This is a genomic window from Microbispora bryophytorum, assembly GCF_006874465.1.
GTDB classification, from domain to species: Bacteria; Actinomycetota; Actinomycetes; order Streptosporangiales; family Streptosporangiaceae; genus Microbispora; species Microbispora bryophytorum.
The window spans coordinates 227,414-281,559 of sequence record NZ_VIRL01000005.1 but is presented as its reverse complement, the minus strand read 5'-3'; the positions used below and the strand labels follow the sequence as shown (position 1 = coordinate 281,559).

The 54,146-nt window shown below is 71.8% G+C and carries 61 protein-coding genes and 1 riboswitch (2 of these 62 running past the window's edge); of the genes, 33 read left to right on the top strand and 28 right to left on the bottom strand.

Annotated features, from left to right (window positions below; all coding sequences use genetic code 11):
* Positions 1-418, top strand: the final stretch of a protein-coding gene (locus FLX07_RS13300) for an ATP-binding cassette domain-containing protein (RefSeq protein ID WP_208762193.1). The gene continues 1,967 nt to the left of window position 1, outside the view; the window shows 418 of its 2,385 coding nt (coding positions 1,968-2,385); its start codon lies off the left edge, out of view; it ends in the stop codon at positions 416-418.
* Between the two features lie 53 nt (positions 419-471).
* On the opposite strand, the gene FLX07_RS13295 is transcribed toward FLX07_RS13300, so the two are convergent.
* Positions 472-1,398 (bottom strand): tyrosine-type recombinase/integrase, encoded by a 927-nt coding sequence (locus tag FLX07_RS13295; protein ID WP_142571051.1) that lies wholly within the window; start codon positions 1,396-1,398, stop codon positions 472-474.
* Between the two features lie 204 nt (positions 1,399-1,602).
* On the opposite strand from FLX07_RS13295, the gene FLX07_RS13290 reads away from it, so the two are divergent.
* The 3 genes from FLX07_RS13290 (at position 1,603) to FLX07_RS13280 (ending at position 4,450) form a co-directional block, all read left to right on the top strand.
* A complete protein-coding gene (locus tag FLX07_RS13290) occupies positions 1,603-2,610 on the top strand; it encodes an acyl-CoA desaturase (protein WP_223853367.1) in 1,008 nt (335 codons plus the stop codon).
* Positions 2,607-3,110: a DUF5994 family protein gene (locus tag FLX07_RS13285; protein WP_142571050.1), complete on the top strand. Its 504-nt coding sequence runs from the start codon at positions 2,607-2,609 to the stop codon at positions 3,108-3,110. Before FLX07_RS13290 ends, FLX07_RS13285 begins: the two co-directional genes overlap by 4 nt.
* A 260-nt stretch (positions 3,111-3,370) precedes the next feature.
* Positions 3,371-4,450, top strand: coding sequence for an AI-2E family transporter (locus FLX07_RS13280; RefSeq protein WP_142571049.1), 1,080 nt, complete (start codon positions 3,371-3,373; stop codon positions 4,448-4,450).
* 103 nt (positions 4,451-4,553) lie between these two features.
* Here FLX07_RS13280 and FLX07_RS13275 read toward each other — a convergent pair whose 3' ends face one another.
* The 5 genes from FLX07_RS13275 to FLX07_RS13255 form a co-directional block, all read right to left on the bottom strand.
* The gene (locus FLX07_RS13275) at positions 4,554-5,012 is read right to left on the bottom strand and encodes a DUF5990 family protein (protein ID WP_142571048.1); all 459 of its coding nucleotides are present in this window, start codon (positions 5,010-5,012) and stop codon (positions 4,554-4,556) included.
* 237 nt (positions 5,013-5,249) lie between these two features.
* On the bottom strand, positions 5,250-5,597 hold the full coding sequence (locus FLX07_RS13270; RefSeq protein ID WP_142571047.1) for an ArsR/SmtB family transcription factor: 348 nt from the start codon (positions 5,595-5,597) through the stop codon (positions 5,250-5,252).
* Between the two features lie 112 nt (positions 5,598-5,709).
* The gene (locus FLX07_RS13265) at positions 5,710-6,384 is read right to left on the bottom strand and encodes a CHAP domain-containing protein (protein WP_142571046.1); all 675 of its coding nucleotides are present in this window, start codon (positions 6,382-6,384) and stop codon (positions 5,710-5,712) included.
* Positions 6,385-6,398: 14 nt separating this feature from the next.
* Positions 6,399-6,532, bottom strand: a riboswitch (cyclic di-AMP (ydaO/yuaA leader).
* Between the two features lie 182 nt (positions 6,533-6,714).
* Positions 6,715-7,908 carry a sensor histidine kinase gene (locus tag FLX07_RS13260; RefSeq protein WP_229689584.1) on the bottom strand — a complete coding sequence of 398 codons (1,194 nt, stop codon included), beginning with the start codon at positions 7,906-7,908 and terminating at the stop codon, positions 6,715-6,717.
* Positions 7,905-8,558, bottom strand: coding sequence for a response regulator transcription factor (locus tag FLX07_RS13255; RefSeq protein ID WP_142571045.1), 654 nt, complete (start codon positions 8,556-8,558; stop codon positions 7,905-7,907). Before FLX07_RS13255 ends, FLX07_RS13260 begins: the two co-directional genes overlap by 4 nt.
* Before the next feature lie 160 nt (positions 8,559-8,718).
* Between FLX07_RS13255 and FLX07_RS13250 the strand changes: the two genes are divergently transcribed.
* The 4 genes from FLX07_RS13250 to FLX07_RS13235 are packed head-to-tail and all read left to right on the top strand — an operon-like array spanning position 8,719 to position 12,300.
* On the top strand, positions 8,719-9,258 hold the full coding sequence (locus tag FLX07_RS13250) for a hypothetical protein (protein WP_142571044.1): 540 nt from the start codon (positions 8,719-8,721) through the stop codon (positions 9,256-9,258).
* The gene (locus FLX07_RS13245; protein ID WP_142571043.1) at positions 9,255-10,319 is read left to right on the top strand and encodes an efflux RND transporter periplasmic adaptor subunit; all 1,065 of its coding nucleotides are present in this window, start codon (positions 9,255-9,257) and stop codon (positions 10,317-10,319) included. Before FLX07_RS13250 ends, FLX07_RS13245 begins: the two co-directional genes overlap by 4 nt.
* On the top strand, positions 10,316-11,107 hold the full coding sequence (locus FLX07_RS13240) for an ABC transporter ATP-binding protein (protein WP_142571042.1): 792 nt from the start codon (positions 10,316-10,318) through the stop codon (positions 11,105-11,107). The genes FLX07_RS13245 and FLX07_RS13240 overlap by 4 nt, the downstream gene beginning before the upstream one ends.
* On the top strand, positions 11,104-12,300 hold the full coding sequence (locus FLX07_RS13235; protein ID WP_142571041.1) for an ABC transporter permease: 1,197 nt from the start codon (positions 11,104-11,106) through the stop codon (positions 12,298-12,300). Before FLX07_RS13240 ends, FLX07_RS13235 begins: the two co-directional genes overlap by 4 nt.
* A gap of 5 nt (positions 12,301-12,305) precedes the next feature.
* Here FLX07_RS13235 and FLX07_RS13230 read toward each other — a convergent pair whose 3' ends face one another.
* The 4 genes from FLX07_RS13230 to FLX07_RS13215 all read right to left on the bottom strand — a co-directional run bounded on the left by FLX07_RS13230 (position 12,306) and on the right by FLX07_RS13215 (position 16,178).
* A complete protein-coding gene (locus tag FLX07_RS13230; RefSeq protein ID WP_142571040.1) occupies positions 12,306-13,658 on the bottom strand; it encodes a serine hydrolase domain-containing protein in 1,353 nt (450 codons plus the stop codon).
* Positions 13,659-13,765: 107 nt separating this feature from the next.
* Positions 13,766-14,713 carry an adenosine deaminase gene (add, locus tag FLX07_RS13225; protein ID WP_167748230.1) on the bottom strand — a complete coding sequence of 316 codons (948 nt, stop codon included), beginning with the start codon at positions 14,711-14,713 and terminating at the stop codon, positions 13,766-13,768.
* Positions 14,714-14,892: 179 nt separating this feature from the next.
* Positions 14,893-15,744, bottom strand: a complete 852-nt coding sequence (locus tag FLX07_RS13220; RefSeq protein ID WP_142571039.1) for an alpha/beta fold hydrolase — start codon at positions 15,742-15,744, stop codon at positions 14,893-14,895.
* Positions 15,741-16,178, bottom strand: a complete 438-nt coding sequence (locus tag FLX07_RS13215; RefSeq protein WP_142571038.1) for a MarR family winged helix-turn-helix transcriptional regulator — start codon at positions 16,176-16,178, stop codon at positions 15,741-15,743. Before FLX07_RS13215 ends, FLX07_RS13220 begins: the two co-directional genes overlap by 4 nt.
* A 404-nt stretch (positions 16,179-16,582) precedes the next feature.
* Between FLX07_RS13215 and FLX07_RS13205 the strand changes: the two genes are divergently transcribed.
* Entirely contained in the window at positions 16,583-17,194 is a 612-nt protein-coding gene (locus tag FLX07_RS13205) for a dihydrofolate reductase family protein (protein WP_142571037.1), read from the top strand.
* On the opposite strand, the gene FLX07_RS13200 is transcribed toward FLX07_RS13205, so the two are convergent.
* Positions 17,178-17,672, bottom strand: a complete 495-nt coding sequence (locus tag FLX07_RS13200) for a winged helix-turn-helix transcriptional regulator (protein ID WP_142571157.1) — start codon at positions 17,670-17,672, stop codon at positions 17,178-17,180. The two genes, FLX07_RS13205 and FLX07_RS13200, sit on opposite strands and share 17 nt — an antisense overlap.
* Before the next feature lie 88 nt (positions 17,673-17,760).
* Here FLX07_RS13200 and FLX07_RS13195 point away from each other — a divergent pair, with 88 nt between their 5' ends.
* Together FLX07_RS13195 and FLX07_RS13190 are read left to right on the top strand one after the other, a co-directional pair.
* A complete protein-coding gene (locus FLX07_RS13195; RefSeq protein ID WP_142571036.1) occupies positions 17,761-18,462 on the top strand; it encodes an SDR family oxidoreductase in 702 nt (233 codons plus the stop codon).
* Positions 18,463-18,498: 36 nt separating this feature from the next.
* Positions 18,499-18,924 carry a tautomerase family protein gene (locus FLX07_RS13190; RefSeq protein WP_142571035.1) on the top strand — a complete coding sequence of 142 codons (426 nt, stop codon included), beginning with the start codon at positions 18,499-18,501 and terminating at the stop codon, positions 18,922-18,924.
* A gap of 97 nt (positions 18,925-19,021) precedes the next feature.
* On the opposite strand, the gene FLX07_RS13185 is transcribed toward FLX07_RS13190, so the two are convergent.
* Positions 19,022-19,966, bottom strand: a complete 945-nt coding sequence (locus tag FLX07_RS13185; protein WP_142571034.1) for an alpha/beta hydrolase family protein — start codon at positions 19,964-19,966, stop codon at positions 19,022-19,024.
* Positions 19,967-19,981: 15 nt separating this feature from the next.
* Positions 19,982-20,827, bottom strand: a complete 846-nt coding sequence (locus FLX07_RS13180) for an LLM class flavin-dependent oxidoreductase (protein ID WP_223853365.1) — start codon at positions 20,825-20,827, stop codon at positions 19,982-19,984.
* Positions 20,828-21,061: 234 nt separating this feature from the next.
* Between FLX07_RS13180 and FLX07_RS13175 the strand changes: the two genes are divergently transcribed.
* Positions 21,062-21,652, top strand: a complete 591-nt coding sequence (locus FLX07_RS13175; RefSeq protein WP_142571032.1) for a TetR/AcrR family transcriptional regulator — start codon at positions 21,062-21,064, stop codon at positions 21,650-21,652.
* A gap of 85 nt (positions 21,653-21,737) precedes the next feature.
* Positions 21,738-23,993 carry an SF1B family DNA helicase RecD2 gene (gene recD2 / locus FLX07_RS13170; protein WP_142571031.1) on the top strand — a complete coding sequence of 752 codons (2,256 nt, stop codon included), beginning with the start codon at positions 21,738-21,740 and terminating at the stop codon, positions 23,991-23,993.
* A gap of 58 nt (positions 23,994-24,051) precedes the next feature.
* Here the strand turns inward: recD2 and FLX07_RS13165 are convergent, their stop codons facing one another.
* Positions 24,052-25,146, bottom strand: coding sequence for a hypothetical protein (locus tag FLX07_RS13165; protein ID WP_142571030.1), 1,095 nt, complete (start codon positions 25,144-25,146; stop codon positions 24,052-24,054).
* Positions 25,147-25,462: 316 nt separating this feature from the next.
* On the opposite strand from FLX07_RS13165, the gene FLX07_RS13160 reads away from it, so the two are divergent.
* The 5 genes from FLX07_RS13160 to FLX07_RS13140 all read left to right on the top strand — a co-directional run bounded on the left by FLX07_RS13160 (position 25,463) and on the right by FLX07_RS13140 (position 30,173).
* Entirely contained in the window at positions 25,463-26,602 is a 1,140-nt protein-coding gene (locus FLX07_RS13160) for a cytochrome P450 (protein ID WP_142571029.1), read from the top strand.
* Positions 26,599-27,408: an isocitrate lyase/PEP mutase family protein gene (locus tag FLX07_RS13155; RefSeq protein WP_142571028.1), complete on the top strand. Its 810-nt coding sequence runs from the start codon at positions 26,599-26,601 to the stop codon at positions 27,406-27,408. The genes FLX07_RS13160 and FLX07_RS13155 overlap by 4 nt, the downstream gene beginning before the upstream one ends.
* Before the next feature lie 139 nt (positions 27,409-27,547).
* Complete coding sequence (locus FLX07_RS13150; protein ID WP_229689583.1) at positions 27,548-28,759, top strand: L,D-transpeptidase; 1,212 nt, start codon at positions 27,548-27,550, stop codon at positions 28,757-28,759.
* Positions 28,760-28,817: 58 nt separating this feature from the next.
* Positions 28,818-29,150, top strand: coding sequence for an ArsR/SmtB family transcription factor (locus tag FLX07_RS13145; protein ID WP_142571027.1), 333 nt, complete (start codon positions 28,818-28,820; stop codon positions 29,148-29,150).
* Positions 29,151-29,240: 90 nt separating this feature from the next.
* Entirely contained in the window at positions 29,241-30,173 is a 933-nt protein-coding gene (locus FLX07_RS13140; protein ID WP_208762192.1) for a TIGR03620 family F420-dependent LLM class oxidoreductase, read from the top strand.
* A 10-nt stretch (positions 30,174-30,183) separates the two neighbouring features.
* On the opposite strand, the gene FLX07_RS13135 is transcribed toward FLX07_RS13140, so the two are convergent.
* On the bottom strand, positions 30,184-30,363 hold the full coding sequence (locus FLX07_RS13135; protein ID WP_142571026.1) for a hypothetical protein: 180 nt from the start codon (positions 30,361-30,363) through the stop codon (positions 30,184-30,186).
* Between the two features lie 356 nt (positions 30,364-30,719).
* Between FLX07_RS13135 and rox the strand changes: the two genes are divergently transcribed.
* Positions 30,720-32,144, top strand: a complete 1,425-nt coding sequence (rox, locus tag FLX07_RS13130) for a rifampin monooxygenase (RefSeq protein ID WP_208762208.1) — start codon at positions 30,720-30,722, stop codon at positions 32,142-32,144.
* A gap of 38 nt (positions 32,145-32,182) precedes the next feature.
* Here the strand turns inward: rox and FLX07_RS13125 are convergent, their stop codons facing one another.
* Positions 32,183-32,911, bottom strand: coding sequence for a class I SAM-dependent methyltransferase (locus FLX07_RS13125; RefSeq protein WP_142571024.1), 729 nt, complete (start codon positions 32,909-32,911; stop codon positions 32,183-32,185).
* Positions 32,912-32,948: 37 nt separating this feature from the next.
* Here FLX07_RS13125 and FLX07_RS13120 point away from each other — a divergent pair, with 37 nt between their 5' ends.
* On the top strand, positions 32,949-33,386 hold the full coding sequence (locus FLX07_RS13120; RefSeq protein ID WP_167748228.1) for a MerR family transcriptional regulator: 438 nt from the start codon (positions 32,949-32,951) through the stop codon (positions 33,384-33,386).
* A gap of 84 nt (positions 33,387-33,470) precedes the next feature.
* Here the strand turns inward: FLX07_RS13120 and FLX07_RS13115 are convergent, their stop codons facing one another.
* From FLX07_RS13115 to FLX07_RS13105, 3 genes are all read right to left on the bottom strand, one after another.
* Positions 33,471-34,232, bottom strand: a complete 762-nt coding sequence (locus tag FLX07_RS13115) for a phytanoyl-CoA dioxygenase family protein (RefSeq protein ID WP_142571022.1) — start codon at positions 34,230-34,232, stop codon at positions 33,471-33,473.
* A gap of 181 nt (positions 34,233-34,413) precedes the next feature.
* Complete coding sequence (locus FLX07_RS13110) at positions 34,414-35,847, bottom strand: cellulose binding domain-containing protein (protein WP_167748227.1); 1,434 nt, start codon at positions 35,845-35,847, stop codon at positions 34,414-34,416.
* Positions 35,848-36,169: 322 nt separating this feature from the next.
* On the bottom strand, positions 36,170-37,210 hold the full coding sequence (locus FLX07_RS13105; protein ID WP_142571020.1) for a LacI family DNA-binding transcriptional regulator: 1,041 nt from the start codon (positions 37,208-37,210) through the stop codon (positions 36,170-36,172).
* 282 nt (positions 37,211-37,492) lie between these two features.
* On the opposite strand from FLX07_RS13105, the gene FLX07_RS13100 reads away from it, so the two are divergent.
* Entirely contained in the window at positions 37,493-38,581 is a 1,089-nt protein-coding gene (locus FLX07_RS13100) for an RNA polymerase subunit sigma-70 (protein WP_142571019.1), read from the top strand.
* 244 nt (positions 38,582-38,825) lie between these two features.
* Here the strand turns inward: FLX07_RS13100 and FLX07_RS13095 are convergent, their stop codons facing one another.
* Positions 38,826-39,389: a dihydrofolate reductase family protein gene (locus FLX07_RS13095; protein ID WP_142571018.1), complete on the bottom strand. Its 564-nt coding sequence runs from the start codon at positions 39,387-39,389 to the stop codon at positions 38,826-38,828.
* 188 nt (positions 39,390-39,577) lie between these two features.
* Here FLX07_RS13095 and FLX07_RS36430 point away from each other — a divergent pair, with 188 nt between their 5' ends.
* Both FLX07_RS36430 and FLX07_RS13090 read left to right on the top strand, forming a co-directional pair.
* A complete protein-coding gene (locus FLX07_RS36430) occupies positions 39,578-39,733 on the top strand; it encodes a hypothetical protein (protein WP_167748226.1) in 156 nt (51 codons plus the stop codon).
* A gap of 29 nt (positions 39,734-39,762) precedes the next feature.
* Positions 39,763-40,623, top strand: coding sequence for a class I SAM-dependent methyltransferase (locus tag FLX07_RS13090; protein WP_142571017.1), 861 nt, complete (start codon positions 39,763-39,765; stop codon positions 40,621-40,623).
* Between the two features lie 86 nt (positions 40,624-40,709).
* On the opposite strand, the gene FLX07_RS13085 is transcribed toward FLX07_RS13090, so the two are convergent.
* Complete coding sequence (locus FLX07_RS13085) at positions 40,710-41,159, bottom strand: carboxymuconolactone decarboxylase family protein (protein WP_142571016.1); 450 nt, start codon at positions 41,157-41,159, stop codon at positions 40,710-40,712.
* Between the two features lie 83 nt (positions 41,160-41,242).
* Here FLX07_RS13085 and FLX07_RS13080 point away from each other — a divergent pair, with 83 nt between their 5' ends.
* Positions 41,243-42,127, top strand: coding sequence for a sigma-70 family RNA polymerase sigma factor (locus FLX07_RS13080; RefSeq protein ID WP_142571015.1), 885 nt, complete (start codon positions 41,243-41,245; stop codon positions 42,125-42,127).
* Positions 42,124-42,375 carry a hypothetical protein gene (locus FLX07_RS13075; RefSeq protein ID WP_142571014.1) on the top strand — a complete coding sequence of 84 codons (252 nt, stop codon included), beginning with the start codon at positions 42,124-42,126 and terminating at the stop codon, positions 42,373-42,375. The genes FLX07_RS13080 and FLX07_RS13075 overlap by 4 nt, the downstream gene beginning before the upstream one ends.
* 38 nt (positions 42,376-42,413) lie before the next feature.
* Here FLX07_RS13075 and FLX07_RS13070 read toward each other — a convergent pair whose 3' ends face one another.
* The 3 genes from FLX07_RS13070 to FLX07_RS13060 form a co-directional block, all read right to left on the bottom strand.
* On the bottom strand, positions 42,414-43,562 hold the full coding sequence (locus tag FLX07_RS13070; RefSeq protein WP_142571013.1) for an epoxide hydrolase family protein: 1,149 nt from the start codon (positions 43,560-43,562) through the stop codon (positions 42,414-42,416).
* A gap of 214 nt (positions 43,563-43,776) precedes the next feature.
* Positions 43,777-44,925 (bottom strand): radical SAM protein, encoded by a 1,149-nt coding sequence (locus FLX07_RS13065; protein ID WP_189104915.1) that lies wholly within the window; start codon positions 44,923-44,925, stop codon positions 43,777-43,779.
* 186 nt (positions 44,926-45,111) lie between these two features.
* Positions 45,112-46,263, bottom strand: coding sequence for a TetR/AcrR family transcriptional regulator (locus tag FLX07_RS13060; RefSeq protein WP_142571012.1), 1,152 nt, complete (start codon positions 46,261-46,263; stop codon positions 45,112-45,114).
* Positions 46,264-46,366: 103 nt separating this feature from the next.
* On the opposite strand from FLX07_RS13060, the gene FLX07_RS13055 reads away from it, so the two are divergent.
* From FLX07_RS13055 to FLX07_RS13035, 5 genes are all read left to right on the top strand, one after another.
* Entirely contained in the window at positions 46,367-47,584 is a 1,218-nt protein-coding gene (locus FLX07_RS13055; protein WP_142571011.1) for a cytochrome P450, read from the top strand.
* Between the two features lie 215 nt (positions 47,585-47,799).
* Entirely contained in the window at positions 47,800-48,123 is a 324-nt protein-coding gene (locus FLX07_RS13050; RefSeq protein WP_030508172.1) for a DMT family transporter, read from the top strand.
* A gap of 107 nt (positions 48,124-48,230) precedes the next feature.
* Complete coding sequence (locus FLX07_RS36425; protein WP_167748225.1) at positions 48,231-48,899, top strand: TetR/AcrR family transcriptional regulator; 669 nt, start codon at positions 48,231-48,233, stop codon at positions 48,897-48,899.
* Entirely contained in the window at positions 48,896-49,213 is a 318-nt protein-coding gene (locus FLX07_RS13040) for a DUF952 domain-containing protein (protein WP_142571010.1), read from the top strand. The genes FLX07_RS36425 and FLX07_RS13040 overlap by 4 nt, the downstream gene beginning before the upstream one ends.
* 52 nt (positions 49,214-49,265) lie before the next feature.
* The gene (locus FLX07_RS13035) at positions 49,266-49,664 is read left to right on the top strand and encodes a VOC family protein (RefSeq protein WP_142571009.1); all 399 of its coding nucleotides are present in this window, start codon (positions 49,266-49,268) and stop codon (positions 49,662-49,664) included.
* Between the two features lie 62 nt (positions 49,665-49,726).
* Here FLX07_RS13035 and FLX07_RS13030 read toward each other — a convergent pair whose 3' ends face one another.
* On the bottom strand, positions 49,727-50,482 hold the full coding sequence (locus tag FLX07_RS13030) for a helix-turn-helix domain-containing protein (RefSeq protein WP_167748224.1): 756 nt from the start codon (positions 50,480-50,482) through the stop codon (positions 49,727-49,729).
* 28 nt (positions 50,483-50,510) lie between these two features.
* Complete coding sequence (locus FLX07_RS13025; protein WP_142571008.1) at positions 50,511-51,533, bottom strand: NAD-dependent epimerase/dehydratase family protein; 1,023 nt, start codon at positions 51,531-51,533, stop codon at positions 50,511-50,513.
* A gap of 84 nt (positions 51,534-51,617) precedes the next feature.
* Between FLX07_RS13025 and FLX07_RS13020 the strand changes: the two genes are divergently transcribed.
* Positions 51,618-52,067: a MarR family winged helix-turn-helix transcriptional regulator gene (locus tag FLX07_RS13020; RefSeq protein ID WP_142571007.1), complete on the top strand. Its 450-nt coding sequence runs from the start codon at positions 51,618-51,620 to the stop codon at positions 52,065-52,067.
* Between the two features lie 153 nt (positions 52,068-52,220).
* Here the strand turns inward: FLX07_RS13020 and FLX07_RS13015 are convergent, their stop codons facing one another.
* Positions 52,221-52,610, bottom strand: a complete 390-nt coding sequence (locus FLX07_RS13015; protein ID WP_223853415.1) for a GNAT family N-acetyltransferase — start codon at positions 52,608-52,610, stop codon at positions 52,221-52,223.
* A gap of 193 nt (positions 52,611-52,803) precedes the next feature.
* Between FLX07_RS13015 and FLX07_RS13010 the strand changes: the two genes are divergently transcribed.
* The gene (locus FLX07_RS13010; protein ID WP_142571005.1) at positions 52,804-53,127 is read left to right on the top strand and encodes a VOC family protein; all 324 of its coding nucleotides are present in this window, start codon (positions 52,804-52,806) and stop codon (positions 53,125-53,127) included.
* Between the two features lie 59 nt (positions 53,128-53,186).
* Positions 53,187-53,888: a 2-phosphosulfolactate phosphatase gene (locus FLX07_RS13005; RefSeq protein ID WP_142571004.1), complete on the top strand. Its 702-nt coding sequence runs from the start codon at positions 53,187-53,189 to the stop codon at positions 53,886-53,888.
* Between the two features lie 173 nt (positions 53,889-54,061).
* Here FLX07_RS13005 and FLX07_RS13000 read toward each other — a convergent pair whose 3' ends face one another.
* Positions 54,062-54,146, bottom strand: the final stretch of a protein-coding gene (locus tag FLX07_RS13000) for an SDR family oxidoreductase (protein ID WP_142571003.1). 677 nt of this gene lie beyond the right edge of the window; the window shows 85 of its 762 coding nt (coding positions 678-762); its start codon lies off the right edge, out of view — the gene reads right to left on this strand; its stop codon occupies positions 54,062-54,064.

Below are 54,146 nucleotides of genomic sequence, written 5' to 3'. Positions count from 1 at the left end.
GCGCACGCCCGCCGCGCGCGCCGTCCTCGACCGCCTCGCCGACGTCGGGCTCGGCTACCTCACCCTCGGCCAGCCGCTCACCACGCTGTCCGGCGGCGAGCGGCAGCGGCTCAAGCTGGCCACCCACATGGCCGACAAGGGCGGCGTCTACGTCCTCGACGAGCCGACCGCCGGCCTCCACCTGGCCGACGTCGAGCAACTGCTCGGGCTGCTGGACCGGCTGGTCGACTCCGGCAAGTCGGTCATCGTGATCGAGCACCACCAGGCGGTCATGGCACACGCCGACTGGATCATCGATCTGGGTCCCGGCGCCGGTCACGACGGCGGCCGCATCGTCTTCGAAGGCACGCCGGCCGACCTCGTCGCCGCCCGCTCCACCCTCACCGGCCAGCACCTCGCGGCCTACGTCGGCGCCTGACCCGGGCCGTTGAGGCTTACTGGGGCGACAGCGCCGGAGCCGGGTCGATCTGACTACTGGTCGGTGGGGAGGTGGCTCAGGGCGTGTTCGAGGTCGGGGTGGGTGGGGAGGGTGTAGCGGCGGGTGGTGTCGAGTCGGGCGTGGCCGAGGATTTCGGCGACGACGGCGATGTCGACGCCGGCGCGGAGCAGGTTGGTGGCCAGGGTGTGGCGGAGGGTGTGGGCGGACAGGGCGGGGGCGCCGGCTTCGTCGACGATGTCGGCGTCGGTGGCGAGTTCGTCCATAAGGTGGTCGACGGCGCGGGTGGTGAGGCGCCGGCCGCGGCGGTTGAGGAAGAGCGCGGGGGTGTGGGCGCCGGGCCAGGTGGCGCGTTCGGCGCGCCATTGGGCGATGGAGGCGCGGGCGGTGGTGTCCAGGAGCGGGATCTCGCGTGAGGTCTCGCCGTTGCCGAAGCGGACGACGACCTTGCCTTGGCGGGCGGACAGGGGGACGTCGGTGTCGTCCAGGGCGGCGAGTTCGGCGATGCGCAGGCCGGAGTAGAACAGCAGCCGGCCGATGGCGCGGTCGCGGGCCAGGGGCCGTCGTCCGACAGCGCGGAGGAATCGTTTTTGCTGACGGGCGTCCAGGGCGCGGGGGGCCATTTTGGGGGCGTCGTCACGGCGCACCGCGGCGGGGCCGAGGCCGAGCTGGGTGAAGAAGTGGTCCAGGGCGGTGAGGTGGGCGTTGACGGTGTTGGCTTTGCGGCCGAGGACGGTCTTCATGTGGGTTTTGTAGCTGCGGACAGCGAAGTCGCGGTCGTGGGTGTCGGTGAGCGGGTCGCCGTCCAGGTCGCTGGCCTCCAGCCAGGTGAGGAAGGCGCGGACCCGGGAGTCGTAGGCGCGTCGGGTGTCGCCGTCCAGCGGCGCCCGCTGCAGCGCGGTGGCGTAGGCGGCGTGGACCGCGGTGAACGCGCCGGGTGTCGCCTGGTGCCGTCGTCCCACTCGAATCCCCTCGCGATATCGGAAGTCGTTGCCTGGGTCTGAGTGGGGCCCAGGACGGCGACATGAGAAGTAGGCTCTCAATCCTACTTCTGATATCACAAAATATCGGAATTTTGGTGCTAGGGTGAGAATGTCCGGTAATGACGGCATCCCGCCCTTGAGGCGGACTCGCCACACCGGCTTACCCCCGGAAAGGGGGATGACATGCCGATCCTGCGATGGTCCCGCATCTCAGAGGGGCTCACCCCAGTGTCCAGCGCCCGGTCGCGTCCGATGCCGGTCTCGCGCGCCGGCGCGGTGCCGCTGACCGAGGGGCGTAAACCGACCGCGGCGGTGGCCGCGTTGTGGGTGTTCGTCCTGGTGCCGTTCGCGGCACTGGCCGCAGCCATTCCGGTGGCCTGGGAGTGGGGGCTCAGCTGGACCGACGTGGCGATCGCCGCCACGGCTTACGTCCTGACCGGGCTCGGCGTCACGGTGGGCTTTCACCGCTATCTCACGCACGGTGCTTTCAAAGCCCGGCGGTGGCTCCGGATCGGCCTGGCCGTGGCGGGGACGCTGGCGGTGCAGGGCTCGGTCATCGGGTGGGTGGCCGACCACCGGCGCCATCACGCCTTCGCCGACCATGACGGCGATCCGCACTCACCCTGGCGCTACGGCTGCAGCGTGCGCGGCCTGGCCAAAGGGCTGCTGTTCGCGCATGTCGGCTGGATGCTCGGGCGTGATCGCACCAACCCGGAGCATTTCGCCAAGGACCTGCTCAACGACGGCGACATTCGTCGCGTGGATCGGCTGTTCGGGCCGTTGGTCGCGGCCTCTCTGCTGCTGCCACCCGTGATCGGCCTGCTGGCCACCGGCACCTGGCGGGGCGCGGTGACCGCGTTCTTCTGGGGCTCGCTGGTGCGGATCGCGCTGCTGCACCACGTCACCTGGTCGATCAACTCCATCTGCCACGTCTTCGGCGAGCGGCCGCTGAAGACCCGGGCCGGGGACCGGGCCGCGAACTTCTGGCCGCTGGCGATCGTGTCGTTCGGCGAGAGCTGGCACAACGGCCACCACGCCGACCCCACCTGCGCCCGCCACGGCGTGCTGCCGGGGCAGATCGACATCTCCGCCCGGCTGATCCGGCTGCTGGAAAGGTTCGGCTGGGTCCGTGACGTACGCTGGCCGACCCCGGCGCGCCTGGCTGCACGACGCCGCGAGCCTTCCTCATGACCGGTCCTGAGCAGGTACGGCTCAGCTTGGATCCCGACCTGCAACGCCGGGGCGCGGTGGACGGCGCATGGTGGCCCGCCAGCTACGACGCCGGCGCGGAACTGCCCGCCCTGATCGCCGCCATCGACCAGCACCTGGAGCGGCGGGTCCTGCGCGTGGGCCTGCACATCGATACCTGGGACAACATCCCGCGCCGCATCGCCGCCCCCGGACGCCAGGTCAAAGTGGGCTGGTTCCGCACCATCGACGCCCACGTGGTCACCCTGATCACCTGGGGGATGGAATACCTCAACCTGCTCGTCATCCCGCCCGAGACCACACCCGCCGCCGCCGGTAAGGCGCTCACCATGGCCACCCGGTGCCGGGGCCGTACCCGTCCCGGTGACATCCTCGCCGCCGCAGACCACGACAGCCCCGCCGAGGGCCCCGCCGAGCAGGAGCTGAGCCTGGCCGGCTGGGACAACGAAGGCGGGCACACCCGGCACGACGCCGTGCCCTGACCAACCGATGGGACGAGGCGAGGCAGGGCACCCGCTTTCGTTCCGCGGTGGACGTCCCGGGTCTCCCACGCGTGCTCATACGTCGCCCACCCCAGTCTCGTGGCCGTACGGCGCTTGGCCCACCAGTTCCAGGGCCTTCGTATGCAGGCGGAAGAAACGGTTCCAGCTCGCCGGGCGACGGCTCCGTGTGAACCGTCCGTAGCGGGCCTCCCGCTCACGCCGAAGCCGACGGGACGGGCCGAACTGGAAAGGGGTCAAGCATGGTCAAGGGTTCCGCCGGTCCGCGCGTGCCGCCGTTACTGGCCACGGTCGCGGCCTGGTGCTGGCGTCTGATCGGCATCGCAATCGTGCTGTTCGCGGTGGTGTGGCTCGTCGCGTTCCTGCGGCTGGTGATGGTGCCGCTGGCCGCCGCGCTGCTGCTCACCGCCCTGCTTCATCCGATCTGCGGCTGGCTACGCCGGCGGGGGCTGCCGAGCCTGGCCGCCGCCTGGGTGACGCTGCTGGGCGGGCTCGTGGTGCTCACCGCGGTGGGCGTCCTCATCGGAACCCAGGCCAACGCGCAGTTCCCCACCCTGCTGGCCCAAGTGCAGCACACCGCTCGTGAGGTCCAGAACTGGCTGGTGACTGGACCGCTGAACCTGAGGCAGGCTCAGCTGGATCAGATGGTGCAGTCGCTGCTGGACCAGGTGCAGACCCGGCGCGAGGATATCGGGAAAAGCCTGGTGAAGAGCGCCACCGTCGCCGCCGAAGTGCTGGCCGGCGCCATCCTCATGCTCTTCATGACGTTCTTCTTGCTCAAGGACGGCGATCGCATCTGGGCCTGGCTGATCCGCGGATTCGCACAGGCGACCACCCGCGTGGATGCGGCCGGCCAGGCCGCCTGGCGAACCCTGTCGCAGTACATGGTGGGCACCACGATCGTGGCCGCGATCCATTCGGTCGTGATGGCCATCGTGCTAACCGTGATGGGCGTCCCGCTGGTGGTGCCCCTCATCGCGCTGATCTTCCTGGCCAGCTACCTGCCGATCATCGGCATCGTGATCGCCGGCGGCCTGGCCGTCCTGGTCACACTCGGCACCAAGGGCGTGGTCTTCGCGCTCGTCCTGCTCGGCATCCTCGTCCTGGAACAGCAGTTGGAGAACCACGTGCTGCAACCGCTCATCGTCGGCCGGCTGGTCCACTTCCATCCGCTCGCCGTCATCGTCGCTCTGGCGGTCGGCGGCATCGTGGCCGGGATCGCCGGAGCCGCCCTGGCCGTACCACTCGCCGCGGTGCTCTACCGGGCCTGGCCGGAGCTACGCCGTACCTCGCCCGCGGAAAGCCCCGCGTCCACCGAGTGAACCGGAGCTACGCCGTACCTCGCCCACGGAAAGCCCCGCGTCCACCGAGTGAACCAGCCCCCTCTACCGGAGACCTCACCGCTTGCCGGGGCACGACACGTCGTCAGACGGTGGGGGCGGACCATTCCACCAGCGGCGGGCGCACCGCCGCGCACAGCGGGTGACCGCGCGAATCGGTCAGCCCCAGCCGGGCCACCAGCAGGTCGTTGTCCACTGCGGCATCCAGCACGGCCGCGGGGATGCCGTCGAACGCCAGCTTCGCCCGCCGGAACATCGCGAACACCCCGGCGTCGTCGACCGTGCCCCACGACAGATACACGAACCGGCCGCCCGGCCTGCCCTGCACAAATGGGCCCCGGAGATCCCATTCGGTCTCCCTGCGGGTCGCGGTCGCGTTCAGCTCCCAGACCGCCGAGGAAGCGTCTCCCGGGTGCAGGCCGAGCAGTTCGTCACGGCGGTCGCGCCACTGCACGCCGACATAGATGTTGCTGTAGCCGGGGAAACCCGGTGTCTGCCCGCATTCCCGCCCGGGCAGGTTGGATGCCTCGATACGGATCAGCACACCAGCATCATTCCCCAGTCTCGGTGCGGCAGGGGCATCAAGTGCAGTGGCTCGAACTCGTCCAGACAGATCGCTCTGGCTGCGGGCGCGCCGAGTGTGACGGCTGGATCCCGCTGGCCGCGCACTCACCGGCGCGAGTTGCGGCGAGGCTGGACGGGCTGGACCACGCTCGCACGCGTGGCCCCCAGACGGGGTGCGGCTCCCCGGTAGCGCCGGCCCGGACGAGGTGCGCACGGCTCACGGGCGGGCGTCGTCCTGCAGGCGGCGCTCCCGCTTCCCTCGGGCGAGTTCGGTGCCCAGGGCGTCCAGTCGCTGGTTCCAGAAGCGGCGGAAGTGGTCGAGCCAGGTGTCGACCTCGCGCAGCGGCGCGGGGTCGACGGCGTACAGGCGCCGGGTGCCCTCGGCCCGGACCGTCGCGAAGCCGCTCTCCCTCAGCACGCGCAGGTGCTGTGACACCCCGGGCTGGGAGATTCCGAACTCCTCCTGCACGATGGAGCCGATCTCCCCGGCGGAGCGCTCGCCCTCGGCGAGCAGTTCCAGGATCCGGCGGCGCACCGGATCGCCGAGGACGTCGAACGCGTGCATGCCGCCAGGCTCGCAGCTCACGACCGCACAGGTCAATGTGATCAAGGCCCGGCGCCCTCGGCGGGGACGGCGAAGCGCGCCGGGATCACCGGCGCGCTTCGGGCGTCGCCTGTCAGGAGGAGGCGGAGGTGTCCCCGGGATACACCGGGTAGCCGTATCCGGCCACCTGCCAGGTAGGACGGGTACGGGCCTCGACGGCGCCGCCGTCGCCGGTGTTGCCCTCGATCGTCTGGATAGTGCCGTCGTCGTTGTCCTTGACGACGAACCCCACGTGCTCGATGTCGTCGATGTCCTTGCTGCCGTTCCAGTTGAAGAACACCACCGCGCCCGGCTTGGGGGTGTGGCCCCAGCGGCCGTGTTCGGCGAACCAGCGCGCGTGCTCCACGGTGTAGGCGTCGGAGCCCATGACCGGAGCGATGCCGAGCTGCTGTCCCACCCACGAGACGAACATGTCGCACCAGGCCGCGTTGAGGTAGCCCTTCAGTGTGCCGCCGTCGCGGGCGAGGGTCTCGCGGGCGCGGGGCGTGGACATGTACCACTCCTGGAACTTGGTCCCGCCGCCCTTGGCGTTCTCACTGATCCCGATCTGGCTCCTGGCCAGGGTCAGCACGTCGGCCGCGCTGACCATGGGCAGCGTGGAGGCGATCTCGGACGTGGACTTCGCGACCGCCGGGCCCTTGCCGGTGGCCGGGTTGTCCGCGTGCGCGGCCGGTGAGGCGATCAGCACGGCCGAGGCGAGGACCCCGCCCGCGAGGGCAGCGCGAAGACAGGTGTTGACGACGTGCATGGTGGGGCGTACTCCCTTGCTTCCATGCCGCCTACCGGGTTAGCTGACGGGTTCGGGCTGGAAGTCGCCCTACGGCACGTATGCCGATTCACCCCAGGAGAGGTGGGTCCCCGGCTCCGCGCGGACGCGGACTCGGCGGCCGGGCGACCGGCCGGGATCGGCCGGTCGCGTCGGTCTGAGGAGGGCTTCTTGACCATTGAGATGAGCAAGTGCCCCCGAGTTGCCTAAAACGTAATAGACCAGGTCAAACCGGTCAAGTTAGAACAACCCAGATTTTACCGGGCAGTAGGCAGCAGACCTCGCACTTGGGGGTAAAGGGCCCGCCGGTGATCACCGGCGGCAGGAGGATCCGGGCTCACCGGGCAGGCGTACGGTCACCGCCAGGCCGCCCTCCGGCCGGGCGAGCGCCTCCACCTCGCCGCCGTGCGCCACGGCGATGGCCCGGACGATGGACAGGCCCAGCCCCGACCCTCGGGCGGAGCGGACGCGGTCGCCGCCGAGCCGGCGGAACGGCTCGAACAGGTCGTCCACCTCGTATGGCGGGACCAGGGGCCCGGTGTTCTCCACCGTCACGCTCACCCCGGCCTCCTCCTCCCGCAACCGGACCCAGACCTCGCCGTCCCGCACGTTGTACTTGATCGCGTTTTCCAGCAGGTTGACCAGGCAGCGTTCGAGGAACAGCGGGTCGCCGTGCGCGACCGCCGGGCTCAGGTCCTCGTGGACGACCACCTTCCTGCGGCGCGGCTGCAGGTCGATCTGCTCCATCGCCGTACGGACGACCTGCCGCAGGTCGACCGGCTTGCGGGCCGTCGGCTCCTGCTCCGACTGCGCCAGCATGAGCAGGCCCTCGATCAGCCGCTCGTACCTCGCGTTGGTGCCGAGCAGCGCGCGGGCCAGCGCCTTGAGGTCCTCCGACGCCGCCGGTTCCTCCAGCGACACCTCCAGGACCGTACGGTTGACCGCCAGCGGGGTGCGCAGCTCGTGGGAGGCGTTGGCGATGAACCGGCGCTGCGCGTCGAACACGCGGTGCAGCCGGTCGAGCATCGCGTCGAAGGTGTCGGCGAGCCGCTTGATCTCGTCCTGCGGCCCGCGCAGCCCGATCCGCTCGTGCAGCGTGCTCTCCGACAGCCGCTGCGCGGTCTCGGTCACCCGGTCCAGCGGGCGCAGCGCGCGGTCGGCCACCAGGTAGCCCAGCACCACCGCGACGGCCCCCACCAGGATCATGACGATCATCGACGACCTGAGCACGTCGCTCAGCGCGTCGGCCGCCCCCTGCTCGACGTTGGTGCGCACCCGCTGCGCGAGCACGTCGCTGTCGGGCAACTTGCCCCCCAGCACGGCACTGGGGGCACCGGTCACCTTCGACGCCACCGCCACCACGAACCGCTGGTTGAGCGCCCGCGCGGTCAGCAGCTGGGTGAACCACAGCAGCACCGACCCCGCCAGGAAGAACAACCCGCCGTACAGCAGGGTGAGCCGCATGCGCAGGCCGAGCCTGCGCCACGAGGACAGGACGCGGGTCACAGCCGATACCCCCGGCCCGGCACGTTCTCGATCACCGCGGGCTCGCCCAGCTTGCGGCGCAGCGAGGTGATCGTGACGCGCAGCACGCCCGTGCCGGCGTCGGCGTGCTCGTCCCACACGTTCGCGCGCAGCAGGGCCGAGGTCACCAGCCCTCCGCCGGCGCGCATGAGCTCGTGCAGCACGTCGAACTCCTTGCGGCCCAGCGCCACCTGCCGCCCGTCGCGCAGCACCGTACGGCGGGCGGGGTCGAGCCGGATCCCGGCCCGCTCCAGCACGGGCGGCACCGCCCGGGGCGAGCGCCGGGCCAGGGCCCGGATCCGGGCCACCAGCTCGGCGAAGGCGAACGGCTTGACCAGGTAGTCGTCGGCGCCCAGGGACAGGCCCCCGACCCGGTCACGCACCCGCCCGGCCGCCGTCAGCATGAGGATGCGGCTCGCTCCACTGGCCGTGACCAGCTCCCGGCACACCTCGTCGCCGTGCACCTCGGGCAGGTCGCGGTCGAGCACGACCACGTCGTAGTCGACGTAGGCGGCCAGCTCAAGCGCCTCCTGACCGTCGTAGGCCACGTCCACCGCGATCGCGTGCAGCCGCAGCCCCCGTGCCAGGGCCTCGGCCAGCTGTTCCTCGTCCTCGACCACGAGCACCCGCATCCCCACCAACCTCCCACTCGGCTCCGAGAGTGGCGCAGGCGGTGTTAGCCGCGGATAAGCCGGGCTCGCTTATCCGCGTTTAGCACCGCCTCCGCTGAAGTTGGGCCCCGTCCCGGGCGGACGCCCCGGACGAGAAGGAGCGACAGAGGAGGAACGACCCATGCGCTTACGACCACTACGGGCCCTGGGCCCGGCACTGGGGCTCACCGTGGGGCTCGCACTGGCACTGGCCGGCTGCGGCGCGGCCCCCGCGGACGACGGGATCGCCAGCGCTGGCGGCGCCACGTCAGGCGGCGGCGCCACGGCCGGGCCGTCGGCGTCGGCCCCGGTGGACCGCCAGGAGGCCCAGCTCAAGTTCGCCCAGTGCATGCGCGAGCACGGCGTGGACATCCCCGACCCCGGCCCGGACGGCCGCGTCCGCATCATCGGCAAGAAGGGCGACGAGGCCTTAATGGAGAAGGCCATGCAGGCCTGCCGGCACTTCATGAAGGACGCGGTCGGCGACAAGCTCGGCGGCGACGACCCCCAGGCGCGCGACCGGATGGTGAAGTTCGCCCAGTGCATGCGCGAGCACGGCATCGACATGCCCGACCCGGCCCCCGGCCAGGGCATCCAGGTCAAGATCAAGCGGGGCCAGGAGAAGGCGATGGAGGAGGCGCAGAAGGCCTGCGAGGAGCTCGCACCCGGGAGGAAGCCGTGAGGAAGAGCCTGGTGATCGCGGGCGCCGGTGTCCTCGCCCTGGCCGCCGCGGGAACCGCCGTCGCCGTGGCGGGCGGCGACGGCGCGGGCGCGGCCGAGTCGTCCCCGCCTCCCGTCCCCGCCACCGCGTCGATCGCGCGTCAGGACCTGGTTGACACCAAGACCGTGGAGGGGGCGCTGACCTACTCCGGCGAGCGGCAGGTCAGCACCGACGCCGCCGGCACCGTGACCTGGGCGCCCGCCGAGGGCGCACTCGTCCGGCGCGGCCGCCCGCTGCTCAGGGTCGACCGCAGGCCGGTGGTCCTCATGTACGGATCGCTGCCGATGTACCGCCCGCTGCGGCAGGGCGTCGACGACGGCCCGGACGTCGAGCAGCTCGAACGCAACCTCAAGGTCCTCGGCCACGGCGACGACCTGACCGTGGACGACCACTTCAGCTACGCCACCTATCTGGCCGTCAAGGAGTGGCAGGACGACGCCGGGCTCCCCGAGACCGGGCAGGTGGACGCCTCCCAGGTGGTCTTCCTGCCGGCCGCCGCCCGGGTGACCGACGCCAAGGTCGAGGTGGGCGACAGGACCGCCCCCGGACGTCCGGCCCTCACCGTGTCGGGCGTACGGCGGCTGGTGCACGTGGACCTGTCCACCGACGACCAGTCGCTGGCCAGGAAGGGCGCGAAGGTCACCGTGGAACTGCCGGGCGGCGAGCGGATCACCGGGAAGATCACCTCGGTCGGCACGGTGGCCGAGGCCGTCCCCTCCGGGCAGAGACAGGACGAGGGCAGCACCATCGACGTCGACATCACCCTGAGCAAGACCCCGAAGACCCGCCTCGACAAGGCCCCGGTCGAGGTGGAGCTGGTCAGCGAGCGGCGCGAGAACGTGCTGGCCGTCCCCGTGGAGGCGCTGCTGGCCCTGCGCGAGGGCGGCTTCGGCGTCGAGGTGGTCGAGGGCGCCTCCACCCGCCTGGTCCCGGTCGACCTCGGCGCCTTCGGCAGCGGCATGGTCGAGATCACCGGCGCCGGGCTCGCCGAGGGCATGAAGGTCGGGGTGCCCGCCACATGAGCGTCCCGCAGCCCGAGCGGCCCTACGTGGTGGAGCTGCGCGAGGTGACCAAGGAGTACGGCGGCGGCGTGCGGGCACTGCGCGGGGTGAGCCTGCTGGTCGAACGCGGCGAACTGGTCGCCATCGCCGGGCCGTCCGGCTCCGGCAAGTCGACCCTGCTGCACCTCATCGGGACCCTGGACCGGCCCACCACGGGGACCGTGCGGATCGCCGGGCACGACGTGGCCGGGCTTTCCGACCGTGAGCTGTCCGCGCTGCGCGCCCGCCACCTGGGCTTCGTCTTCCAGCAGTTCCACCTCGCGCCCGGGGTGAGCGCGCTGGACAACGTCGCCGACGGCCTGCTCTACAGCGGCACGCCGCTGCGGGCGCGGCGGGACCGCGCTGCCGCCGCGCTGGAGCGGGTGGGCCTCGGTCACCGGCTGGGCCACCGCCCCAACCAGCTGTCGGGCGGGGAGCAGCAGCGGGTGGCGGTGGCCCGCGCCGTGGCGGGCGACCCGCCGCTGCTGCTGGCCGACGAGCCGACCGGCAACCTGGACTCGGCGGCGGGCGGCGAGGTGCTGGGGGTCCTGCGCGACCTGCACGCCGCCGGCACCACGATCGCGGTCATCACCCACGACCCCGAGATCGCCGAGTGGTGCCCTCGTCAGGTGCGCGTACGCGACGGCCGCGTCGTCGCCGACGCCGGCGCGGGCACCGGACGACGCCCTCCCGGACCCAATCCGAAGCGCACCCCCGAACCGGCGCCGGACGCCGGAACAGCGGGAGCGGCGAAGGGAGCACCACGATGACCCGTCAGCGACCGGCCCCCGCCAGGCTCGGGCCGTCCGACGTCCTGCGGACCGGCGCGGCCGGGCTGCGCACCCGCCCCGCGCGGGTGGTCCTGTCCGCGCTCGGGATCGCCATCGGCATCGCCACCATGATCGCGGTGCTCGGCATCTCATCCTCCTCCCGCGAGCAGCTGCTGCGCCAGCTCGACCGGCTCGGCACCAATCTGCTCACCGTCGCGCCCGGGCAGACGATGTTCGGCGAGGAGGCCAAGCTGCCCGTCGAGGCGCTCGGCATGGTCCGGCGCATCGGGCCGGTCCGCACGGCCTCGGCCACCGGCACGGTCGACACCACGATCCGGCGCACCGACCGCATCCCGAAGGCCGTGACCGGCGGCATCGCCGTCCAGGCCGCGACCGCCGACCTGCTCACCACCCTGGAGGGCCGGGTCGTCACGGGCGCCTGGCTGAACGCCGCAACCGAGGCGCGGCCCGCCGTCGTGCTGGGCGCCAAGGCCGCCGAACGGCTCGGCATCTCCAGGACCGGCGTACAGGTCTGGATGGGCGAACGGTGGTTCACCGTCGTCGGCGTCCTCGGCCCGATGCCGCTCGCCCCGGAGATCGAGCGCTCGGCGCTCGTCGGGTTCCCGGCCGCCGAGAAGTACCTGGCCTTCGACGGCCACCCGACGACCGTCTACGAGCGGTCCGCCGAGGAGTCGGTGGAGGCCGTACGGGCCGTGCTGCCGCGCACGGTCAACCCGGAGAACCCGGAGGAGGTCACGGTCAGCAGGCCCTCCGACGCGCTGGCGGCCCGGGCGGCGGCCGCGAGCGCGTTCACCAACCTGCTGCTCGGGCTCGGCGCGGTCGCGCTGCTGGTCGGCGGGGTCGGCGTGGCCAACACGATGGTGATCTCGGTGCTGGAGCGGCGCAAGGAGATCGGCCTGCGCCGCTCGCTGGGTGCCACCCGCGGGCAGGTGCGCCTGCAGTTCCTCGCCGAGTCGCTGCTGCTGTCGGCGCTCGGCGGGATCGCGGGGGCGGTGCTGGGCGGCCTGGCCACCGCCGGCTACGCGCTGTCGCGCGACTGGCCGCCGGTGGTCCCGGCCTGGGCGTTCGCGGGCGCCGTCGGCGCGACGCTCGTCATCGGCACCCTCGCCGGTCTCTACCCGGCGATGCGCGCGGCCCGCCTGTCGCCGACGGTCGCGCTGGCCACCACCTGAGGGGTCTACCTCCAGCCGGCCGGGTCGACGCCGCCCGGCACCGGGGCCGCCGGGTCGTACGGCTCACGCGTGAAGATGAAGGTGTTGAGGTCGAGGTGGGTCACCCCGCCGGGGGAGCGGACCACCCGCAGGGTCTCCCCGGCGTAGTAGCCGTCGAGCCCCACCCAGGTGCCCTCGGCCCGGGGGGCGAACCGGGAGGCGCGGCCCTGCCCGCTCACCGGGGTCAGCGAAAGGCCGCGCTGCGGCAGCACCCGCAGCACGTACGGCGTCGGCCCCCAGTACCACGGCCCGGTCAGCGCCAGCAGGTCCTCGTCCACCGGGGAGGGCGACCACTCGGCCGGCAGCGGCGGCTCGTGCTCGGCAAGGATGTCCAGCAGGGCGGTGTCGATGTTGCGCACGCCCGAGGTGGTGTTGGCCATCCACAGCACGGCCACGCGGTCGGCGGGGTCGGCCCACACGGTGGCGAGGAAGCCGGGCATCGACCCGGTGTGGCCGGCCAGCCGGCGCGGGCCGCCGGGCCCGATGTGCCGGGTGAGCTGGAGGCCGAGCCCGTAGCCGCGGATCCAGGCGTCGCCGTCCTCCACGACGGCCGGCTCGCGCATCTCGGCGACCGTGGCCGGGCGCAGCACCTCGCCGGTGTCGCCGCCGATGAAGGCCGCCCACCGGGCCAGGTCGGCGGCCGTGGACCACATCTGCCCGGCGGGGGCCATGGCGCCGTGGTCGTTCTCCGGCTCGGGCAGCAGCGCGTCGGCCCAGGGGTGCACCGCATACCCGGTGGCGTGCGGTGCACGGGGGCGCGGTGTGGTGTCGCGCATACCGAGCGGCTCCAGGACCTCCTCGCGTACGACCTCCTCCCACGGCGCCGACCGCTTACGCGCGACCAGCTCGCCGAGCAGCGCGAACCCGAGGTTGGAGTAGTGGTAGCGGCGGCCGGGCCGGTGCCGGGCGGACTCGGTGCCGAGCGCGGCGATCAGGTCGCCCACCGGCACACCCGGGGTGCGCTCCCACCACTGGCCGGGCGACTCGGCGGTCAATCCGCCGCTGTGGGACAGCAACTGGGCGACGGTGACGTCGCCCAGCGGTGTGCCGGGCACGTGCTTGTCCAGGGGGTCGAGCAGGTCGAGCCGGCCCTCGTCGCGCAGCCGCATGACGACGGTCGCCACGAGGGTCTTGGTGATGGACCCGATGCGGTACTGGGTGTCCCGGGTGGGCGGCTCACCGCCGACCCGGCCGCGCGCCCCGAACCAGGCGATCTCGCCGCCCCGCACGATCGCCGCCACCATCGATGGCACCCGTGCCTCCGCCTGCTCGGCCGCCAGCCTGCGCAGCAGCGCGCGGGCCGTCCCCTCCAGCACCATTCCGGTCGTCCCCTCTCCGTGATCCGCACCAGGCTAGCGTCCCGCCGTCCACGCGGCCCGGTAGTCGGCCCAGGGCGCGCATCGTCTCGGGAAGGCGGAGCGGGCTCTCATCCGCTCAGCCAACGACTGATCTCGGCGCCGATCCGCGCCTTCACCTCGGCGGGTGCGAAGCTGCCCTCGACCGAGGCGCGGGCCAGGGTCGCCAGTTCCGCGTCGCTGCACCCGAAGATCTCCCGCGCGCGCTGGAACTCCGCCGCCAGCGACGTCTCCCCGTCCGTGTTCAGGGTGACCGTCAGACCGGCCTCGACCAGGCGCGGCAGCGGGTGCTCCGCCAGCGAGGGGACCAGCCCGAGCAGGACGTTCGATGAGGGGCAGACCTCCAGCGGCACGCGGCGTCCGCGCAGTTCGGCCACCAGGTCCGGATCCTCCAGGACGCGGATGCCATGGCCGATCCGCTCCGCGTGCCCCACCGTCAACGCCTCCCAGACGCTGGCCGGGCCCGCCGTCTCCCCGGCGTGGTGCACCAGGTGCAGCCCCGCCTCGCGGGCGGCCTGGAACACCTCGGCGAACGGCGCCGCCGGGTAGGCCTCGTCTCCCGCCAGGCCGATGGCGATCACCTGCGGGTGCCGGGTGGCCAGCGTGAGACTGCGCCACAACCGGTCGGCGGGACGTCGGCGGGAGTGGTCCACGATCACCCGGGTCTGGATGCCGTACCGCTCCGCGCCGGCGGCGAGTCCCTCCAGCACGGCCTCCAGCGGCATGTCCGGATCGCCGAGACGCTCGCCGTGAGCCGCCGCGGTGAAGGTGACCTCCGCGTAACGAACGCCTTGGGCGGCCTCGTCCTGGCAGAACTCCTCGGCGATCCGGCGGAAGTGCCCGTGGTCGCGCAGCAGCGCGCGCACCCTGGCGCGTTGGTCGGCGAACTCCCTGAAATCGGTGAACGGCCGGTCCTGGACCGGCGGCTCGCCTCCCAGCTCGCGGATCGTGGCGGGACGGACGGTGCTTTCCAGGTGGGTGTGCAGGTGAGCCTTGGGCAGCAGGCGGAGATCTCTCACTGGCAGAACCCTAGGCAGTCGGCGTCCGCGCCACGACGGGATTACGACGCGCGAAGGTGCCGGCGCCCTCGCCTCCCCGATGCCCGAACCGCCGCTCATCACCGAGACCCGCCGGCCCTTAAGCGCCATGACGGCCACCTCATCGGAGATCGCGGGCGTGGTCCGGCGACCCGTCCACGTCATCGTCCCAGGAGGAACGGCAGGGCCCGTTCGGCCACGACCGGGCCCGTTTTCGGTTCCGTGGGCGACAGATGGTTCAGTCCGTCGATGGTGTCGAGGGTCGCGTCGGGAAGGGTGTCGCGGAGCATGGCGAACTCCGCTCGGTGTTCGGGCTTGGAGCGGCCGCCGACGAGGAGCAGCACCGGGGCGGTGACGTCCGCGAACTCGGCGAGCCGGCCATACTGGGCGGCGAGCTGCTCGTGCTCGGAAAGGCAGGCTCCCAGCAGGGGCCGCATCCGCTGCCAGGCCGGCCCGCGGAAGGCGATGCGGAAGACCATGCGCAGATACCAGTGCGGCAGCTTGCTCATGAAGTCCGGCGCGCCGCCGGAGCCTTGGATGAAGTGGATGAACGCGCCGTAGTGGTCGCCGGCGGCCAGCCGTTCCCGGAAGGGGGCCATCCAGGCGGTGGGGACGGGGGAGCAGGGCACTCCGGGCTCGTAGATCGCGATGCGGTCGAACAGCGGGAAGGATCGTGCGGTCTCCAGGACGACCAGTCCGCCGTAGCTGTGGCCGAAGGCCAGGCGCGCCCCGGTGGCGGCCTGAACGGCGCGCAGGTCCTCCACTTCCCTGGCCAGGCAGTAGCCGGGTCCCTGGGGGTCGCTGGCGCCGCGTCCGCGCCGGTCGACGACGTGCACCGTGAAGGAGCGGGCCAGCGTGGCGGCCGGCGGCAGGTAGTCGTCGGAGGTCCGCAGAGTTCCGCCGATCACGATGAGGTCGGGGCCCGTGCCCAGCGTCTGGTAGCCGATCGCCGTGCCGTCGGCGGAGCCGGCCGTGCCTCGGCGTAAGGGCGGGGTGTCGATGGTCCTGCTCACTTGCCCGCCTCCCGCTCCAGCCGGTCGAACGTCGCCAGCAGCCGCGCGGTGTGCTCGGCGTACTCGGCGTACGGCACGCCGCTGTGGGCGACGACCATGGCCAGCCGCTCTTCGAACTCCTGCCGGATCGAGGTCACCCGCCGCTTTCCCTCGTCGGTGAGGCTCAGCCGCCGGCGGTTCCCCCCGGCGGGGTCGGGCTGGACGTCGAGAAGACCGTCGGCGGCCAGGACGGTCGTCATGCGGCTCACCGACGGCTCGGTCACGCCGAGGTATTCGGCGAGGGTCCGCTGCGTCGAGGCTCCCAGCTCTCCCACCAGGGTCAGCGCCAGGAACCGGCTGTAGGAGATGCCGTGCTCCGCCCGCAGGATCCGGTCGGCGGCCCGGTCCAGCCGGGCGGTGAGCACATGCAGGTTGAGGCTGAGGTTCTGCTCCATGCGATTAACTTAACATGCTAACTTGCTTAAGGCAACATGTAGGCATGCGTGCACGGACAGTGACTGCTAACTGCGACCCGGTGACGTGCGAGATCGATTTCTCGTCGGTCACACTGGGTCGATGGAATACGTCGGCCGGGTGCCCGCACCCCCGCTCGACCGGTTCATCGACGACATCTACTGCCTGACCGGAGTGCCGCGACACCGCCGGATGAACGTGCCGCCGATGCCGTCGGCACACCTGTTCGTCAACCTGGGCGAGCCCGCCCGCCTGTGGGATTCCGACCCCTCGGTGCCGCCGGCGATGCTCACCGATGGATGGTTCATGGGCGTCTGGACCAGGCGTTTCCTCTTCGAGTTCCCCGCACGGGTGCGGCTCGTCGGCACAAGCTCGAGGAGAACCAGTGGGCACAGTCACCATGCACAACGCGGTGTCGGTGGACGGCTTCATCGCCGACGAGAACGACGACGTCGGGCCACTCCACGACTGGTATTTCAACGGGGACACCCCGATCCGCCAAGGCGGCGACCAGCAGTACGACCATTCCGGAACCGGTAGCGACTTCATGCTCTCGCGGGCATCGGCGGAGTACGTCCGGCCGATATGGGAGTCGATCGGCGTGATCGTGATGGGCCGCCACCTGTTCGACCAGGTGAACGGCTGGGAGGGCCGGCCGCCCGCGGGCGACCACGTGATCGTGGTGTCTCACCGGCCCAGGCCCGACGGCTGGCACCCGGAGGCGTCGTACCACTTCGTCGACGACGTGACGGCTGCGATCGACAAGGCGCAGGAGCTCGCCGGGGAGCGAATCGTCAGCGTGAACGCCGGCGACGTGGGCGGCCAGATCCTCGCGGCCGGTCTCGTGGACGAGGTGGCGATGGACGTGGTGCCCGTGGTGTTTGGATCGGGCAAACGCTACTTCGGCGGCATCGACGGGCCGCATCCGCTGGAGGAGCCCCATGTGGTCGTCCAGGGCGACGGAGTGCTGCACCTGAGGTTCAAGGTGCGCCGCTAGCCGCGTCCCAGGCGGGGTGCACCCGGATCTCGATGTCGTCGCACGCCGTCTCCGGCGCCGGCTCGGCACTGACGCGGACCCGTATCGGACGGCCGGTGCCGGCCTCGACGAACGACAGGGGCGGGCGGCCGTCCTGCAGGTGCCTGTCGCCCCACTGAATCAGCGACAGGAACACCGGCAGCAGGTCCTCGCCGGCCTCCGTCAGCCGGTATTCGTCGCGGGCCCGGTTCCCCGGCTCCCGATAGGCGACGGGCGCGACGATGCCCGCGGCCTTCAGCTGTCTGAGCGCGCGCGACACCGCGGGCGCCGAGGCCCCGACCCGGGTCACGAAGTCGTCGAACCGCGTTGTGCCGTAGAAGCATTCGCGGACCACCAGGAACACCGTCTTGGTGCTGAGCAGGTCCAGCACCCGCCCGGCCGAGCATCCGTCGCCGATGGACCACGCGTCCCGGTCGCTCAGCCGTTCCTCGAACTTCATCGCCACCCCGGCATTGTAGCTAACGCTTGCGTTAGTCAGCAGGGTGTGATGCAATCTCGCTAACGAAGTCGTTACTCAGGGGGACGTCATGGTCGCGGTGGCGGGCAGGGTGGTTGTGGTGACGGGGGGCCGGCGTGGACTCGGCGCGGCGCTGGTCGACGAGGTGCTGGCACGCGGGGCGCGAAAGGTGTACTCGACCGCGCGCTCGGCGTACGTCGACGACCGTCCAGGCGTCGTCGCCGCCGAACTGGAGGTCCGCTCGGCGGCGTCGGTCGCCGCCCTCGCGGAGATCGCCACCGACGCCGAGATCGTGTTCAACAACGCCGGGATCCTGCTGCCCGCCCCACTGCTGACGGGCGACTTCGAGGACGTCACCGTGACGTTCGACGTCAACGTCTTCGGACCGCTGCGGATGGCGCGGGCCTTCGCACCGATCCTGGGCGCGAACGGCGGAGGCGCGCTCGTCGACATGCACTCCGTGCTGTCCTGGCTGGCCGGCAGCGGCGCCTACGGAGCGTCCAAGGCGGCGGCGTGGTCGCTCACGAACTCGCTCCGGATCGAACTGGCGCGCCAGAACACCCAGGTCGTCGGTGTGCACGCGGGCTTCATCGACACCGACATGGTCTCCGCCCTCGAACTGCCGAAGGCCGATCCGGCCGACGTGGCCGCGCGGATCGTCGACGGCCTGGAGTCCGGGGCCGCGGAAGTGCTCGCCGACGACGTCACGGTCGCCGCCAAGGCGGCGCTGCCGGGCCCCGTGGAGAACCTGACCTTCTCGACCGCCCGCTGAGACCGCATCTGCGCACTCAAGGAGTACCGAACCGCCATGCCACTGTGGACCATTCATCACACGCCCGGGATCTTCACCGACACGGAGAAGCACCGGCTCGCCTCCCGTATCGCCGACCACTACGAACAGATCGGGCTGCCCCGGTTCTACGTGATCACGCTGTTCCACCAGACCCGGCCCGAGGACTTCTACGTCGGCGGGGAGCCCACCCCGGCCGGTGTCCGCATCGCCATCGACCACATCGCGCGCAGCAACCCCGATCGGGAGAGCCGGCGCCGGACCGCCCAGTGGATCAAGGGCATGCTGCAGCCCTTCCTCGAACGGCACGCAGGGCTGCACTGGGAGTTCCACGTCGACGAGACCAGCGAAGACCTCTGGATGATCAACGGGATCGCGCCGCCTCCGGCGGGCTCCGACGCCGAGAAGCACTGGGCCGCGAGCAACTCGGCGTCCCCTTACTGACCGCGCCGCCGGTGCGTCACCCCGGCCGGTGGGCGACCGCGCGCCCCCCGCCGGTGACGAGGCGGTTAAGGGGGCGCGCGGTGCGCTTGTCAGGGATTCAGCGGGATTCGATCCGGCCCAGCGGGTCGCCGGCCTCCGCCAACGCGGCACGCGCCGCCGGCCAGGCGGAATCGTCGAGACCGAGCGCGGTGCGGAGGTAGGCCCACGTGAGCCGCCGGATCAGGGCGACCCGCCCGGGGTTCTCGTCCGTCGTCTCCGTGACGTTGTATCCGGAGATGCCGCCGAGCGAGTGTTCCGCCCCGAAGACAGTGAGCAGGCTCTTGCCGCCCGGGCTCAGGACGTACGCGTCGGTGAACCAGTCCGGCCCCCGGACCGACAGCAGGGACTGGTCGCGGTCTCCCGCGACGATGAGGGCCGGTGTGGTCATCTCCGCGAAGCCCGGGTTCATGAAGGGGAAGTGCTCGGCGGCGAACGGAGTCAGGTCCGCTCCGCCCGCGCCGGGGACGGCGAGCAGCACACCCGCCTTGATCCGCGGGTCGGACAGGTCCTCTCCCGGCTCGCCCTTGGGATCGAGGACGCGCGCGCCCAGGAGCATGCTCGCCGTCTGGGCGCCCCAGGAGTGCCCGGCCACGGCGACGCGGCCTCGGTCGAGCCGCCCGCCGAGGCCGGGAACGGCGGCTTCGATGAGCTCCAGCCCGTCGAGGACGCGCTTCAGGTCCTCGACGCGCAACCGCCAGATCAGCGGCGTACGGGGGTCGTCGGGAGAAAGGTTCAGCGTCCGCGAGTCGAGATGGGTGGGCTGGATCACCGCGAATCCGTGGGCGGTCCAGAAGTCGGCCAGCGGGCCGTAGCCGTCCATCGACTCCCCGAAGCCGTGCGAGAAGACGATGACCGGCAGTTCGCTCCCGGTCGCCGGCGCGGACACGCGTACGCGCAGATCCTCGCCACGGCCGGGGGCCGGCAGCACCACCGGCTTCACCGAGACGACCGCGGTGGGCGCGCCGACGGCCATGTCCGTGGTCGCCGTGCCTGTGTGGCTCATGGGTGGGTTTTCCTCTCAGTTGTTTCGTGAGGTGATGAGTTCGTCGGCCACCCACCGGGCGACGCCGGCGGGGTAGGGCGACGGCAGTCCGAGGACGATGTGCCGGAAGCCGGCGTCGATCGCCTCGCCGATCGCGTCCCGGGTGGGGCCGGGCCGGTCGTAGGAGACGGGCAGGTGGATCGAGCGGGTGATGGAGGCGGGGTCGCGGCCGATCTCGGCGCAGTAGCGGTCGAGCAGCGCGCTGCGGCCGACGACGTCGTCGATGTCGCCGCCGGGGATGTTCCACAGGTCGGCGTGTTCGGCGGCCACGCGCAGCGTCGGGGACGAGCGTCCGCCGATGAGGATCGGCGGATGGGGGCGCTGGACGGGTTTGGGGTTGCAGAACGCACCGGTGAGCCGGACGTGGGCGCCGTCGAAGTCGAACGGTTCGGTCTCGGTCCACAACCGCCGGATCACCGTACAGGCTTCGGCGAGGCTCTCCACGGCGTGCGCGGCGTCGTGGAAGGGCAGGCCGTGTGCGTCGTACTCACGCCGGGCCAGAGGGTGGCCGGGGCGTGAGCCGGCGCCGATGCCGAAGTCGAGCCGTCCGCCGCAGATGTCGTCGACGGTCGCGGCGATCTTGGCGAGCATCGCGGGCGGCCGGAACCGGTTGCTGGTCACCAGCACGCCGAGCCGCAGTCGGCGGGTCTGCGCGGCGAGGGCCGCGAGCAGCGTCCAGCCTTCGTAGGCCGGCCCGTCCGGGTCGCCGCCGATCGGCATGAGGTGGTCGAACAGCCACGCGTGCTCGATCTGCGGGATCGCGTCCGCCTCGCGCCAGACCCGCAGGACGTCCTGGTAGGTGACCTGCTGCGGGGCGGTCATGATCCCGAAAGTGGGGTGGAGGGAATGCGGCATCGGATCGGTCCTTTCGGCACCGGCGGCACCGGAGTGGGGCGCGCCGCCGTCGTTCATCTGGGAGGGATACGCGGGGGCGACGCGCATGGCTTGGTCGCCGGCCCGCCGCTCTGGCATGATGAGCAAGCGGGACCGCGTTCCGTTTTGACGATACGAAACAGTGTCCCGTTTAGCAAGCCGGGCAACGGAGGGAGCCGCGCGATGAACGACAGCGACCGGGGCGCGGAGCGGGCGGCCCGGCCCAAACGGGCGGACGCACAGCGCAACGAGAAGACCCTGCTCGACGCGGCCGCCGCGGTCTTCGTCGCCTCAGGTGTGGACGCGCCCGTACGCGACATCGCGGCCAAGGCCGGTGTCGGGACGGCGACGATCTACCGCCACTTCCCGACGCGAGCCGATCTCATCATCGCCGTGTACCGGCACCAGGTCGAAGCCTGCGCCGAGGCCGGACCGGCCCTGCTGGAGGCCGGCGCGACGCCGTACGCCGCGCTGGAGCGCTGGATCGGCCTCTTCGTCGACTTCCTGGTCACCAAGCACGGGCTGGCCGCCGTGCTGCGCTCCGACGACGCCGGTTTCGACGCCCTGCACGCCTACTTCCTCGACCGCCTCGTGCCCGTGTGCGCCCGGCTGCTCGACGCCGCGGCCGCCGCCGGCGAGATCCGCTCCGACATCCCGGCCATCCAGCTCATGCGCGGCGTGGGGAATCTCTGCATCGGCGCCGAGCACGACCCGCACTACGACGCACGACGGCTGGCCGGACTGCTCATCGCAGGGCTGCGCCTGCCGCGCTGACCGCCCGGACGCCGGGCGCGGGTCCGTCCCCGGCGGCGCGGGTTCCGGTCGGGCGGGTCCCGCCGTTTGGGAGACAATGCGACCCATGACGAATCCTCCCGGAGGCGCCGCGGGCAGGCCGCCCGGCGTGCAGCTCGACGCCGTGCTGGAGCGGATCACCTACGCCAACGAGGAGACCGGCTACACGATCGCCAGGGTCGCCACCGAACGGTCCGGCACCGAGTTGCTGACCGTCGTCGGCCCACTGCTCGGGGCGCAGGTGGGCGAGTCGCTGCGGCTCACCGGCCGCTGGGGCTCCCACCCCAGGTACGGCAGGCAGTTCGAGGTGTGGTCGTACTCCACCGTCCTGCCGGCGACGATCCAGGGCATCCAGCGCTACCTCGGCTCCGGGCTGATCAAGGGCATCGGCCCGAAGATGGCCGAGCGGATCGTGGACCACTTCGGCACCGACACGCTGCGGGTGATCGAGGAGGAGCCCAAGCGCCTGGTCGAGGTCCCCGGTCTCGGGCCCAAGCGGACCAAGATGATCGCGGCCGCCTGGGAGGAACAGAAGATCATCAAAGAGGTGATGATCTTCCTGCAGGGCGTCGGGGTGTCCACCTCCATCGCCGTGCGCATCTTCAAGCAGTACGGCGAGGACTCCATCGACGTGGTCCGCAAGGAGCCCTACCGGCTCGCCGACGACGTGTGGGGCATCGGGTTCAAGACCGCCGACACCATCGCGCAGGCCGTGGGCATCCCGCACGACAGCCCCGAGCGGGTCAAGGCCGGCCTGCGCTACACGCTGTCGCAGGCCGCCGACGACGGCCACTGCTTCCTGCCCGCCCCCAACCTGGTCGCCGACGCCGTCAAGATCCTGGAGGTGCCGCCCGACCTGACCTCGGCGTGCCTGGAGGAGCTGATCGCCGAGGAGGGCGTGGTCCGCGAGGAGGTCCCGGCCAGGGGCAACGGGGAGCGGGACGGGGACGACGGCGAGAGCACCGTCCCCGCGATCTACCTCGTCCCCTTCCACCGCGCCGAGCTGTCGCTGGCCGGCACGCTGCGCACCCTGCTGACCTCCGGCCACGACCGGCTCGGGGCGTTCGAGGACGTGGACTGGCCGGCCGCCTTCGACTGGCTGCGCGGCCGGACCGGCGCCGACCTCGCCCCCGAGCAGGCCCAGGCCGTACGGCTCGCACTGACGGAGAAGGTCGCCGTCCTGACCGGCGGCCCCGGCTGCGGCAAGAGCTTCACCGTGCGCTCGGTGGTGACCCTCGCCCGCGCGAAACGGGCCAAGGTCATCCTGGCCGCCCCGACCGGCCGGGCGGCCAAGCGGCTGGCGGAGCTGACCGGGCACGAGGCCACCACCGTGCACCGGCTGCTCCAGCTGCGCCCCGGCGGGGACGCGACCTTCGACCGCGACAACCCCCTCGACGCCGACCTGGTCGTGGTGGACGAGGCGTCCATGCTCGACCTGCTGCTGGCCAACAAGCTCGCCAAGGCGGTCGCCCCGGGCGCGCACCTGCTGTTCGTCGGCGACGTCGACCAGCTTCCCTCGGTCGGCGCCGGAGAGGTGCTGCGCGACCTGCTGGCCGCCCCCGGCATCCCCCGGGTGCGCCTGACGCAGATCTTCCGCCAGGCGCAGGAGTCCGGCGTGGTCGTCAACGCCCACCGCGTCAACACCGGCCAGCACCCCCTGGTCCGGGATTTCCCCGACTTCTTCCTGTTCCCCTGCGAGGAACCCGAGGAGATCGCCGCCCTGACCGTGGACGTGGTCGCCCGCCGCATTCCCGGCAAATTCGGGCTCAACCCCCGCAGGGACGTTCAGGTGCTGGCGCCCATGCACCGCGGCCCTGCCGGTGCGGGCGCGCTCAACACCGCCCTGCAGGAGGCGCTGACCCCCGCCCGCGAGGGCATGCCGGAGCGCCGGTACGGCGGGCGGGTCTTCCGCGTCGGCGACAAGGTCACCCAGCTGCGCAACAACTACGACAAGGGCGCGGCCGGGGTGTTCAACGGCACCGTCGGCGTCGTCACCGCCATCGCCCCCGAGGAGAGCAAGCTGACCGTGCTGACCGACGAGGACGAGAACGTCGACTACTCCTTCGACGAGCTCGACGAACTCGCCCACGCCTACGCGGTCAGCATCCACCGCTCCCAGGGCAGCGAGTATCCGGCCGTGGTCATCCCGCTGTCCACCAGCGCCTGGATGATGCTGCAGCGCAACCTGCTCTACACCGCCATCACCCGGGCCAAGAAGCTCGTGGTCATCGTCGGGTCGCGGCGGGCGCTCGGCCAGGCCGTACGCACGCGGGGGGCGGGCCGCCGCCACACGGGGCTGACCCACCGCCTCCGCGTGCCCTGATCTTTCGTGCCCTGATCTTTCGTGCCCTGGCCGGCGCGCCCGCCCCTGCCGTCGGTCGTCAGTACACCGAGGTGTAGGTCACGAACGACGCCTGGTTGACCCTGGTGGTGGCGTTGTAGCAGGCGACGTCACGGACAACGGCGGTCGAGCCCGAGGTCGTCCACAAGGTGAGCAGGTTGCAGAACCCCGGACCGGGGCCGTACGCCGTGACCTGCACGTCGTTGGGCAACGCCCCGACCTTGGGGAAGGTCACGAGGCGCAGGCCGGTCCCGGCCGACTGGATCGTGTTGACCGCGCCGGGGTAGTTGAAGTTGATAGCGGGGGGCACCGGCGCGTACGGCCCGGGGTTGGCCGGGGTGTTGTCGAAGGTGTAGGCGAACAGCTTCGGCGGCGCGAACGCACCGGTGATGGCCCGCTCGCGCTGGTAGGTGAGGGTCCAGCCGGTGTCGAGCGGGTTGACGGTGGCGTCGTGGCACAGCACCTGGATCTTCTGCCCGGACGTCGCCCAGCTCCAGGCGCCCACCTTGCACCGCGCCGGCTGCCCGGAGTCGACCGCGGTGACCTGGATGTTCCCCGCCTGCACGGACGAGCCGAGACCGGGCAGCCAGACGGTCCAGTCACCGGTGGCGTTGTGGAAGACGGAGTTCACCCCGAGCGAGGAGTTGTAGTCGGAGCCGATGGAGCTGCCGTTCCAGAAGACGTAGCCGAACGCCTGCGCCGCGGAGAACAGCGCCCCGCTGCTGCTTGCGAAGACGATGGAGAACAGCGCCTTGGCCGGGCCGCCGCCGTACCGGTAGCAGCGCACCGCCACCATCTCGTCCGTGCCGACCTGGCCCCACTTCTCGATCTGGCACCACTCGGCCGACTGCGAGATCGCGGTCACGTGCGCGATCCCGCCGCCCTGGGGGATCCCGATCTGCGGGAACCGCACGAAGTACTCCCCGGGGACGCCGGGCGTGACGGAGACCGCACCGGATGTCCAGCTGCCCGCCTGGTAGGACAGGTTCGGCACGCCGGAGCTGGTGTCGACGTAGGCGAACCCCCACGCGTCGGGAACCGCCGCGTTCGCGGTCCCCGACCCGGCGACGGCGCCGGCGGCGACCATCGCGAACAGTAGAAGTAACCGAGTGAACACGTTGCGTAACAGGCGCATGCCGTCCTCCATCGCGGTGGTGCCCAGTGGGCGTACGAGATTCCGACGCCGGATGCCCGGCGAGTGGTGCCCGGTCGTGGAGCGGTGGAACGTTCTAGAAGGGCGCGGGGATCACGATCAACCCTCCTGCCCTGTGATAACCCGCGGGCCGATCTTTGAGAAGACCCAAAGGCCCATACGCCGCACAGCGCACATTTAGGCGTGAAACGTTCATCTTTCGACGGTTGCCGAAGGATCACGGCCCTAGCCTGCCGGGGAGGCGACGAGCACCACAGAAAGGGGGGAAGGGGGCGGCCTCCACGGCTCCCGGCCACCGATGACAGTAGATCCACCCGCCGTACCGGAACGGCGGCTCATCCGGCACGTGGACGTGCGGTCCGTGCTCGCCGATCCCCGTTTTCTGGTGCCCGCCGCCCCCGCCGCGCGACCGGGAACGGGAATGGCCTGGCTGCTGGGAGCGGTGAGCAGGTTCAGCAACGGCGCCGAGCACGGCCGCCGCCGCGCCCGCGTGACGGGGATGCTCGGCGCCCTCGACCCCGTACGGCTGCGCCGGGAGGCGTTCGATCGGACCGGCGCCGAACTGGCGGGCGGCGCCCGTGTGGACGTGATGGCAAGGATCGCCCGCCGCGTCCCCGTCGGCGTCCTCGCCACGCGGCTCGGCGTCCCGGAGGACCGGCGGGAGGAGGTGGTCGCCGCGGTGACCACCATGGCCGCCGCCTACCACCTCCCGCCCGCCGCGGGTGCGGCGCCCGCGGGGGATGCGGCGGTGGGCGTGCTCGCGGCGGCGCTCGGCGACGGGGAGAAACCCGAGCCCGGCCTGCTGGCCGCGGTGGCGGGGGCGCTGATCCAGGCCTGCGACGCCACCGCGGGCCTGGTGGGCAACACCCTCGTCGCCGTGGCCCGCCTGCCCGCCGGCCCGCCCTCCGGCTGGTCCGCTGACTTGTCCGCCGGCTGGTCCGCGCGGTGGCCGGTCGAGGCGCTGCTCGCCGAGACCCTGCGGTGGGACCCGCCCGTACGGCTCACGCGCCGGGTGGCGGCCGAGGATGCCGCGGCCGGGGGAGTGCGTGTGCCCGCGGGGGCCGTCCTCCTGCTGGACCTGGCGGCGGCCAACCGGGACCCCGACGTCTTCCCCGACCCCGGCCGTTTCGACCCCGGCCGTTTCCTGCCGGGCCGTTTCGACCCGGCCTGTTTCGACCCGGCCTGTTTCGAGCCGGGCGGCGGGGGCGGTGGGCATCTGGGTTTCGGCAGCGGGATCAGGCCCTGCCCGGGGGAGCGGACCGCGCTCGCCCTGGCGGCGGGCGTCGTCGAGGCCGCGCTGGCGCACCGCCTCGCCGGCCCCCCGAATCCGCACGAGCAGGTTCCGTACGAGCAGGTTCCGTACGAACCGTCGCCGAACCTGCGTGTGCCCGCCCGCCTCTACCTGGAGGGCGCCACCACCACGGAAGGACCCCGATGACCACCCACGCCGAGACGTTCCGGGCTCTGCATCATGCACCGCGTCCCCTGGTGCTGCCCAACGCCTGGGACCACGCCTCGGCGGCCGTTCTGGCCGCCGCCGGGTTCGCCGCGATCGGGACCACGAGCCTCGGCGTCGCCGCGGCGGCGGGCAAACCCGACGCGACCGGCGACACCGCGGCGGAGACGCTGGCGCTGGCCCGGCGGCTGGCCGGGCTGCCGTGCCCGGTGTCGGTGGACATCGAGGGCGGCTTCGCGCAGACGCCGGAGGGGGTGGCCGAGATCGCCGCCGAACTCGCCGCCCTCGGCGTGGCCGGCGTCAACATCGAGGACGGCCGGCCGGCCGGGACGCTGGCGGACCTCGCCGAGCGGTGCGAGACGATCGCGGCGGTCAAGTCGCGGGCGCCGCGGTTGTTCGTCAACGCCCGCACCGACACCTACTGGCTGGGGGCCGGCGGCCTGGAGGTGACCATCGCCAGGCTGCGGGCCTTCGCCGAGGCCGGGGCCGACGGGGTGTTCGTCCCCGGGGTCGCCGCCGACGACGACGTGCGGGCACTGGTGGACGCGGGCGATCTACCGCTCAACGTGCTGTTCCTGCCCGGCCGCCACACGGTCGACGGCCTGGCCGCGCTCGGCGTCCGCCGGATCAGCACCGGGTCGCTGCTGCTGCGGGCCGCCCTGCACGCGGTGACCGAGACCGCCCGGGCGGTCGCCGCGGGCGGGCAGATGCCCACGGGCCTTCCGTCGTACGCGGATGTGCAGGCCCTCGCCGCAGCGGGTGCTGACTCGCCACTTGATCAGTCTTGACGTGCACCTTACCGTCTACAGAGACGCGTCCACCGAAGAAGCGACCGAAATGTGACCTGAGCCCTGGAGAAAATGCCAACATAGGAGGCAACCCCGCATAAGGTCTTATGGTGCCCTTCGCGCTCATGGGGGAGTAGTTGTGCTGAGCACTGGAAGTCGTTCGAGGTGGCCGATCGCCGCAGTCGCCGTGGCGCTGACCGCGGCTCTGTCGGCATGCTCCGGCGGGGCGGGCACGCCGGGCACGCCGGGTGCGGCGGGCGGAGACTCCGGCGACACCGCGCCCGCCGTCCCCGCCCCGAAGATCGCGATCAGCCCGGCGACGGGCAGCGCGAAGGTGCGCCCCGACAAGACCGTGGTCGTCACGGCCGCCGACGGCGAGCTGGAGGAGGTCGTCGTCCAGGCGGGCGACGAGGCGGTCGAGGGTGAGTTCGACTCCACCCACACCAAGTGGACCTCCAAGGAGCCGCTCAAGCCCTCGGCCAAGTACACGGTGTCGGCCAAGGCCACCGGCAAGGGCGGCCCGGCGACCGCGACCAGCCGCTTCACCACGCTCAAGCCCAAGGTCGGGCTGGAGGTCGTGGACGTCACGCCCGGCATCAAGGGGGAGACCGTCGGCGTCGGCATGCCGATCATGGTGCGGTTCAACGCGCCGGTGCAGGACAAGGCCGCCGTGGAGCAGGCCCTCGAGGTGGACGCGGAGAAGCCGGTCAAGGGCGCGTGGCGGTGGATCGACGACCAGTACGTCATCTACCGGACGTCCAAATACTGGCCCGCGCACCAGAAGGTGAAGTTCACCGCGCACCTGACCGGCGTGAAGGCCGGGCCGGACACCTACGGCCTCGAGGACCACACGACGACCATCAAGATCGGTGCGGCCTGGATCAGCTCGGTCAGCACCAAGAGCCACATGATGGTGGTCCGGCGCGACGGCAAGGTCGTGCAGACCATGAAGATCAGCGCCGGAATGGCGACCACCCGCGAGTACACCACCACCACGGGCATCCACCTGACCATGGAACGCGGTAACCCCGTCACCATGATCTCCCCCGGCAAGAAGGAAGGCGACCCCGGCTACTACAAGGAGGTCGTCAACCACGCCGTGCGGATCTCCAACAGCGGCGAGTACGTCCACAGCGCACCCTGGTCGGTCGGCTCGCAGGGCCGGGCCAACGTGAGCCACGGGTGTGTCAACGCCAGCCCCTCCCAGGCCAAGTGGTTCTACGACAACTTCCACCGGGGCGACGTCGTCAAGATCGTCGGCACCAGCCGGATCCTGGAGTGGAACAACGGCTGGGGCTTCTGGCAGATGCCGTTCAGCAAGTGGCAGCAGGGCAGCGCGCTGGAATCGTGATTCCTCGATCAAATCGAGGAAATGCGAACTATCGGTGGGGGAGCTGTAGCCTGGGTTCATGGAGGAGACTGCGATCTCACCGGATCCCGGGCTGGTCGACGCGTTGCGCGCGCTGTCGAACCCGGTGCGGTTGCAGATGCTGATGTGGCTGCGTGAGCCGGAGCGTCACTTCCCGCTGGAGGAGGCGATCGCCGATCCGGCCGAAGTCGGCGTGTGCGTGAGCCACATCCAGGCCAGGGCGGGACTCGCACAGTCGACGGTGTCGGCATACATGGCCGAGCTGCAACGGGCGGGCCTGGTGAAGGCCACACGGGTGGGCAAGTGGACCCACTACAAGCGCGACGATCAGCGCATCGCCCAGCTCTTCGCCATCTTGATGGAGACGCTCTAGAACCGCGACGCCGCACGACGAGGGACTCCGCATCGCACCACATATCGATAATCTGCGATACTTCGATATGTACTGGGTGTGGAGACGAGCGTGAGGAGATCATCGATGGGCGACCTCGACGGCCTGGATCTGGGCAGGTTCGGGATCTACACCTTCGACTTCGAGCACCAACCGGCCGCGCGGATGCGCGAGTCGGTGCAGGAACTGGAGGACCGGGGATGGCCCGCGTTCTGGATCCCGGAGCTGGCGGGGCGTGAGGCGTTCACGCACGCCGGTTACCTGCTCTCCTGCACGCGGCGGATCACCGTCGTCAACGGCATCGCGCAGATCTGGTCGCGCGAGGCCCCCAGGGCGTACGGCGCCGCGCTGCTCCTGGCCGACGCCTACCCCGGGCGGCACGTGCTGGGCCTGGGGTTCGGCGGCGTGCCGCGGCCGGGGATCACGCCGCTGGCGGCGATGGCCGGCTACCTCGACGAGATGGACGGGCTGACGACGCCCAACCCGCTGCCGCGGACGCCGATGCGCCGCATCCTCGCGGCGTACGGGCCCAAGATGCTCGAACTGGCCCGTGACCGCTCCGCCGGCGCGCTCACCTATCACGTCACCGTGGCGCACACCGCACAGGCGCGGGAGATTCTCGGGCCGGACGCGTTCCTGGGCGTCGAACACGCGGTGCTGTTCGAGTCCGACCCCGCCAGGGCCCGTGCGGCCGCGCGCGAGCACCTCCACCGTTACCTGAACACGCCGTACAACATCGCCAAGTTCCGGCGGCTGGGGTACGCCGATGAGGAGATCACGGGCGGCGGCAGCGACCGTCTCATCGACGACCTGGTGTTCTGGGGCGACCTCGACACCATCGTGGCCAAGCTCCGCGCGCACCTCGACGCGGGCGCCGACCACGTCGCGATCCAGGTCATCGGGATCGAGCCGGGGCGGTCCGCGCTGCCGTACTGGCGGATGCTCGGCGACGCGCTGCTGCCCTCTGCCGGTCCGGGAGACGCCGGCGTCCGATCCACCGAGTAAGGCGGGGGGCCTACTTGACGCCCCACTTCATGAGGGCGAACGCGCCCACGATCTTCAGCGCGACCAGCGCGATGACCACGCAGAACACGATCAGCGCGGGGCGGTGCTCGAAGTGCTTGCCCTCCTTGAGCGGAGGCCGCTTGGCGACGCGCTCGGCGATGCGCTCTTCGAGGGGTTTGCGGTGGAACATGAACGCAGACTACTACCCGCGTCGCCCGGTCCATCTGCTGATCGGAGGGCCGGAAAAAGGATTGGACGAGATCACGCCCGGGCTTGTAGCGTGCGGTCTACCGTGACACCGTCCGAGGAGGTGAGACCCATGAACGCTGCATCGACGTGGGTGCTCCCCCTTCCCGTCACGGCCGGGCGATTGACGTAGGTGTCGCCGGGAGTGCCTCGCCATCACGGCACTCCCGAAAGGCAACACCTATGCGTTCCCAGTTCACCGCCGAGCCGTCGTCGAGCGACATGGCCGATCGCGACTTCACCGTGGGCGAGGTCCCCGCAGTTGTCCGGGCACCCGCCACCGACGCCGATCGCGCACCCGTGTTCGACGTGATCATCGCCGGGTGCGGGCCGACCGGCGCGATGCTGGCCGCCGAACTACGGCTGCACGACATGCGGGTGCTCGTCGTGGAGAAGGAGACCGAGCCCAAGTCGTTCGTCCGCATCGTCGGTCTGCACATTCGCAGTATCGAGCTGATGGCGATGCGCGGACTGCTGGAGCGCGTTCTCCCGCATGCAAGACGGCGTCCGGCCGGCGGCTTCTTCGCCGCCATCGACAAACCCGCGCCCAAAGGGCTGGACTCCGCGCACGCCTATCTGCTGGGCATCCCGCAACCGGTGATCGAACGCCTGCTTGAGGAGCATGCGACCGAACTGGGCGCGCAGGTGCGGCGTGGTCGCGCGGTGACCGGTTTCGAGCAGGACGACGAGGGCGTGACCGTCGAGCTGGCCGACGGGGAACGGCTGCGTACGCGCTATCTCGTCGGCTGTGACGGCGCGCGCAGCACGGTGCGCAAACTGCTCGGCGTCGGCTTCCCCGGCGAGCCCTCCCGCACCGAGACGCTGATGGGCGAGATGGAAGTGGGTGCGCCGCAGGAGGAGATCACCGCCAAGGTGGCCGAGATCAACGAGACCCGCAAACCGTTCTGGCTCAGGCCCTTCGGCGGTGGGGTCTACAGCGTCGTCGTCCCCGCCGTGGGAGTCGTCGATCGCGCGGAACCGCCCACCCTCGAGGATTTCGAACACGCGCTGCGCGCCATCGCCGGAACGGATTTCGGCGTGCACTCCCCACGCTGGTTGTCCCGCTTCGGGGACGCCACCCGGCTGGCCGAACGGTATCGGGCCGGGCGGGTGCTGCTGGCCGGCGACGCGGCACACATCCATCCGCCCATCGGCGGGCAGGGCCTCAACCTCGGCGTTCAGGACGCGGTCAACCTCGGCTGGAAACTGGCCGCGCAGATCCGCGGCTGGGCGCCGGGCACACTGCTGGACACCTACCAGGCCGAACGCCGTCCGGTCGCCGAGGACGTGCTGGACAACACCCGCGCCCAGAGGGAACTGCTGTCCGCCGAACCGGGCCCGCAGGCCGTACGCAGGCTGCTCAGCGAACTGATGGACTTCGACGTGGTGAACCGCCATCTGATCGAGAAGATCACCGCGATCGGCATCCGCTACGACTTCGGCGACGGCCCCGACCTGCTCGGCCGCCGCCTGCGCGACATCGACGTGAAACAGGGCCGCCTCTACGATCTGCTGCATCGCGGCCGCGGCCTGCTGCTGGACCGCACCGGACGCCTGAGCGCCGGCGGCTGGTCGGACCGGATCGACTACCTCGCGGATCCCACCGCGGCGCTGGACGTCCCATGCGTCCTGCTACGCCCCGACGGCCACGTCGCCTGGATCGGCGACGATCAGCAGGATCTTGACGCCCACCTCTCCCACTGGTTCGGCACGCCCGCCGGCTGACCTCTCCCGGGCACCGGTCATCTCGCGTGTCCTGGCGGTCATGACGGCCTGCCGGCTGGATCGGCGGCGAGGACGCAGGCGACGGGCGGGTCGAGGTCGAGGGTCTCGACCCGCAGGCCGGTGAAGCCGGCCCGGGTGAGCAGGTCCTGAAGCTCTTGGGCGGCCCGGGCCGTGGTGTCCCGGGCCGTGGTGTCCCGGGCCGTGGTGTCCCGGGCAGCACGGTTCCTGGTGGCACTGTTCCGGGCAGCACTGTTCCGTGCGGCAGGAGGGCAGCGCGGCTGGCTGACGAGCGCGATGCGTCCCCCGGGCCGGAGCAGGCGGCGCAGCTCGCGAAGCCGCTCCACCGGGTCGGGCCAGAACCCCACGGAGTTGACCGCGAGGATCGCGTCGAGTGGATCGCCGAAGCTCGGCAGCCGCTCCACGGTGGCGTGCGCGAGGTGGACGCGGCCGGCGCGGATGGCGGCGGCGTTGCGACGGGCGGCCCGCCGGACCATGGTCTGCGAGTGGTCGACGCCGAAGACGTGGCCCCGGATGGCGCGGGCGGCGCACTCGGCGATGGCGATGCCGGGACCGAAGCCGACCTCGAGCACCCGGTCGGCAGGCTGCACGTCCAGCAGCGACACCGCCCAGATGTTGCGCTTCCGGTTGGAAGGGCGGTGGGCGAACATCCAGCCGTTCGCCCACCCGACGACGCCCCGGGGACGATGGGCCTGGCCCACCAGGTATCTGATCACGCGTTGCTTGAGAGACGCACCCGCTGTCCGCATGATCGCCAGTCAACGGCTTCAAGTACGCTTGAAGTCAATGGACGAGCGGTTGACGATCGGTGAGCTGGCGCGCCGCACGGGTGTGGCCACCTCCGCTCTGCGCTACTGGGAGGAGCTCGGCCTGCTGCCGGCGCCGGCCCGGGTCTCGGGCCAACGGCGTTATCCGCCGTCGGCGGTCGGGCTGGTCGGTGTGGTCTTGATGCTGCGGGATGTCGGTTTCACGCTGCGCGAGGTCAAGACGTTCGTCGCGTCCCGCTCGCCGGCCGGCGACGGCTGGCGGGAGCTGTACCACCGCAAGCTCGCCGAGCTGGATCAACGGATCGCCCGGGCTCAGGTGGCCCGCACCGCCATCGCCCACGGCTTGGCCTGCCCGCACGAGGACATCTTCGAGTGCTCCAACTTCGCGAGTGGGGTCGCGGCGATCCTGGAGGAGCGTTCTCTCGAAGAGGCTCACGAAGAGATCCACTCGCACTGACCTCGCCGCCGAGATCCGCCGAGATCCGCTGGGAGCGGCCCGTGCCCGCCGCCTCCGCGGTAGTGCGGCCCGAAGCCGCGCCGGTCAGCCGCCGAGCCCGAGCCGTACAGCCCGGGCGAGGGGGGTGGCGTCGCCGGGGGCCAGCGGCTCGGCCAGGAAGAGCGGGATCTGGGACATGAAGCGAGGCCGGGTGCCGCGGTGGGGCTGGGCGGCGTGGACAAGGTGCGGGTGGCACAGGTAGATGTCGCCGGGCAGTCCCGTCGCGCGGGTCTCGGGCCGATGCGCGGTCGCCTCGTCCAGCACCGGGCCGGAGGCGAAGAACTCCAGCCCCTGCGCGCCGTGCGGCTCCAGGACGCGGACGGTGTCGAGGTGGGAGCCGACCCTGATGCGGGTGGGCGCGTCGTCGGGACCGACCTCGGACAGCAACACCAGCACGAGCATCGTGTGGGACGCGAGGGCGTCGGTCCCCCAGGCGCCGGCCGGGCCGGGGTCGTTCTGGTCGATGTGCCAGCCGGTGTCCCCGGCGTCGGAGGGGTGGGGGAAGCGGACCGGCGTGTTGCCGATGGTGCCGCGCGGCACCCACCCGCCCTTGCCCGCGACGAGGTCCAGCGCCTCGGCAAGACGCGGGCCGCGCATCGCCTCCCCGAACGGGCCCTGCCCGGCGGGGTCGGGGGCGGCCCACACCACCGGCTGCGTCCAGTCCTCCGGCCGGTCGGGGGACAGGCCGATCTGCCGCCAGAGCAGATCCCTGATCCGATCCCCCGTCTCGCGCGGGAACGCCTCCTCCACCTTGAGGAAGCCCTCGGCGACGAAGCGGTCGAGGTCGGCGTCGGTGAAAACAGCCATGGCCGGACGCTAGCGAGCTCCGGCGCGGGGTGTCGATCGATTTATCCGGCCCCTCACCCGCCGAGCCCGGACGCCTCGCGGCGCGACGTTCTGCGGCGGGTGTGCCGTCGATGCAGGCGACCGGGTCAGGCCACCGGGTCGGTGCGAGGTGGCCTGCCGGCGTGATGAGGCGTTCGTCAGGTCACGGGCTGGTGCAGGTGACCGTGGGCGATGCCGGTGATCCGTTGGCGAGGAACCCGAACGTGGCGGAGGCGTTCGCGCCCAGCGAGCCGTTCCAGCTCACGTTCTTCACCGTCACCGCGGAACCGCTGACGCTCAAGGTGCCGTTCCAGAGCTGGCTGATCGTCTGCCCGCCGGCCAAGGTCCAGCGTGCCGTCCAACCGTTGATCCCCGAGGTCCCGGCGCGTACCGTCACCTCGCCCTGGAATCCGCCGGGCCACGAGTTGATCGTCGTGTAGGTGGCCGAGCACGCGCCGCCGACCGGCGATGGGCTCGCCGACGGCGAAGCCGAGGGGCTCGGGGACGGCGAAGCCGAGGGTGACGGGCTCGGGGACGGTGAGGCTGATGGCGAGGGGCTCGGGGACGGTGAAACCGAGGGGCTCGGGGACGTTCCCTTGTACTCCGCGACCACCTTGGCCAGGTTCGTTCCCGTCCCCCTCATGTAGGTCTGGTTGACCCACGAGGTGAAAGCGGTTTGGACGGCCGACGACGAGGTGCCCGACCACCGCTCCTCCTTGTCCTGGTCGAAGTAGACGACGTTCTTCAGGTCGGGGTAGCGGCCCGACTGCAGGACGGACGCCATGTCGTTGATCCACTGGGCCTTGTTGCCGCCATCCTCGCTGGAGCCGACCTCGCCGATCATGACCGGGCGCTTCGGGGCGACGGAGCGTGCCTTGGCGTAGGGGCTGGCGAACATCGAGTCGAAGCTCGTCCAGTAGTTGCCAGAGGGGTCCCAGGACGGGCCGAGGCCCCAGTTGTAGCCGTCGATGCCGACCCAGTCGACGTAGGCGTCACCGGGGTAGGACTGCCCGGGGTCGTTGAAGGAGGAGTTGGGGGTGGAGCTGTTGTTGAAGCACCACACCCACTGGACGTTGGTGGCGCCTGCGGCGACGACCAGGTCGTGCACCCGCCGGTAGGCGCTTATGTACAGAGCGGGGTTGCTGCCGTTGTTGACGATGCCCCAGGGGTACCAGTCGCCGTTGAACTCGTGTCCCCAGCGCACCATGATCGGCGCGCCGACCGATGCGAACTCCGCGCCGCGGGCCCTGATGTAGCTGTCCCATTTGCCGTTGACGATGTCCTGGAGGTGGATCTGGTTGGAGTCGCTCACGCTGAGAGTCGGGTTCCAGGGTTCCCAGGTGAAGTGCGTCATGACGCCCTGGTTCCACAGGGCCCTGGCCTCGGCCGCGTTGAAGGCGTTGCCGGTGGCCCAGCTGTCGAACCACTGCACGCTGGCCGGGGTGACCCCGTACCGGCTGACGGTTCCCGAGAGGATCTGGGAGGGGCTCGTCTCGCGGAACACCCCCAGGTACTTGGTTGAGGCGTCCGCGGTGGCGGCCTGCGGGGAGATGGTCAGCGCCGCGCACACGAGGAGACCGGCGATGAAGATGACCATAGTTCGGAGCCGCCCGAACTCGATCCGGTGTTTCATATGTCCTCCATGGATTGGACGCGATCCGAGCCGGTCACGCGGAGATCCGGGCGCTGAGGTCCATCGGCCTGCGCCACTCGCGCCGTCGGCTGCTCGTCGGCGCTTCGGGTCTGATCGGCGGGAGCGCGCGTGCCCAAATGGTGAAACAGAGGGCTGCACGGCGAACACCCCAGGCGAGTGGCGGCAACTGTTTCCGCAGGTGACCCGGATAATGGAATGAATGCTTCTGAAAGTTTCACGAAACACTCGTTCCTGGGCCGGCCTGCGGATGGCCGGTAAACCTGGGTCAGAGGAGGGGAGCGGTGCTGGAGCGCACCTCCAGCCGGGTCGCCAGCTCCACCCGGTCCTCGACCGGTGCTGCGCGGGAGGCCAGGGCCAGCACCATCTCGGCAGCGCTGGTCCCCATCTTCTGCAAGGGCTGACGCACGGTGGTCATCGGCGGGTCCGCCCACTGCGCGAGGGGCAGGTCGTCGAACCCGACGACGCTCAGGTCCTCGGGAACACGCAGCCCGGCCCGGTGGGCGGCCTGGTAGACCCCCAGAGCCTGCAGGTCGTTGGCGGCGAAGATCGCGGTCGGCGGATCCGCGAGCGCCAGCAACGCCTGGGCCTGCGTGCGGCCTCCCTCCACATACAGCGGGCCGGTGCGCACCAGGCCGGGATCGGCCGGGACGCCGGCCGAGTCCAGGGCGGCCCGGTAGCCGTCCAGGCGGGCCCGGCAGCACATCAGCGTGTCCGGCCCGTTGATCATGGCGATCCTGCGGTGGCCCAGCTCCAGCAGGTGGCGGGTGGCGGCCAGGCCGCCGTTCCAGTTGGTGGCCCCCACCGAGGGGACGCGGTGGTCGGGCTCGCCGCGGGGGTCCAGGGCGACCAGCGGAATGGAGCGGCTGGCCAGCCGGGCCCGCTGGCGTTCGCTGAGGTCGGCCGAGACCGCGATCACCCCGAGCGGGCGGCGGGCCAGCACCTGGTCGATCCAGCCCGAGTGCGGGGAGCGCCGACCGCGCATGTCGGTCAGGCCCAGGATCATGCCACGGTCCTGGACGACCTCGTCCATGCCCCGGATCAGCTCCAGCGCCCACAGGCTGTCGAGGGACTCGAAGACGACCTCCACCACCGCACTGGAGTCGACCGCGTCCGGCCGGCGCCGCCAGCCGTGCTCCTGCACCAGCTCCTCGACCTTGCGGCGGGTGCCGGCCGCCACACCGGGATGGCCGTTGATCACTTTGGAGACGGTCGGGGCGGACACGCCGGCCAGCTTCGCGATATGCGCCAGCGTGACCTCCGGGCGGGGACGCGGGGCCGCGTACGGGTCGTGGGGGGTAGCGGTCACCCCGAGATTCTACGAAGAATAGAAGCAGTCAAGAAAATTGCGGAATCATTCGCCAGAAATACCATTATGAGCAGCGCGAAAAGTCTTTCTCATGGGGTGTCCACGAATCTTGGCCGGTCACTGCGTCAGAAGGAACCTCGGGTCCTCGCGAAGCCCGCTCCGCTCCACTCCGGTGAACGTTCCTGACGAACGGCCCGGTGTCAGCGGCTTCACCGCTCAGAAATCCTCCGCCACGTCGTCAGTTCTGGCAGCCCCTCGCCACCCGCGGAAGGATTGACCACCATGACCGACGACAGACTGCTGGGCGACGACGAGGCCGCCTTCATCGCGGCGGCCCGCTCACGTGACGCAGCACGGTTCGCGCTCATCACGGAGCGCCACCGGCGTGAGCTGCAGGTGCACTGCTACCGGATGCTCGCGAACTACGAGGACGCCCAGGACATGACGCAGGAGACGTTCCTGCGGGCGTGGCACAAGCGGGAGTCGTTCAAGGGCCACGCTGCGCTGCGGACCTGGCTGTACCGGATCGCGACGAACGCCTGCCTCGACTTCCTGGACAAGCGCAACGACCGCACACCCGTGCCTGCCGAGCTGCCGGGCGCGGGCTCGGAAATGCGCTACCTGCAGCCCTACCCGGACCGGATGCTCCCGGAGGACCCACAGGAGTCGGTGGTGGCTCGGGAGACGATCGAGCTGGCGTTCATCGTCGCCGTCCAGCACCTGCCGCCGCGGCAGCGGGCGGTGTTCATCTTGCGCGACGTCCTCGGCTGGCCGGCGTCGAAGGCCGCCGACGCCCTCGAACTGACCGTCGCATCGGTGACCAGCGCACTGCAGCGGGCGCGCGTGACGATGCGCGACCAGCTGCCCGACCGCCGCCTCGACTGGCGGAGCCCTGCCACGCACGAGCTGTCGGATGACGAGCGCGGCGCGGTGAAGTCGTATATGGACGCCCATGAGCGCAACGACCTCGACGGGCTGATGGCCCTGCTGCGCGACGACCTGCGCTTCACGATGCTGCCCGAGCCGGGCACCTTGAGCGTCACGGCCAAGGACGCGGTGGACGGCTGGGTTTCCAATGGGCTCTTCCAGCGCGGTTACGACGACTGGCGCTGCATCGCCACGACGGTCAACCGCATGCCTGCCGCCGTGCTGTACCTCCGCACCCCCGACGACCCGGAATACCGGCTGTATAACATCGCGGTCCTGCACATCGTCGACGGGAAGCTCGCCGAGCTCACCGGATTCGACGCGACCGGCAAACCATGGCTGGGCCTGCCCCCGACACTGTCATCGAACAAAGGCCCCGTCGTCGACGAGTCCAGCGCAGGGGCCGCCGTCACCGAAGCCGCCGCCGAAGTCACCGCCGAATGAGCACCCCGGCCAGCGGGACACCGACGCGGCGACGCGAACACCACCGCCCCGCCGGCGTTGCCGGCGGGGCGTCTTCATGCCCGACGATCATCGTCAGGATCAACGACGCCGTCGCCTTCCTCTCTGGTGCTCACTTGGAACGCGAGGAAGGGCCTGGGGGAGGGTTCCCTCATCGCCGAGGGTCACGGTGAGCACGCCAGGAAGGATTTCGGCCCGGCCTCACGAGCCGGGCATCGGCTCGTGCTCATCGCCTCGTCTCGTATCGGGTCAGCACCACGCCGCCGGGAAATGCCCGCGTCTCGGCCAGGTGCAGGTTCACCCAGCTGTCCAGCGCGGTGAAGAACGGCGTGCCGCCGCCCACCAGGACCGGCATGGTGACCAGCGCGTACTCGTCGATCAGCCCGGCCCGCATGGCCGCCCCGGCGAGCGTGGCGCCGCCGATGTCCATTGGGCCGCCGTCCTCGGCCTTGAGCCGGGTGATCTCGGTGACCGCGTCGCCGGTGACCAGGCGGGTGTTCCAGTCGACCGTGCTGGTCGTCGAGGAGAACACCACCTTCGGCATGTCCCGCCAGCGGCGGGCGTACTCGATCTCCGCCGGTGTGGCGCCGGGCTGCTGGTCGGCGGTCGGCCAGTGGGAACTCATCGTCTCCCACAGTTTGCGCCCGTACAGCGCCAGGCCGGTCGCCCCCACCCGGTCGGACCACCACTGGAACAGCTCGTCGCTCGGTACGCTCCAGCCGAGGTCGTCGCCGGGCGCGGCGATGTAGCCGTCCAGGCTCAGGTTCATGCCGAAGATCAATTTCCGCATCGTGCCGGCCTCTCGTGAGTCGATCTCACACGTACAGACGGGCGCGGCGCGGAAACCTCATCGGTGCACGAGCTGCGTCCGCAGGTAGTCCTCGCGTTCCGGACTCAGCGCGGCGTACTCGGCGGGCTCGAGCACCACCGATTCGCCGAGCAGCCGCCCCATGCGAAGGTGAACCAGCCGGCCATCTCGTGGACCCCGACGACCTGGCGACCGTCAGCCCGCTGATCACGCGTACCCTACGCCGCTTCGGTGACCGGCACCTGGACCTCACCCCGCCCAAGGACGTCGTCGCCACCAGGTTGGACCTGGCCCCCGGAGCGCTGTTCCCGACCGCGCCGGTGTGACGCCCCGGCGGCCTGGCTAGGGTGAACGCATGACTGATGCGGCGGGAAGGGTCGAGCCGTCCGGGGTGTGGGCCACAGCCGTGGGCGTGGCCCGGGTGAGGGCGATGGAGACGGCACGCGAGCAGCCGCTGTTCCGGGACCCGCTGGCGCTGGCCTTCGCCACGGCCGGCGGGAGAGGCCCCGGGACGCCGCCGCCCCCGCGCGCGGACGAGGCGGCGCGGCGCCGCTGGCTCGGTGTGGCCCTCTCGATCGTCATCCGGACGAAGTTCCTGGACGACCTGCTGGACCGGGCGGTCGCGTCCGGCGTCCGGCAGGTCGTGCTGCTCGGAGCCGGGATGGACAGCAGGGCCTTCCGGCTGGACTGGCCTGCGGGGACCCGGCTGTTCGAGGTCGACACGGCCGAACCGCTGGGCTTCAAGGCCTCGGTGCTGCGTCAGGAGCGGGCCGTTCCGCGCTGCGAGCGGATCACCGTCCCGGTCGACCTGCGCGAGGACTGGCCCGGCGCCCTGGCCGCGGCCGGGCACGATCCGGCGCAGCCGACAGTGTGGATCGCCGAGGGACTGCTGATCTATCTGCCCAAGGACGCGGTGCAGTCGCTGCTCGAACGGGTGGGCGCGCTGTCCGCCGCAGGCAGCAGGATGGGCCTGACGCTGGGCCCGCGCGGTGTGGTCGAACGCTTCCGCGGGGACGCCGCTCCGGGATCGGCAGCGTCGATGTGGGTCTCGGAGATGCCGGAGGACCCGGTCGGCTGGCTGGACGGCCTCGGCTGGAAGGCGGAGACCTTCACCCTGCGTGAGCGCGCCGAGGCCTACGGCCGTCCGGTGCTCACCCCGCCGCAGCAGGACGAAGGCAGCGGCGGACTGGTCTCGGCGGTGCGCGCGGCGCACTGAGCACGACGAAGGCCGCCGCGTGTGGCGGGGCGCCGGCCTTCGACTGTCCGTCCCTGCTGTCACCGGCTGATGACGCCCCGCCCGGCTCACCAGGTCGTGCCGGCCTGCTCCCGGACCGCGCGGTTGATCCGGTTGAAGAAGTTGGTCATCGCGACGTTCAGGATGATCGCGGACAGCTGCCCGTCGTCGAAGTGGGCGGCGGCAGCCTCCCAGATCTCGTCGGTCACGCCCGGCGCGCCGTCCTGGATGCGGGTGGCGGCCTCGGTCAGCGCGAGCGCCGCCCGCTCCGCCTCGGTGAAGAAGGGCGTCTCGCGCCACGCCACCACGCTGTGCAGCCGCTCGTCGGTCTCTCCGTGCTTCTTCGCCGACGCGACCCCGGCGAACACGCACGGGCTGCAGCCGTTGATCTGGCTGGCGCGCAGGTGGACCAGCTCGAGGGCGCGCGGGTCGACGCCACCGGCGTGAATCGCCTTGTAGAGGTGCTGGACTGCCGTGATCACGTCGGGATTCGCCGGGCTCTTCATGCGTGCTTCCATCAGTGATGCTCCTTCATCGGTTACCTCGGCCCGTCCGGGCCCGTCATCCCGATGACGAAGCGCATTCGAGGAAGGTAACAAACATGTCCGACACCAGCCCGGCGGACCTGGTGGCCAAGACGTTCGAGGCCCAGCGCGACCGGCTGCGCGCGGTCGCCTACCGCATGCTCGGATCCCACGCCGACGCCGAGGACGTGGTCCAGGAGGCCTGGCTGCGGCTCTCCCGGCAGGACACGGCGGCCATCCACAACCTCGCCGGCTGGCTGACCACGGTGGTCGGCCGGATCAGCCTCGACGTCCTGCGATCGCGCCAGGCCCGCCCCGAGGCGTCCTACGACGACCGGCTGCCCGAGCTCGTCGTGACGGTCGACGACGGCCCCGCGCCGGAGGACGACGTGGCGCTCGCCGACTCGGTCGGGCTCGCGCTCCTCGTCGTCCTCGAGTCGCTCGGGCCGGGCGAGCGGCTGGCGTTCGTGCTGCACGACCTTTTCGCGGTGCCGTTCGACGAGATCGGCCAGATCCTCGGCAAATCCGCAGACGCCGCCAAAATGCTCGCCAGCCGCGCCCGCAGGAAGGTGCAGACGACAGAGCACCCGGCGCCCGCCGGACGGCAGCAGCGCGAGGTGGTCCAGGCCTTCCTGGCGGCGGCACACCGCGGCGACTTCGAGGGACTGCTGCGCGTGCTCGACCCCGAGGTGAAGCTGACCGCCGACACCCCCGGCGGCGTGGTCGTCGTACTCGGCGCCACCGAGGTCGCCACCGGCGCACAGAGCCGTGCAGCCGCCGGCGCGGCCGTGCGAGGCCGGGCGGTGCTCGTCGACGGCCTTCCCGGATTCGTGTCGTGGCGCGCGGACGGCACCCCGCTGTCGGTCATGGCGTTCACCATCGCCGACGGCCGGATCACCGGGATCACGGTCGTGACCGACCCGGCCAGGCTCGCGGTGATGGACCTGCCCGAGCCGGAGTGAGTCGCCGCCGAAATCGCCTGCGCGTCGCCGACGGCGGCCACGGTCTCGTGCCCGGCGTCGGCGAGCAGCCGCGTCAGCCCTTCGCGGAGCAGTACCGATCGATCGAATGCACCGCCGTCGGCGTGCGGATCTCGATCATCATCGACCACAGGCTCACGTTGCCCGACGCCGACGTGACGAAGGCCGGCAGGTCGAAGCCGTCGTCCTCGTCGGTCGGTGGTCGGTGGTCGGTGGCCGGTGGCCGGTGACCGGCGGTCGGTGTGGGCCGTACACGCCGGCCATGCCCCTACCGGGCTGTCAGACTCCGGAAGAAGTCCCGGATATCGGCGACCAGGAGATCCGGGGCCTGCAGCGAGGCGAAGTGCCCGCCACGGGGAAACCGCGACCAGTGGACGACGGTGTTCGACAGCTCGGCCAGCCCGCGGATCGCCCGGTCACCGAGGAAGTTCGCCACCCCCGTCGGCACCGGCGAGGGCGGGGGCCGCCGGCCCCACGCCTCCGACGCGGTCTCCAGGTACAGCCGCGCGGCCGATCCCGCCGTGGCGGTCAGCCAGAAGATCGTGACGTTGGTCAAGACAGTGTCGCGGTCGACGGGGGTTCGCTCGGTCCGGGTGGGATCCCAGTCCACGAACCACTCCAGGTTCCACGCCAGCTGGCCGGCCGGGGAGTCGTTGAGCGCGTACGCCAGGGTCTGCGGCCGGGTGGACATCTGGGTGGCGTAGCCGGAGTGGCCGTACCACCACGACTGGTTCCGCCTGGCCTGTTCGCGTTCGTCGCCGGACAGCGCGTCCAGCTCGCCGGGGTCGATCGGCGTCGAGGCGGTGGCCAGCGCGTTGACATGGACGCCGATCACGCGCTCCGGCGCGATCCGGCCGAGCTCGGGGGAGACGATGCTGCCGAAGTCGCCCCCCTGCGCGCCGAAACGCTCATACCCCAGGCGGCGCATGAGCTCGGCCCAGGCCCGGGCGACGCGGCCGGCCCCCCACCCGGTCTCGCGGGTCGGCCCGGAGAACGCGAAACCCGGCACCGAGGGCGCGACGACGTGGAAGGCGTCCGCCGGATTCCCGCCGTGCGCCCGGGGGTCGGTCAGCGGCCCGAGGATGTCCAGGAAGTCGTACACCGTGCTCGGCCAGCCGTGCGTGATGATCAGCGGGGTGGCGTCGGGCTCGGGGGAGCGTACGTGCAGGAAATGAATGTTCTGGCCATCGATCTCGGTGGTGAACTGCGGGACCTTGTTGAGGCGGGCCTCGTGCTCGCGCCAGTCGTAGCCGGTGCACCAGTGTTCGACCAGCCCCATGAGGTGGTCCTTGTTCACCCCGTAGGACCAGCCGACGCCGGGAAGCTCATCGGGCCAGCGGGTGCGGGCCAGACGGCCGGTCAGGTCGTCGAGGTCGGCCTGCGGGACGTCGACGCGAAACGGCTGTGGTGTGCTCATGGCGGCCAGCCTCCCGTCTGTTTAGGACAGTTGCCGTCCTACATGTCCATCAGCATGGACGGATGTCGGACACCCCGGCCCGCCTGCTCCGCATGCTGTCGTTGTACTCGCCCGGCACCTTCGCGGGCTGCCCGGCCGCTTCGCCGGTGCGGTGGCGCAGCGGTGACGGGGCTTGCGCCGCGACGGCTCCGGCGCATCCTCGTCCGCATTCTCGTCAGACGAGGGCGAGCTGGCGGGCGGGGGAGCGGCGCCGCCGCCACCGCCGGGCGTCCCTGCCGATGCCGTAGGTCTCGGCGAGGGCGCGCACCTGCTCGGCGATCCGCCGCCGATAGCCGTCCTCGGCGACCTGGCCCCTGCCGTACAGCGCCTGGTAGCGCGGCACGAGACCGGGATGCTCACGCTCCAGCCACCCCATGTACCACTCCCGGGCACCGGCGGGCAGGCGCAGCACGACGGGCGTCACGCTGACCGCGCCCGCCTCGGCCGCCCGCCGTACGGTCGCCAGCAGGTGATCGGTGGAGTCGGCGATGAGCGGCAGGATCGGCGCCATCAGCACACCGCAGGGAATGCCGGCCTCGTTCAGCGTCGCGCAGACCTCCAGGCGCCGCTGCGGGGTCGCGGCTCCCGGCTCGACGGCGCGTCGTAGCCGGTCGTCGACGAAGCCGACGGACACCAGGGCGCCGACCTGCGTCACCTTCGCGGCCTCGCGTAACAGGTCCAGATCACGCAGGACGAGCGGGCTCTTGGTGAGCACGGTGAACGGGTTGGCCGCGTCGGCGAGCGTCCGGATGACGCCGGGCATCAGGCGGTAGATCTCCTCGGCGGGCTGGTAGCAGTCGCCGGTGAGGCCCAGCGCGACCGGCTCGCCGCTCCAGCGGGGGGAGTCCAGCTCGCGCCGCAGGCGGCGGGCCAGGTCGGTCTTGACGACGATCTTCGTGGAGAAGTCGCAGCCGGGATCCAGGCCGAGGTAGCGGTGGCCGCGCCGGGCGGTGCAGTAGCCGCAGCCCGCCTCGCAGCCGCGATAGGGGCTCGCGCCCCACGTGAAAGGCAGCTCGGCGGCCTCGGGCACCCGCTCCAGCGCCGCGCGGGCCGGCACCTCATAGCAGGTGATGCCGTCGAAGACGCGGGTGACGGCCTGCCGCTCGATGCGCGGGCGGGCGGGCCCCTCACCGACGAGCGACTGCTGCACAGACGGTCCTCGCTGCCGCCCGGGCTGCTCAGGCTGCTCGGGCTGCTCGGGCTGCCTGGACTGCTCAGGCTGTCGCGCGGGCTGCTCAGGCTGCTCGGGCTGTCTCATGGAGTGTCCGGGCTGCTGCGCCGTCTGCTCGGGCTGCCGCGCCTGCTGCTGCCCGGACCGGCGCACCGTCTGCTGCTGCCCGCGGGGCCGCGCATCGGGCTGGTCCTCCGCGCAAGAAGTGGCGTCGCGACGCATGAGGTTCAGTAGAACACGCATTCGACCCTCGCGCCAAGTGTCCACGCCCGCGCGCGCCGCCCGCCTCCCGGCCTCCCGCGGTCGGCCCAGCGGTCGGCCCAGCGGTCGGCGCGGCGATCAGAGTTCGGCGGAGGCGGCGGCGTGACAAGCGCCGTACCCGTCGGCGCGGGCGACCACGCGGCCCGACCGCACCAGCACGGCCGCCTCGGTCCCGTCGCTCACGGCGGTCACCCCGGCCGCCGCCGCCACGGCTCCCTCGTCGTCGTGCACCACGCGCAGGCGCGGCCAGGCCGGCGCGGGCAACACCTGCCGCAGGCAGGCGCGCAGGTCGGCGAGGGTCAGCCGGGCGAGCGGCCCCAGCTCGCCGGCATCGCCGGTGACCAGGACCGCGGTGACCTCGCCGCCGGGTGGCATGGCCCGCACCGCTTCCTCCACGGCCTCAAGACGGTGCAGCCCGAGGACCGCCACCACGCCGTCACGCGCGAGCGGGACCGGCTCGCCCCGCACCGCGTCCACCGCGAGCGGCGGCGACCAGGGCTCGCGGGCGGGCCGCGCGCGGGGCACGAAGGGCAGGTGAGGAGGATCCCACCGGTCGCCGAGATCGAGGTCCGCCAACCCGGCGCACGCCGCGACGATGTCGAACGGCTCTACGAACCCGGGCGCCGCGTCGGCCATCTGGCTCACGCCGTGCAGTGTGGTCAGGGCCGTCTCCGCGACCCGCACCCGCCGCCGCGCGCGGGCGTGCCCGTCCAGTCGTTCGAGCGCGAGCCCGAGCACGATCGCGTTCAGCTTCATGAGCTGCGCGAACGGCTGGCGGATCCGCTGGTCGGCGAGCACCTCCGGCATGAGGTCCATGCCGAGCCTGGCCGGACCGTCGGTGGCCAGCGGAAGCCGGGAGACCCAGGCGCGGGCGAACGCGCCGAGCGCCTCGCGGGCCGTGGCCGCGGCGGGTGTCCCCAAATCAACCGTCCCGGCATCGTTCGTCTCGGCATCGGCCTCGCCGACGGGCGTTTCGCCGGACGCGGAGGAGGACCGCCGTAGGCCGTCCGGCTCGGCCTCCCGCTCGGCCAGGTCGGCCAGCACCGAGAAGTACAGGGCCCGCTTGCCCGGAAAGTTGGAGTAGACCGCGCCGCGGGTGAGCCCCGCCCGGTCGGCGATCGCGTCCACCTTGGCGTCGCGGAACCCCCGCTCGGTGAACTCGTCGCGGGCGGCGGTCAGCACCCTGGCCCGGTTGCGCGCCTGAAGCTCGGCCCTGGTGAGGCGTTCCATCCCTCTCCTCGTCCGCGTACGCCCGCTTGCCGTACGGCGGGACCCAAGATACCGTCGCCACTCAGATGATAAGACCATCTGGACTGAACATTTGGAGTTGCCTGTGACCCCCGTGCCCGAGGTGGACCTCACCGATCCCGAGGTCCTGCGCGACCCCTTCACCGCGTACGGACGGGCGCGCGAACGTGCGCCGCTCGCCCGGCTGCTGATTCCCGGCCTCGGCCCGATATGGGCTCTGGCCAGGCACGACGACGCGCGGTCGATGCTCGCCGACGCCCGTTTCGAGCTCACCGCCGACAGCTTCATGCGCCCGCAGGTCCCCGACGACTGCCTGCCGTACATGCGGACCATGAGCGAGATGAGCGGCCCCGAGCACGCGCGGCTGCGCCAGCTGGTCGCCCCGGCCTTCACCCCCCGGCGGGCCGCCGAGTTCCGGCCCCGGATCGAGGCCCTCGTCGAGGCGCTGCTCGACGACCTGCTCGACGACCTGCCCGCCCAGGCGGACGGCGGGCGGGTCGACCTGCTGCGGCACTTCGCCCGGCCACTGCCGATGGACGTCATCTGCGCGCTGGTCGGCATTCCCGAGCAGGACCGCCCGCGCTGGCGCGAATGGGGCGCCACCGTCGCCGCCGGGGCCGGCCAGGATTTCGCGCGGGCCATCCCGGGCATCATGGCGGGCGCCGCGGACGCCGTCGCCGCCGCTCGCGCCGGTCACTCCGGTCACTCCGACGAGCCCGGGGGAGTGCTGGGCGAGTTGGTGCGCGTCCAGGCCGAAAACGGGGACCGGCTGAGCGACACCGAGATCGTCACCCTGGTCTGGCACCTGGTCCTCGCCGGGCAGACCCCGACCAACCTCATCGCCAACGCCGTGGCCGCCCTGCTGTCCCACCCGGCCCAGCTCGCCGCCGTACGCGCCGATCCCGCGCTGATGCCGGGCGCCGTCGAGGAGCTCATCCGCTGGTGCGGCCCCACGCTGCTGGCGATTCCACGCCACGCCCGCCAAGACGTCGAACTGCACGGCGTGACCGTGCCCGAGGGTGCGAAGGTGACCGCCCTGATCGCCGCGGCCAACCGCGACCCGCGGGTGTTCGACGACCCCGACCGGCTGGAGGTGACCCGGGCCCCCGGCGCCGGCCACCTCGGGTTCGCCCACGGCCCGCACTTCTGCCTCGGCGCCTCCCTGGCCCGCGTGCAGACCCAGGTCGCGATCGCCGCGCTGCTGCGCCGCTTCCCCGGCCTGGCCCTGGCCGTCCCCGCCGACGAGCTGCGCGCCCCCGACCCCGGCACGTGGCGGCTGACCGCGCTGCCGGTGACCCTGTGAAACGCGGCCGATGACGCGGTGCTCGTCCTCCGGCCGGGCGCCCAGGAGCGGCCGGGCGCGGCAGGGAGTGGCAGGGAGTGGCAGGGCGCGGGGATGGTCCCCGTCTGCACGACCGGTCGACAAGCCTGGAGCGCCTGGTTGGCCGGCCCATGGCTTTGCGGGGCAACGCCACGTAAAATTGGGACAAGCGTACCGTTTTTATTGAAGAGGTTCCCATGGCCTGGCTCCTGCTCGTCGGCGCGATCGCCTCGGAGGTCCTGGCCACCTCCGCGCTCAAACTCAGCGACGGCCTGACCCGCTGGGGCTGGACCATCGTCGTCGCCGCCGGGTACATCGCCTCGTTCCTCCTGCTGGCCTGGGCGCTCAAGCTCCGCATGCCCGTCGGCATCGCGTACGCGGTGTGGGCGGGCACCGGGACCGCGGCGATCGCGCTGATCGGCGCCCTGTTCCTCGGCGAGCACATGAACCTCGTCAAGGCCGCCGGCATCGCGCTGATCATCGCCGGGGTCGCCGTGCTCAACCTCTCCGGCGCGCACTGACCGACCGGCACCGATCGTTTGACCCGGCGGCACACGCCCGCTAAGGGTGATCCGGACGGCTCCCCGCCCGGCGGCGGAGCCCCGACGATCCAGGGGAGGATCACGGCGTGCCCGATCAGGACCGGCCCGCACCCGTCCCGGCGGCGGCCCCCGCACGCGGCGTCGCCGTGCGGGCCGTCTCGCCCCAGTCGCGGCGCCCGCAGGAGCGCGCCGTACGCCGCAGGGAGGCGCTGCTGGACGCGGCCGTCGACCTGCTCGGCGACGGCGGCTTCGCGGCCGTGACGCACCGCGCCGTCGCCCGCCGGGCAGGACTGCCCCTCGCCGCCACCTCCTATTACTTCACCAGTCGCGACCAGTTGCTGGCCGAGGCGTTCGCCCTGCTGGTCGAGCGTGAACTCGCCCGCATGCGGACGACGGTGGACCACCTCGTGGGCCGTACGCCGCCGGCGGTCGCCGAGACCCTCACCGGCGTGTACGCCTCCGACCGGCTGCGCCAGCTCGGCCTGTGGGAGCTGTACCTCCAGGCCGGCCGCGACCCGGCGTTGCAGGCCATCGCCCGCGCCTGGACCGACGGCTGCGACGACGTCGTCGCCGCGGTGCTCGAATGCGCCGGTTACCCCTGCGGGCCCGGGGAGGTCCGCTTCGTCGCCGGTCTGCTGTCGGGACTGTGGGTGGAAGAGGTCGTGGAGGCCCGCCCCGACGGCGGGCAGCGGGCCCGGGAGGCGGTGGCCCGCGCGCTGGCCGCACTCGGACCGCCCGCTAGGGTCGGCCCATGATTTTCCATCTCGCGCTGGCCGCCGACTGGGACGCGGCCGTCATCACGGGCGAATACCGCGTCTCGACCCTCGGCCGGACCCTGGAGGAGGAAGGCTACATCCACGCCTCGGCCGACCCGGCCCAGGCGCGCGGCGTGGCAGGCCGCTACTACGGCCACGTCACCGAGCCCCTGGTGCTGCTGGAGATCGACGAGGACCGGCTCGGCTGCCCGGTCAGGCGAGAGGTGCCCGAGGGGGCGGACGAGGAGTTCCCCCACATCTACGGGCCGATCCCGGTGACCGCCGTCACGGCCGTCACGCCCTTCTCCCGCTGAGTGTCCGTTTCGTTCAAGACGACCGACCGGCCCGGCCCCTAGCGTGGTCGTCATGGCACCTTCGTTCGATCTCATCGGCCTGGTCGTGACCGACATGGCCGCCTCCCTGTCCTTCTACCGCCGGCTCGGGCTGGACATCCCGTCCTCCGCCGACACCGAGCCGCACGTGGAGGTGACCCTGCCCGGCGGGCTGCGCCTCGTATGGGACACCGCTGACGTCGTCCGTTCGTTCGACCCTGCCTGGTCGCCCGGCAGCGGCGGGCCGCGCATGGCGCTGGCCTTCCGCTGCGACGGCCCCGAGGAGGTCGACCGCCTGTACGCGGACCTGGTCGAGGCCGGATACGAGGGATACCTGCCGCCGTGGGACGCGTTCTGGGGGCAGCGCTACGCGGTGGTGCACGACCCGGACGGCAACGGCGTGGACCTGTTCGCCGCCCTGCCCACCGCCTGACGGGCCCCAGGTCAGCGGGTCACACGGGTCAGCGGGTCACACAGGCCAGCGGGCGGCGCAGCTCAGCGGATCAGCGCGCCGAGGGTCACGCCGGTCAGCGACCTCACCTCACGAGACAGGTGGGCCTGGTCGGCGTACCCGGCGACGGCGGCCACCGTGGCCGGCGGCGTGCCCCCGCGGGCCAGGTCCACCGCCCTGTTCATCCGCAGGATACGGCCGAGCGTCCGCGGCCCGTACCCGAACGCGTCCAGGCACCGGCGGTGCAGCCGCCGCTCGCCGATCCCCGTGTCGGCGGCGATCCGCGCGACCGGCCGGCCCGCGCGCACGCCCTCGACGACGCAGCCGACGAGAGCGGTGTCGACGGGGCGGTGCGTCGCGCCCAGGCGGCGCGCCGCCTCCTCCTCAAGCACCGCGCCCAGAACAGGGCCCAGAACAGGGCCCAGTGCAGGGCCCAGTGCAGGGCCCAGTGCAGGGCCGGCATCGGCGGCCTCGCCCGCCCGCTCCGTCAGCCGCCGCGCCTCGGCGCCCGGCCACAGGTCGTCCAGCGGCACCCTCAGGTCGCGCAGCTCGCGCGCCGGGACCCCGAAGACCGCCGGGCCGGTGCCCGGCCCGAAGCGAAGCCCCACGTAGCGGGCGCCGGGCCGGTCGGTCACCACGTGCGCGGCGGTGTCCGGGCCCGCCACCAGCAACGCGCCGTCCGCCCAGATCACGTCCATGCATCCGTCGGGCAGCACGCGCCGCTCGGCGGCCGCGGTGCCGGGGGAGGTGCTCCACCACAGCACCGCGTCCGGCACCCGCGACACCCTCTCCCGGTACATGGCCCGCATTATCCCGTGGGCGCGGCGATCAGCGGGGGTTGCCCGCCCGCAGCCAGCCGACGTAGTCGGTCACGGCCCGGTCGAGGTCCCACTCGGAGGCGTAGCCGGTGTCCTCCCGCAGCCGGGAGATGTCGAGACAGGCGTCCACGGCGGGCGCTCCCTGGGAGCGCCCGGGGAGCAGCGCGGGTGCCGCTCCCGGCACGGCCCTGCCGATGGCGGCGGCGACCTCCCGGTTGGCGACGGCCCGGCCGCCACCGACGTTGTAGGTGCGGTGGCGCAGCGTCGCCGTCGTCTGCAGGAGCGCGAGGGCCCGCCCGCAGTCGCGCGCGTAGCACATGTCGGCGGCGTCCTCCGCGTAGGAAGGCGCCGCCTCGCCTGGCACGCCGCCCTCGCCTGCGGCCTGGGTTTCCCCCGCGCGGGCGGTAGAGGAGACGCTCGCGCCGCCGGCCGCCATCGCATGCCGCGCGGCGGTGTGCACGAGCCGGGGAGCGGCGAAGAACGGCGAGGACGGCCTGCCCAGCGGGCCCCAGATCGCCCCGATCCGGGCGGCGACGACGTCCAGCCCGGAGGACGCGGCGGCGTCGGCGACCACTTCTGCGATCTTCTTGCCGGCGGGAATCGCATGCGGGCTCGCGACCGGCAACGGCGCGTCCTCGCGGAGGACCTGGTCCGTGACCCCCGCGTACACGCCGATCGTGCTCGCGACGACGACGCGGCCGACGCCCCACTCCCGCGCCGCGCGCAGCACGGCGAACAGCCCGGCGGCGTTGGCCGACAGCTCGTCCAGCGGCGCCGATGCGCCCATCCCCGCCGCCGCCAGGTGCACGATGCCGGTCACGCGGTGACGCCTGCCTGCCGCCAGGACGCTGCCGGGGTCGGTGCAGTCCATCGGCTCCACCACGGCCCGCCCCTCCCGCACCTCCCGTTCGCTCACCAGGGCCGGCGGAGGTCCCGCCGCCCGCTGGCCGAGCACGCAGCGTTCGCCGAGGTCGAGCAGGGCACGCACGGTGTGCGCGCCGATGAAGCCGCGTCCGCCCGTCACGAGGATCATGCGGATCCCTCCAAATCGATAGCAAGCTAATGATCAGCGTAGCGGCGGGATCATTAGCGCGCAAACGAATCGTAGGATGGCCAGGTGACCGAAGTGCTGAGGCTGCTCACGCGGGCCCAGAAGCTGTTGCGGGCGGCGGCGGACGAGGCGATGAGCCGCCACGGCGTGCGCGTGGGGCAGAACCTCGTGCTGGAGGTCCTGTGGGAGACCGACGGGCTGACACCCGGGGAGCTGGCGGCCCGCCTGCAGGTCACCACCCCGACCGTCGTCAACACCGCCACCCGGATGGAGGCGGCCGGACTGCTCGTGCGGCGCCGCGACCCGGCGGACGGCAGGCTCGTCCGGCTGCACCTGACCCCGAAGGCTCGCGCCGCGGAGCAACCGATCGCCGAGGCCAGGCGCCTGCTGGCCGAACATGCCACCGCGACCCTCACCGACGAGGAGCGGCGCCACCTGCACAGCGCACTGAAGAAGATCATCGAACGGATGACCGCATCCACCCCGCCCCCCGGCCCGGGCGAGGACGCGGAGTGAGGACCGCCCGCGCCCGCACTCCGCCAAGGCGCCGGGCGGCAGCGTCACAAACCTCTTCGCATCGGCGCTGATCATGAGGCGGGCGCCGGTCGCGGCCACCCGGGCCGCCGGCGAAGCGGGCGTCACCCCGCGCGAGCAGCCGAGGGATCGGCGTCACCCGCCGTCGACGCCCCTGGCCATGACGTATTTGCGCAGGCCAGGGGCGCGCGGGTGGAGTTCGTATTCGCCCGTGTCGCGGAATCCGAGCCGCCGGTAGACGCGTTCGGCGGAATCGTTGCCGGAGATCACCCACAGCTCTACCCGGGACCGCCCTGTCTCGCGCGCCCAGGCCACCACCTCCAGTGCCAGGCGCTCGGCGATCCGACCGCCTCTGGCCCGGGGACGCACCCACATGCCGAACAACTCGACGGCCCCGGCCCGGTCCGCCGGCACACGCTCCGCGGCCACGCCCACCGGCGCATGCGCGTCGAACGCGACCGCCTTGACACCGTCCTCGGTCCACGCGCGCCACCGCGCCTCGTCGTAGGCCCGCTCCTCTTCCAGGTCGCCGTGGAAGACGCCGGGCGCGTCGGCCAGCGCTGCCAGGTGCGCCAGTCCTCACCGCTGAGACGGCCTATGGCAACCGGGCTCATGCTCACGCCCCCTCGGAAGATCCTCCTTCTGTCATGGTCGATATCCGGTCCGGGCCGGACAACCGGGCCCGGACATAATCGATCCGTACGCCGAGAGGGGAGCAATGAGCATTCGCGTGGGTGGCGTGGTCATCGACGTCAACGACCTCGACGGGCTCGCCGCGTTCTGGAGCCGCCTGCTGGAGCGGGACATCACCCGTCGCGAGGACGACTGGATCAGTCTCGGTCCCGACCTGGCCCTGCAGCGGGTCTCCGAACCCAAGACCGCGAAGAATCGCGTCCACCTGGACCTGGTCACCGACGACTTCGCCGCCGCGGTCGCCCGCGCCACCGCGCTCGGGGCCACCCCGGTAGGGGAGATGCACGAGGATCTCTGGCAGGTCTGGCGAGATCCCGAAGGCAACGAGTTCTGCGTGTGCGTGTCCTGAGCGGGCCTGCCGCCGACCTGCCCGGGTGCTCCGGATCGGGAATGTGTGATCATGACTGGATGGACGTCCGCTTCCTTGGGATCGCTGAGCTGGCCGAGACCCCGTCCACAGCGGTCGTCGTCGACGTCATGCGTGCCTTCACCGTGGCCGCCTGGGCCTTCGCCCGGGGAGCGGAGAAGATCGTTCTCGCTGAATCGCTGGACGAGGCCCTGGCGCTCAAGGCTCGCCACCCGGATTGGGTGACGCTCAAGGACGGTCCGCCCGCGGCCGGGTTCGACACCGTCAACTCGCCGGGCCTGCTGCGGTCGGTCGACCTTGCCGGGCGGACCGTCGTGCAGAAGACCACGGCAGGGACGGTCGGCGCTCTTGCGGTCAAGGAGGCGTCGCTCGTGCTGTGCGCCGGCTTCGTGGTGGCGGAGGCAACGGCCCGGCTGTTACGGACACGCGAGTGCGGCAGTGTCACGTTCGTGGTCACCGGCGACGACGGCCGCGCCGAAGAAGATCTGGCATGCGCCCAATACATCGCCCAGCGGGCCACCGGGGCCAGGACGGATCCGACCGAGTTCCTCCGCCGTGCCGGCACCTCACGCGCCGCCGCCGAGTTGGCGCAGGGCGTACGTCAAGGAGCCCATGCCGATGACGTCGCGCTCTGTCTCGAACTCGACCGGTTCCCCTTCGCCATGGTGGCGGCCTTGGAGGAGCCGCTCATGGTCCTCCGCCCGTACGCCGTGCCCTCGCTGACCGGCGAGGCCTCGACCTGATCGCTGGTGAGGTCCGACCCTCGCCACCGCGCGGCGACGACGGCGAGGCGTCCGCGAAGTCCCGCGGCGAGTAGCCGCCGCTCGGCCACGCACGAGCTCACCGCGGCCGGACGTGCTCTCCTCGAGGCGGCCTCGCCCCAACCATGACCGGTCCGGGACTGCCCCGTCCGCGCCTACTGACGGCTCGGGAGCATCGCGAGCGCCTGCGACCGCTGGGCGACCAGATCGGCGTATGTGCCGTCGCGCTCGGCCCAGCGG

Bases quoted from the DNA above. Each gene is read 5' to 3' on its own strand.
- FLX07_RS13230 (WP_142571040.1), bottom strand. From the start codon at position 13,658: ATGGTGCTGGAGGGGACGGCCCGCGCGCTGCTGCGCAGGCTGGCGGCC.
- FLX07_RS13120 (WP_167748228.1), top strand. From the start codon at position 32,949: ATGGACGAGCGGTTGACGATCGGTGAGCTGGCGCGCCGCACGGGTGTG.
- FLX07_RS13110 (WP_167748227.1), bottom strand. From the start codon at position 35,847: ATGGTCATCTTCATCGCCGGTCTCCTCGTGTGCGCGGCGCTGACCATC.
- FLX07_RS13100 (WP_142571019.1), top strand. From the start codon at position 37,493: ATGACCGACGACAGACTGCTGGGCGACGACGAGGCCGCCTTCATCGCG.
- FLX07_RS13285 (WP_142571050.1), top strand. From the start codon at position 2,607: ATGACCGGTCCTGAGCAGGTACGGCTCAGCTTGGATCCCGACCTGCAA.
- FLX07_RS13165 (WP_142571030.1), bottom strand. From the start codon at position 25,146: ATGCGCCTGTTACGCAACGTGTTCACTCGGTTACTTCTACTGTTCGCG.
- FLX07_RS13060 (WP_142571012.1), bottom strand. From the start codon at position 46,263: ATGGAACGCCTCACCAGGGCCGAGCTTCAGGCGCGCAACCGGGCCAGG.
- FLX07_RS13115 (WP_142571022.1), bottom strand. From the start codon at position 34,232: ATGGCTGTTTTCACCGACGCCGACCTCGACCGCTTCGTCGCCGAGGGC.
- FLX07_RS13125 (WP_142571024.1), bottom strand. From the start codon at position 32,911: ATGCGGACAGCGGGTGCGTCTCTCAAGCAACGCGTGATCAGATACCTG.
- FLX07_RS13290 (WP_223853367.1), top strand. From the start codon at position 1,603: ATGCCGATCCTGCGATGGTCCCGCATCTCAGAGGGGCTCACCCCAGTG.
- FLX07_RS13155 (WP_142571028.1), top strand. From the start codon at position 26,599: ATGACCACCCACGCCGAGACGTTCCGGGCTCTGCATCATGCACCGCGT.
- FLX07_RS13025 (WP_142571008.1), bottom strand. From the start codon at position 51,533: ATGATCCTCGTGACGGGCGGACGCGGCTTCATCGGCGCGCACACCGTG.
- FLX07_RS13035 (WP_142571009.1), top strand. From the start codon at position 49,266: ATGGCACCTTCGTTCGATCTCATCGGCCTGGTCGTGACCGACATGGCC.
- FLX07_RS13040 (WP_142571010.1), top strand. From the start codon at position 48,896: ATGATTTTCCATCTCGCGCTGGCCGCCGACTGGGACGCGGCCGTCATC.
- FLX07_RS13270 (WP_142571047.1), bottom strand. From the start codon at position 5,597: ATGCACGCGTTCGACGTCCTCGGCGATCCGGTGCGCCGCCGGATCCTG.
- FLX07_RS13090 (WP_142571017.1), top strand. From the start codon at position 39,763: ATGACTGATGCGGCGGGAAGGGTCGAGCCGTCCGGGGTGTGGGCCACA.
- FLX07_RS13030 (WP_167748224.1), bottom strand. From the start codon at position 50,482: ATGTACCGGGAGAGGGTGTCGCGGGTGCCGGACGCGGTGCTGTGGTGG.
- FLX07_RS13190 (WP_142571035.1), top strand. From the start codon at position 18,499: ATGCCACTGTGGACCATTCATCACACGCCCGGGATCTTCACCGACACG.
- FLX07_RS13010 (WP_142571005.1), top strand. From the start codon at position 52,804: ATGAGCATTCGCGTGGGTGGCGTGGTCATCGACGTCAACGACCTCGAC.
- FLX07_RS13235 (WP_142571041.1), top strand. From the start codon at position 11,104: ATGACCCGTCAGCGACCGGCCCCCGCCAGGCTCGGGCCGTCCGACGTC.
- FLX07_RS13280 (WP_142571049.1), top strand. From the start codon at position 3,371: ATGGTCAAGGGTTCCGCCGGTCCGCGCGTGCCGCCGTTACTGGCCACG.
- FLX07_RS13050 (WP_030508172.1), top strand. From the start codon at position 47,800: ATGGCCTGGCTCCTGCTCGTCGGCGCGATCGCCTCGGAGGTCCTGGCC.
- FLX07_RS13160 (WP_142571029.1), top strand. From the start codon at position 25,463: ATGACAGTAGATCCACCCGCCGTACCGGAACGGCGGCTCATCCGGCAC.
- FLX07_RS13005 (WP_142571004.1), top strand. From the start codon at position 53,187: ATGGACGTCCGCTTCCTTGGGATCGCTGAGCTGGCCGAGACCCCGTCC.
- FLX07_RS13080 (WP_142571015.1), top strand. From the start codon at position 41,243: ATGTCCGACACCAGCCCGGCGGACCTGGTGGCCAAGACGTTCGAGGCC.
- FLX07_RS13135 (WP_142571026.1), bottom strand. From the start codon at position 30,363: ATGTTCCACCGCAAACCCCTCGAAGAGCGCATCGCCGAGCGCGTCGCC.
- FLX07_RS13200 (WP_142571157.1), bottom strand. From the start codon at position 17,672: ATGAAGTTCGAGGAACGGCTGAGCGACCGGGACGCGTGGTCCATCGGC.
- recD2 (WP_142571031.1), top strand. From the start codon at position 21,738: ATGACGAATCCTCCCGGAGGCGCCGCGGGCAGGCCGCCCGGCGTGCAG.
- FLX07_RS13180 (WP_223853365.1), bottom strand. From the start codon at position 20,827: ATGACCGCCCCGCAGCAGGTCACCTACCAGGACGTCCTGCGGGTCTGG.
- FLX07_RS13265 (WP_142571046.1), bottom strand. From the start codon at position 6,384: ATGCACGTCGTCAACACCTGTCTTCGCGCTGCCCTCGCGGGCGGGGTC.
- FLX07_RS13185 (WP_142571034.1), bottom strand. From the start codon at position 19,966: ATGAGCCACACAGGCACGGCGACCACGGACATGGCCGTCGGCGCGCCC.
- FLX07_RS13195 (WP_142571036.1), top strand. From the start codon at position 17,761: ATGGTCGCGGTGGCGGGCAGGGTGGTTGTGGTGACGGGGGGCCGGCGT.
- FLX07_RS13070 (WP_142571013.1), bottom strand. From the start codon at position 43,562: ATGAGCACACCACAGCCGTTTCGCGTCGACGTCCCGCAGGCCGACCTC.
- FLX07_RS13175 (WP_142571032.1), top strand. From the start codon at position 21,062: ATGAACGACAGCGACCGGGGCGCGGAGCGGGCGGCCCGGCCCAAACGG.
- FLX07_RS13240 (WP_142571042.1), top strand. From the start codon at position 10,316: ATGAGCGTCCCGCAGCCCGAGCGGCCCTACGTGGTGGAGCTGCGCGAG.
- FLX07_RS13215 (WP_142571038.1), bottom strand. From the start codon at position 16,178: ATGGAGCAGAACCTCAGCCTCAACCTGCATGTGCTCACCGCCCGGCTG.
- FLX07_RS13095 (WP_142571018.1), bottom strand. From the start codon at position 39,389: ATGCGGAAATTGATCTTCGGCATGAACCTGAGCCTGGACGGCTACATC.
- FLX07_RS13250 (WP_142571044.1), top strand. From the start codon at position 8,719: ATGCGCTTACGACCACTACGGGCCCTGGGCCCGGCACTGGGGCTCACC.
- FLX07_RS13255 (WP_142571045.1), bottom strand. From the start codon at position 8,558: ATGCGGGTGCTCGTGGTCGAGGACGAGGAACAGCTGGCCGAGGCCCTG.
- FLX07_RS13085 (WP_142571016.1), bottom strand. From the start codon at position 41,159: ATGGAAGCACGCATGAAGAGCCCGGCGAATCCCGACGTGATCACGGCA.
- FLX07_RS13145 (WP_142571027.1), top strand. From the start codon at position 28,818: ATGGAGGAGACTGCGATCTCACCGGATCCCGGGCTGGTCGACGCGTTG.